Genomic DNA, 55,544 nt, shown 5'->3' with positions numbered 1-55,544 from the left:
TCGTTCCAGGCGAGCACCTCCAGCGTGGCCGAGGTGACGAAGGCGGCGGACTGCGGCAGCCGGTGGATCAGGTCGAGGATGCTCTGCCGCACCTCGCGCGGGGGGCCGGGCGGGGGCTCCGGCGGGGCGCCGGCCAGGAGGTGGAGGTGCTCGCGCTCGGCGTCCGACAGCCGCAGGGCGCGGGCCAGCCCGGCCAGCACCTCACGGGACGGACGCGGGCCGCGGGCCTGCTCCAGCCGGGTGTAGTACTCGGTCGAGATGAACGCCAGATGCGCCACCTCCTCACGGCGCAGCCCCGGTGTGCGGCGGCGCGGCCCGACGGCCAGGCCCACGTCGGCCGGACTGATCCGCTCGCGCCTGCTGCGCAGGAACCCCGCCAGTTCTGCTCTGTCCACACCCTCAGTGTGCGCGGGTGCCGCGCGACCGATCCAGGTACTCCCGGTGCCTGGATGGGTCCGGGACCGGGGCGCAGGCTCGCTGCCATGGACAACACCACCAAGGACACCCCTGGCCACGGCCTGCTGGCCGGCAAGGTCGCCTTCATCACCGGTGCGGGGCGCGGGATCGGCGCCGCCGCGGCGCGGCTCTTCGCCCGGGAAGGGGCCCGGGTCCTGCTCGCGGCCCGCACCGAGGCCCAGCTGAAGGCGGTCACCGAGGAGGTGCGGGCGGCGGGCGGCACCGCGGACCACGTCGTGTGCGACCTGGCCGACACGGCGAGCGTGCGGGCCGCCGTGGACCGTACCGTCGACCTCTACGGCCGCCTCGACATCGCCTTCAACAACGGCGCCACGATCCAGCCGCCCGGCCCCATGGACCAGCTGCCGGAGGCCGAGTTCGACCATGTGTACACGGTGAACCTCAAGAGCGTCTGGCTGGCCATGGTCGCCGAGGTCGCCGCCATCCGGGCCACCGCCGGAACGGGCGCCATCGTCAACAACTCATCCGTCGGCAGTCTGCGGGGCAACCCCGAACTGCCCGCGTACGGTGCGATGAAGCGGGCGGTGAACAGCCTCACCGAGTCGGCGGCAGTGACGTACGGTCCCGAGGGCATCCGGGTCAACGCGATCGCGCCCGGCAACACCCTGACGGAGATGATCCGGGCCTGGGAGGCCGAGGCTCCCGGACTTCAGGACCGGCTCACGGCGCTCACCCCGCTGCGCCGCGCCGCCGTCCCCGAGGAGATCGCCGAGGCCGCCGCCTGGCTGCTGAGCGACCGATCCTCCTTCGTGACCGGCACGGTGCTGCGGGTCGACGGCGGCGCACGCGCCTGAGCGACCGGGGGAGTCAGCCCAGGCCGAGAACGCCCACGGCGCGCTCGGCCATGCGCCGCTCGCCGAGCGCGTTGGGGTGGACCGGGACGAGGTTCTGCCCGAAGAGGAGCGGCTCGATCCACCGGGTGCCGACGGCCTGACACGCGTCATGGCCTTCGGACGCCTCGGAGAAGTCCACGTACGTGGCGCCGGTCTCCTCGGCGGCGCGCTGCACGACGGCGTTGAGGTGGGCCTGCAGCGCGTGCAGGTACGGCACGTCGCCGGACGCGATCGGCATTCTGGCGAAGCAGGACGGGTCTGCCTCGGCCGGCGTGATCCACGGGTAGCCGAGCACCGCCACACGGGCGTCCGGTGCCTTGGCCCGCACGGCACGCAACGCGGTCTTCAGCGCGGGGTAGGTCTTCGCGTCGATCGCGTCGTCGAAGGAGGTGCCGTACGTGTCCTTGCAGGGGCTGCCCTGGCCTGCGCTGAGGAGGCCCGCGGTGCCGCAGGCCAGCATGGCGTTGATGAAGGTGCCGTTGTCGTTGCCGCCGATCGTCAGGGTCACCAGATCGGTGTCCGCGGTGACCGCGTCCGCCTGCGGGGCGACCCCGGGGTACTGGGACTCGGTGAAGTCCTTGGTCCGGGCGGCGCCACAGGTGACGTCCGTCAGCCGGGCGGCCGTGCGGGCGGCGATGACGTGGGGGTAGTCGGCGGTGGAGCGCAGGCAGATCGGATTGCTCGCGTCGACCGGCAGGACCCCGGAGCCTGCGCTGTAACTGTCGCCCAGAGCGGCGTAGTTCAGGGGTGTCGTGGCGTCGGCGGGTACGGCGGTGAGGCCGAGGGCCAGCGCGCCGGCGAGCGCGGACGTCGCGGCGATGGCACGGCGCAGGGCAGGCTTGGGCATGGGCGGGTGCTCCCTCTTCTCGGGTGGGGACACGGAGCAGGCGGGCATGGCAGTGCCCGCGTGGGTGCTGGTGCGCGAGAATGCGGCGGCTCGGAGCAAGGAGAGGTACCGGCGTGGGGTGCCGGATCGCGGGATCACCGCTGAGTTCTACCGCTAGGTAATGTGCGGGCATCCACCTGCGGAGTCAACGTTGTTGACACAGATTCTTGAAACCGCCACGAACGGAAGTGAACCGCGGCGCCGGGGCCTCCTTGGGCGCGTCCGACGTCACCCCGCGACTCACGGCGTCGACCCCTTACGGAGTCATGACGTGCCGGTCGCGTCGCCCGGTCCCGGTGCCGTCCGCGTCTAGCGTGGCCGTATGCGTGTACTGGTCACCGGCGGTGCCGGGTTCATCGGGTCCCATGTCGTCGAGGCGCTGCGGGCGGGCGGGCACGAGCCGCTCGTGTACGACGTCCGGCAGGATCCCGGCGCGGACGTGCGCAACCCGGCGTCCATGGCCCGGGCGCTGGCCGGGGTGGACGCCGTCTGCCACCAGGCGGCGATGGTCGGGCTCGGCAACGGTGTCGTCGACGCGGCGGAGTACGTCTCGCGCAACGATCTCGGCACGGCCGTGCTGGTCGCGGCGATGGCGGAGGCGGGGGTGCGGCGCCTGGTGCTGGCGGGGTCGATGGTGGTCTATGGGGAGGGGCGTTACGAGTGCCCTCGGCACGGGGTCGTACGGCCCGGTCCACGGGCCGTGGCCGATCTGGACGCGGGCCGCTTCGAGCCCTCCTGCCCGCGGTGCGGCGCGGAGTTGAGCCCCGGGCTGGTCGGTGAGGACGCTCCGGCCGATCCCCGGAACGTGTACGCGGCGACCAAGCTGGCCCAGGAGCACCTGGCCGCGGCCTGGGCCCGCAGCACGGGTGGGTCGGCGGTGTCGTTGCGGTACCACAACGTGTACGGGCCGCGGATGCCGCGGGACACCCCGTACGCCGGGGTCGCGTCCTTCTTCCGCTCGGCACTGGCCCGCGGCGAGGCCCCGCGGGTGTTCGAGGACGGCCGCCAGCGACGGGACTTCGTGCACGTGCGGGACGTGGCCGCGGCCAATGTGGCGGCGCTGGAGGCAGAGGCGGCGCCGGGCGTCCTCGCGGCGTACAACACCGGGAGCGGTGAGCCTCGTACCGTCGGCGAGCTGGCACGGGCACTGGCCGCCGCGTGCGGCGGACCGGAGCCCGTGGTCACCGGGGAGTACCGGCTGGGGGACGTACGGCACATCACCGCCGACTCGTCGCGGCTGCGGGCCGACCTGGGGTGGAAGCCGCAGGTCGAATTCACGGCAGGCATGCGGGAGTTCGCGGCGGCCGGGCCGGTGTAGGGGCCCGTGGCCGCGTGAGGGCCACACGGATTGCTCGGCGAGCCAGCCGACTCTGGCCCGGCGGCCGGCGAGCCCCCCTCGGCGCGGCGCGGAACACACGCCGTCCGGGGTACGGTGCCGGCCGGGACTGCCGAGGATTCCCCAGGGTGCCACAGCCACCGGACCACCCGGGATGCGGCAGCCACTCGATCTCGCCGGCCTCCCGCAGCCCCCAGACCGCCCAGGACGCGGCGTCCACTCTGACTCCGCAGCCACCCGCACTCCGCCGGATGCCATAGCCCCCGACCGCCCACAATGCGGCAGCCGCCCAGACCCCGCAGCACGCCGCGACCACCCGGCACCCCGGCCTCCCACAGCCCCGCACCGCCCACAACGCAGCAGCCGCCCAGACCCCCAAGGATGCCCCAGCCGCCTCGGAATGCCACAGCCCCCGCGTTCCCCGGGAAGCCACAGCCCCCAACCGCCCACAACGCAGCAGCCGCACAGACTCCGCAGCACCCCGCAGCCACCCGCACTCCGCCGGATGCCGTAGCCCCCGCTCTCCCCCGGGAAGCCACAGCCCCGCACCGCCCACAACGCGGCAGCCGCTCACACTCCGCAGGCCGCCGGAACCGCCCGCCCCCCGAATGCCGCAGCCCCCGAACCCCTCAGGATGCGGCAGCGCCCCGGACTCCCTAAGGCGCCGCAGGCAGTGTCACCTCGAATCGGCAGCCGCCTGGGATGTTGCGGACCGTGGCCTGGCCGTGGTGGGCCTCCACGATGCCGCGGACGATGGCCAGGCCCAGGCCGGCGCCCGCCGGCGGGGTGCGCGCGTCACTGCCGCGCCAGCCGGTGTCGAAGACGCGCGGCAGGTCCTCCTCGGGGATGCCGCCGCAGCCGTCCGTGACGGAGAGCACCACGCCGTCGTCGGTGCGCTCGGCGGCGACCGCGACGGTGCCGTCGGGCGGGGTCCGGCGGATCGCGTTGACCAGGAGGTTGCCGAGGACTCTGGTCATCTCCTTGCCGTCCACCTCGACCGGTACCGGTGCCACGCGGTCGCCCACGAGGCGGACACCGTTTTCGCGGGCCAGCGGGTCGGCGCCGGCCAGTGCATCGCCGACCAGGTCGTACAGGGAGATCCGGGAGGGGCTCAGCGGGAGGGTGCCCGCGTGGATGCGGGAGAGTTCGAAGAGGTCGCCGACCATGCCGTTGAGCCGTTCGACCTCGGTGCGGATCTGCTTGAGGTAGCGGCCGGGGTCGGCGGCCACGCCGTCCTCCAGCGCCTCCGACATGGCGCGCAGTCCGGCGAGCGGGGTGCGCAGGTCGTGCGAGATCCAGGCGACCAGCTCGCGCCGAGACTTCTCCAACGCCCGCTCCCGTTGACGGGATTCGGCGAGCCGAGCGCTGGTGGCGGCCAACTCCCGGCTGAGCGCGTCCAGTTCGGCGGTGGCCGGGCCGTGCGGGGCGGCGAAGGCACCCGCGTCACCGAACGAGCGGGCGGCGTCCATGAGTTCACGGCTGCGCGCGACGACCCAGCGCCCCAGGAGCAGCGCGGTGGCCAGGGAGACCACGGCCGCCATCGCAACGACGGTGGTGACCACGGTCAGGTCGTGCGAGGACAGGAACATCGCCCAGGCGACGGCGAGCGTGCCGGCGAGCATCGCGCCGACGCCGACCGCCGCGACCACGGCGACGGAGGCGGTGAGCGAGCGGCGCCGGATCAGGCGCAGCACGCCCGCGCCCGCCACCCCCGCGGCGGCGGCACCGGCGAAGGCGTAGAGGGCGATGAGAACAGTGGCGGGCATGGTCAGAGCACCGCCTCGCCGGGCCCGAAGCCCGGCTCGAAGCCGGGCCCGAAGCCGGGCCCGAAGCCGGGCTCGAAGCGGTAGCCGACGCCCCACACGGTCTGGATCAGGCGGGGCCTTGCCGGGTCGTCCTCGACCTTGCCGCGCAGCCGGCGGACATGGACGGTGACGGTCGACAGGTCGCCGAAGTCCCAGCCCCAGACCTCGCGCATCAGATCCTCACGGCTGTAGGCCCGGCCGGGGTGCCGCAGGAAGAAGGCGAGCAGGTCGAACTCGCGGAGAGTGAGGGCGAGTTCGGTGCCGTTCTTGGTCGCCCGGCGGGCGTCGGGGTCGACGCTGAGTCCGGCCGCGGCGAGCCGGTGCCCCGTGGCGGCGGGCCGGCTGCGGCGCAGCACCGACTCCACGCGCAGGACCAGTTCGCGGGGGCTGAAGGGCTTGGTGACGTAGTCGTCGGCGCCGACCTCCAGGCCCAGGATGCGGTCGTCCTCGTCGCCGCGGGCGGTGAGCATGATGACCGGCACGGGGCCGCCGTCCCGCATCCGCCGGCACACCTCCAGGCCGTCCATGCCGGGCAGCATCAGATCGAGCACCACGAGGTCGGGCCGGTGCGCGGCGGCGCGGGTGAGGGCGGTCGGGCCGTCGTCGGCGCGGTCGACCAGATAGCCGGCGCGGTGCAGATATCCGGTGACGACCTCGGCGACGGTCGGATCGTCGTCCACGACCAGGATCCGGGCCGTCTCGCCTGCGGCTTCGGTCCCGTGGGGCTCGTACAGCGATTGCATGCCTCCAGCGTCGCACCGCGCGGCCACCGGTGTCCGGCCGCGGGCCGGGCGTCCGCGTTTCGTAAGGACCATGAGTCCGATTTGCCCGATTGGCGTTCGTAGGGTGAGACCGTGACGACCACTTCAGCGGACGTCGACGTGGTGCTGCCCTGCTTGGACGAGGCCGAGGCCCTGCCCTGGGTGCTCGACCGGATTCCGGCCGGCTGGCGCGCCCTCGTCGTCGACAACGGTTCCACCGACGGCTCCCCGGACATCGCCCATGCGCTCGGCGCGACGGTGGTGCACGAGCCGCGGCGCGGTTTCGGCGCCGCCTGCCACGCCGGACTGACCGCGGCCACGGCCGAGATCGTGTGCTTCTGCGACTGCGACGCCTCACTCGACCCCGCGCTGCTCGTTCCCTTCGTGCGGGAGATCCGGGACGGCGCGGCCGACCTGGTCCTCGGCCGGCGGCGTCCCGAGGGCCGGGGCGTCTGGCCGGCGCACGCCCGCGCTGGCAATCTCGCGCTGGCCCGCATGCTGCGCCGCCGTACCGGGCTGCGCCTGCACGACCTGGGCCCGCTGCGGGCCGCCCGCCGTGAGCCGCTGCTCGCGCTCGGCCTCACCGACCGGCGCAGCGGCTATCCGCTGCAGATGGTCGTCCGCGCGGCCGACGCAGGCTGGCGAATCGCCGAACACGACGTGCCCTACCGGCCGCGCACCGGCGCCTCCAAGGTGACGGGCACCTGGCGCGGCACCTGGCAGGCGGTGCGGGACATGAGCCGCGTGCTGGCCGAGACCCCGGCCGACGGGGGGCTCGTACGGTGACCACGCTGCTCGTCATCGCCAAGGAACCGCTGCCGGGGCGGGTCAAGACCCGGCTCACCCCGCCGTTCACCCCGCAGCAGGCGGCCCGTCTGGCGGAGGCGGCGCTCGTGGACACCCTGCACGCCGTGGCTGCGGCGCCCGCGACCCGCAGGGTCCTGGTCCTCGACGGGGCGCCGGGACCGTGGCTGCCGGCCGGCTTCGAGGTGCTGCCGCAGTGCGCGGGCGGGCTGGCCGAGCGGCTGGCGGACGCCTTCGCGCACTGCTCGGGACCGGCGCTGCTCATCGGCATGGACACCCCGCAGGTGACGCCGGAGCTGCTCGCCGTGGACTTCGCGGGCTGCGACGCCTACCTCGGCCCGGCCGAGGACGGCGGCTTCTGGGCGCTGGGCCTGGCCGAGCCCGAGCCCGCGCTGCTGCGGGGCGTGCCCATGTCGACGCCGGTGACCGGGGCCGCGCAGCGGGAGCGGCTGCTGGCCGCCGGACTGCGGGTGCGTGAGCTGCCCCGGCTGCGGGACGTCGACACCGCCGCCGACGCGCACGCCGTCGCCGCGCTCGCCCGGCACGGCCGGTTCGCCGCCCAGCTGGCCCGCTGTACGCGGGTCACCCGGTGATGGGCGGCAATGTCGCCTGGGCGACTGCGGATCCCTACTCCGCCGCCCTGCGCACCGGCCGCGGCCCCCTGTTCCTGCGCCGCACCGACGGCTGGCTGCTGCCGCTGGAGGTGGAGCGCTGGTGCGGCCGAGCCGATCAGGTCGACAGGGAGGTCCTGGACCGCTGCGAGGGCGCCGTCCTGGATGTGGGCTGCGGTCCCGGCCGGCTGGTGGCCGAGCTCGCCGCCCGGGGCCGTACCGTGCTCGGCATCGACGTCAGCGAGGCCGCCGTCGCCCACACCATCGAGTTCGGCGGGCAGGCGCTGCGGCGCTCTGTGTTCGAGCCGTTGCCCGGAGAGGGGCGCTGGGACACCGTGCTGCTCATGGACGGCAACATCGGCATCGGCGGGGAGCCGTCCGCCCTGCTGGAGCGGGTGGCCGCGCTGCTGCGCCCGGGCGGGCTGCTGATCGCCGAGACCGTGCCGGGACACGTCGACGAACGCTCCCGGGTCCAGGTGGTCGACACGGTAGGCGCCGCCCGGGCCACCGGTGCACCGTTTCCCTGGGCGCGCCTCGGCACCCCGGCCCTGCTGCGGTACGCGCGCAGGGCCGGGTGGCGGTCCGTCGCTCAGTGGTCGGCGGGCGGCCGGTGCTTCGCCGCCCTGCGCACGCGCCATCCCAACAGCAGCGCCGAGCCGCCGAAGAGTACGGCGGTGATCAGCAGCCAGCGGGTGAGGAAACCGTCCGGGGAGAGTCCGGTGGCCGACCGGTAGCGCTCGGCCGTCATGCCGCTGATCAGCGGGAACCAGACGAGCAGGAGCAGTCCGGACAGCAGGGCCGGGACGCGCACGTAAAGCGTCCAGCCGCGCCGTCCGGCCGCCCCCAGGCCGCCGGTGACCGCCCGGTCGGCCACCGTGTACAGCGGCAGCAGGACGAGGTCGTGCAGCAGGGCGGCGCCCACGATCCACAGCGCCACCCCGAACCAGTCACCGGCGAGCAGCCGCACCCCGGCGTACGCGGCGAGGGCGAACGAGCAGGCGAGCAGCAGCAGTTGGAAGGGACTGCCCAGGTGTACGCGGCGCGGCATCACAGGTCTCCGAAGGTCAGTCGGGCCACCCACTTGGTGTTGAGCACGCCGGGTGCCGCCGGGACGATGATCCGCGCCGGGTGGCCGTGGTCGGGGGACAGTTCCTCGCCGTTGACGAAGAGCGCGAGCAGCGAGCGTCCGTCGGCCACCTGGTTGGCGCGCAGGGCCGCACGCCGGAACGCTCCATGTCGCTGCAGGGACTCCACCAGCACGTCCGGCGGATCACCGTCGTACCCGACGAGCGCGGCGAGGTCGCGCAGCCGCACTCCCCGCCACCACTGGTCCGCGGTCGACCAGCCCTCCACGCAGGCGATGGGCAACGAGGCGCTGTGCTGCGGCAGTTGGAGCAGCTGGGCGCGGCTGAGCCGAATGGTTCCGGTGCGGCCGGTGACGACGAGCCGCCAGGCGTCCTCGTGGGTGTCGGCCGCGGTGATGCCGGCGTAGGCGGCGGTCTTGTTGATCTGGAAGCCGTTCGGGCCGCCGCCGGGATCGGCGGTGCCGTGCGGGGCGAGCAGGGCCGTACGGCGGAAGGGCCCGCCCAGGCTCTGTCCGACCGTGGTCAGGAACAGCAGCAGGGAGCCCCCGCCGACCAGCCCCAGCGCGCCGCGCCGGGAGACGGTGGGCGCCTCGGGTCGCGGTGAGACCAGGTCGTTCCGCTCCTGCCGACGCTGCCGAACGGCCCGTACCGCCGTGGGTGTCTTCAGCGCGGCGTGTGCGAGGAACGCGGCGAAGAACACCCATGCCCCGTAGAAGTGCAGCGGGTAGAAGGAGCCCGGGAAGACATAGTCCAGCTGGACGTTGAGGACTCCGGTGGTGAACTCGAACAGCCCTCCCCCGACCAGCAGCAGCAGGGAGATCCGCTCCAGCGCGTGTGCGAGGGAGCGGGCCGGCGGCAGGGTGAAGAGCCTCGGCACCACCGACCACAGCTTGGCCAGCAGGACGGGGATCAGGGTGATGCCGAGGGTGACGTGGACGCCCTGGGTGAGCCGGTACAGCCACACCGGGTCGGTGGGCCAGGCGAAGAGGTAGAAGCCCAGGATGCCCTTGTCCGGAGTCATGTCGTTGACCCGCGACAGGCCTGGGTTGTAGGCGGCGTACGACACCAGGCCGGTCACGAACAGCACGGTGATGCCGACGAGCAGGACGAGGCCGAGCACCGAGGTGAACCAGGGACCGCGCAGCGGGCTGCGCCAGAAGCCTGGGGACGTGGGAAGCCGGGAATGGTCGCGCATGTCCCGACCGTAGGCCGGGGGACGCCCGGAAAAGGGTCCCTGACCGGTGACGAAACGCTGACGTCCGGTCCGTACGGCGGCCGGTCGCCGCTCCCCCGGCCTAGCGTTCCGGTGTGACCCGATCTCTCCGCCGTGACCTGTACGCCGCCGGTGCCGCCGCCCTCCTCGTGGCGGCGGCCGTCCTCGTCGGCCGGCACATCCAGGACACCCGCCACACCCTGTTCGTGCACTGGCCGCCGCTGTTCGCGGACTGGGACCCGCATCTCGGCCCCGGCACCCCGGCGGCCCTGGCGGTGGCGGCGGCCACCGCGGCGTACGGCCCCGCCGTCGCGGCCCGGCTGCCCTGGCGCGGACTGCTCGCGGCGGCCTGGGCGGCCGCCCTGGCCTGGATCGTGTCCCTCGCCCTGGTCGACGGCTGGCACCAGGGCATCGCGGTCCGGCTGACCACCCGCAACGAATACCTCCGGGTCATCGGCCGCTTCCATGACATCCCGACCACCCTGCGCGACTTCACCCATCACATCGTCAGCGGCACCCCGGACCCCTGGCCCGCCCATATCGCCGGTCATCCGCCGGCCGCCACGCTCACCTTCGTGCTGCTGGACCGGATCGGGCTGCGGGGCGGCGGCTGGGCCGGGATGTGGTGCATCACCGTGGGTGCGACGGGCTGCGTGGCCGTGCTGATCGCGCTCCGCGCGCTGGCCGACGAGACGCTCGCGCGGCGGGCCGCGCCGTTCCTGGTGCTGGCCCCGGCCGCGGTGTGGCAGGGCACCTCCGCCGACGGCTACTTCGCGGCCGTCGCCGCCTGGTCGCTGGGTCTGCTCGCGCTGGCCCTGACCCGCCGGTCCCACGGATACGCGGCGGCCTCGGGCCTTCTGTTCGGCCTGACCTACTACCTCTCCTACGGCCTCACACTGTTCGCCCTGATCGGCGCCGCGGTCGTCGCGCTCGCGCGCCGGGAACTCCGGGAACGCCCCGCCCTGCTGTTGTCCCTGCTCGCCGGACTGGCCGTGTTCCCGGTGGCGTTCACGCTCGCCGGGTTCGACTGGTGGCACGCCTACCACCTCCTCGTCACGCGCTACTACCAGGGCATCGGCGGCACCCGCCCCTACGGCTACTGGGTCTGGGCCAACCTCGCCTGCACCGTCCTCATCACCGGCCCGGCCACGGCGGCGGGGCTGCGCCGGACGACCACGACACTCCTCCCCAGGACCGGCGCCCGTCGCCCCGCCGACCTGCGCCTGGCACTCCTCGTCACCGCCGCGCTGCTCGCCCTGCTGGTCGCCGACCTGTCCGGCATGAGCAAGGCGGAGACGGAACGCATCTGGCTGCCCTTCGCCCTCTGGCTCCTCCCCGCCTGCGCCCTCCTCCCCCGTCCCCGACCCTGGCTCATCGCCCAGGCGATCCTGGCCCTGCTCCTCAACCACCTGCTGCTGACGGGCTGGTGAGTGTGCCGGAGCCGTCGGCGCGGCAGGGTGACCCCGCGTGACCGCCGTCCGGTCGGGGCGTTGCCCTGGGCGTGGGGAGGGGCCGCTGTGGCCGAAATTGCGTACTGGTGCGGGATGTGCCGCTGCCACTTGGCTGAACGACGGACGGCGGGCAGGAAGGACCGGGGATGGACTTCGGCAGCGTGGGTAGGCGCGGGTTTCTCGGGACGGCGGCGGCAGGGCTGGTCACAGCGGCGGCCTCCCCACGGGCGGCGACGGCGGTCGGGCTGCCGGGCGGGCCCGGTGCGCCGGCCGGCGACGGGGGGCGGTTCCTCATCTGCACCCGGATGACCGGGGGTTCGGTCACCGGCAGCCGGGCCGGCGGTGACCTGATCGCCGAGGTGCAGGGGGTGCTGTGGCGGGTGCCCCGGGACGGGGGGACGGCCGTACAGGTGACCGGCTGGGAGCTGGAGGCGACGCGACCCGCGCTGTCCCCCGACGGGAGGGCGCTGGCCGTGTGCGGCTATCGCGGCGGAGGCTTCCATCTGTGGTCGCTGCGGCCGGACGGCGGCGGGCTGCGGCAGTTGACGGACGGGCCCTGGGACGACCGCGGGGTCGCGTGGTCGCCGGACGGCGCCCGGCTGGCCTTCTCCTCCGAGCGCGGCGGTGACGCCACGGCCGGTGCGTCCTACGGGCTCTGGGTGCTGGACGTGGCCGGCGGCCGGCTACGGCGGCTGACCGGCGGGGACCACGAGGACTTCGATCCGGCCTGGTCGGCGGACGGGCGGTCGCTGGTGTGCGTGCGCGCCGCCCACACGGCGGGTGGCGGCAACGACGGCGGGCTGTCGCTCGTCCGCGTGCCGGTCACGGGCGGCCCGGCCGAGGTACTGCGGACCGTGAGCGGGGGGCGGCTGCTGTGCCCGTCCGTCTCCCCTGCCGGCCGGATCGCGTATGTGCAGCTGACCGGCGCGGCCAGCCCCGGGGCGCCGGCCGAGGCGGCGCGGCTGATGGTCGACGGGGAGGTCGTCTCGGCGGACGAGGATCTGGCGGCCGCTCCGCCGTGCTGGCTGAGCGAGGACGAGTTGCTGTACGTCGGCGACGGCCGGATCCGCATCCGCTCCCTCTCCGGATCCGCCGTCCGGGAGGTGCCCTTCACGGCCCGGATGCCGGTGCCCGGTCCGCCCGCGAGGCGTCGACGGGCGCCGCTCGCAACCGAGTTGCCGACACCGGTGCGCGGTCTGCACCGGCCGGTCCTGTCCCCGGACGGCCGCAGCGTGGCCTTCGTGGCGCTGAACGCGCTGTGGCTGATGCCGGTCGGCGGCACGCCGCGCCGGCTGCTCCAGGCGGCCGACGTCCACCTGGTGCAGATGCCGGCGTGGGCACCGGACGGGCGCAGCCTGCTGTACTGCACGGACCGGGACGGGCTGGTGGCCGTACGCCGTCATCACCTCGGCAGCGGCGCCGACGAGCCGGTGGCCGGGGGTGGCCGGCTGTATCCCGCGCTGTCACCGGACGGCTCCCGTCTGGCCTGCCAGGACGTGACCGGAAACGTGCTGCTGCGCACGCCGGCCACAGGCGCCGAGCAGGTGCTGGCCCGGCCGCTGGCAACCGACGGGCCGCCCGGCGCGCCCACCTGGTCGCCGGACGGCCGGTACGTGGCGTTCTGCGACCGCAACCGGCTCAACCAGCGGTTCCGCGAGGGATACAACCTCATCCGCGTCCTCGACACCCGCACCGGCGGCGAACGCCGCCATCTGCCCGCCGAGCACCAGTCGCTGTCCGACCGGGTCGCCTCCGGGCCCGTGTGGTCGCCCGACGGCCGGTGGATGGCGCTGGTCGCCGAGTCGGCGCTGTGGCTGCTGCCCGTGACGGCCGACGGCACGCCGGCCGGTCCGGCCCGCCGGCTCACCGACGAGCCGGCCGACCACCCCAGCTGGTCCACGGACTCCGGCACCCTCCTCTACCTGTCCGCGGGCCGGCTGCGCCGGCTCTCCCTCGCCACCGCACGGGCCCACACGCTCCCGCTCCGACTGACCACCGGGCGCGGTACGAGCGGCTCCCCCGAACCGCTGCGCATCCACGCCGGACTGCTGTGGGACGGCACCGGCGCACCGCCACGGCACGACGTCGACATCCTCGTCACCGGCAAGCGGATCACCGCCGTCGAGCCGCACCGTCCCCGCCGCCCCGGACACCGCACCCTCGACGCGTCCGGCCGGACCGTCATCCCCGGCCTCGTCGACAGCCACACCCATCCCTACGCGGCCACCTACGGCGCCCGGCAGAGCCTGACCACGCTCGCGTACGGCATCACGACCACGTTCTGCCTCGGCGGTCCGCTGTACGACGCGGTACGGCTGCGCGAGGCGGCCGGCTCCGGCGCCCTGCTCGGCCCGCGGCAACTCGCCTGTGCCGAACTGATCGACGGGGCCCGCACCGCGTACAGCATGGGCCGCGCCCACCGCACCCGGGACGGTGTGCGGCGCACGCTCCGCCGGGCCGCCGCCCTGGACGTCGACTTCGTGAAGACGTACGTGCGTGCCCCGGGCGAGGTGATGGCCGAGGCCGCCGAGGCGGCCCGCGCGCTGGGTGTGCCCAGTGGCAGCCATCTGTGCTCGCCCGGCCGGGCGGCGGGGCAGGACCTGACCACCCATCTCCAGGCCACCCAGCGCCTGGAGTACGGGCATGCCACCACCCCGCTCGGCCGCATCGGCCAGGATCTGGTGGAGCAGTACGCCGACGGATCCTTCGCCCTGATCATCACGCCGTTCGGCGCGCAGACCCTGCTGGCCGCCGACCCCGGGCTCGCCGAGGATCCGCGCGTGACACACCTCATGCCGCCGTGGGACGTCGCGGTCGTCCGCGCACACGCCCGTACCGCACCCACGGACGCCCAACAGCACGCCCTCGCCACCGAGATGGCGGACTACCGGCGGCTGGCGTCGCGGGGCGCCCGTATCGCCCTCGGCACCGACGCGCCCCTGGTCCCGGTCGGTCTCAGCCTGCATCTGGGCCTGCGTGCCCTGCGCGCGTACGGCTTCACGGCCGCCGAGGCCCTGCACACCGCGACCGTGGAGCCGGCCCGTCTCCTCGGCCTCGACGCCGACCTCGGGACGGTGGAGGAGGGCAGGATCGCCGACCTGGCGATCGTCGACGGAGACCCGTTCTCCGACTTCGACTCCCTGGTCCGCATCCCGGTTGTCGTACGCGAGGGAATGCCTTGTGCGCAGGGCGACTTGACGTCGGCTCACCGGTCGGCCGTGGCGCACGAGCCTCCCGGGAACATGTCCTGGCTGGAGGTGGCCGAACGGCTCCGGCGGGGGTCGTGTTGCCATCCCGGCGCGGAGGGGTGAGGCATGGGCGGTGACTCAGGGGCGGATGTGCAGACTCTCCTTCAGGCGCGGCGGCCGGCGGCCGGTCCAGGTGTCAGGCGTCCTCGTCGTCGGCGGTGGTGCGGTCGGCCAGTCGTTCGTATCGCTGTCTGGCGGCCTGCGGGGTGCCGAGTCCGAGGCCGAAGGCTATCTCGGGCCAGGTCATGCCCCGGCCGCGGGCCATCCGGAGGAGCGAGGCCTCCAGTTCGTCCAGCTCCGCTCGCACCAGCGGCACGAGGCTCAACGCGGCCGTGATGTCGGCCCGGTCCACCTCCGGCTCGCCCTCGTCGAGCAGTGCCGCCCCGCTCAGCAGGAACGTCACGAGCCGGACGGCCTCGTGCGGCGCGAGGACCGACGGGTGGGTCTGCCGACGCCGTTGCCCGTCCGTCGCCGCATGCCGCTCGGCGATGCGGAAGAGGCAGGCGTGGACCCGCTGGGCCCGCGCCTGCTCCAGCCGCGGAGGGTTGAAGGGGTCGGTGTGATCGGCGGTCGATGACATGCGACAAGGGTTGCGTTCAACACGACATGACGTCAACTGCTTATTATGAACGGTCCGTTCACACGGCCGGGGGCTGAACTCAGGACGTCGGCGCGGTGATCTCCCGCTTGAGGATCTTGCCGCTCGGGCCCATCGGCAGCGCGTCCGTCAGCCAGACCCGGCGCGGGTACTTGTAGGCGGCGACCCGGTCCCGGACGAACCGCTGCAACTCCTCGGTGTCCGCCTGGGCTCCCGGGCGCAGGACGACCGCGGCGACCACCTCCTCGCCGAGCCGCTCGTCGGGCACCCCGAGGACCGCGGCGAGGGCGACGGCGGGATGCTCGTGCAGCACCTCCTCGATCTCGCGCGGGTAGACGTTGTAGCCGCCGCGGATGATCAGGTCCTTCTTCCGGTCGACGATGTACAGATAGCCGTCCTCGTCCTGGCGGGCCAGGTCGCCGGTGCGCAGCCAGCCGTCGGGGATGGCGGCGGCCGTCTCCTCGGGGCGGTGCCAGTACTCCTTCATCACGTTGGGCCCGCGCACGGCCAGTTCACCGACCTCCCCCGGTGCGACGTCCCGGCCCGAGTCGTCGAGCAGCCGGACCTCGACGTCGCGGACGGGGGTGCCGATGGATCCGGGCTTGCGCGGACGGTCGGGGTGGTTGAAGGAGACGACGGGGCTGGTCTCGGACATGCCGAAGCCCTCCAGCACCATGCAGCCGTAGCGCCGCTCGAACCCGTGCAGGATCTCCACCGGCAGGGAGGCGCCGCCCGAGACACACATGCGCAGGCTGGACACGTCGGCCGCGTCGGCGCCCGGGTGCTGGAGCAGCGCCGCGTACATGGTGGGGACGCCCTCGAAGACGGTCGCCCGGTCGCGGGCGATGGCGTCGAGCACGGTCTGCGGCTCGAAGCGGGGGACGAGGGTGAGGGACGCGCCACTGCGAACGGCGACGTTCATGGTGCAGGTCTGCCCGAAGATGTGGAACAGCGGCAGGCAGCCGACGATCACGTCGTCGGAGGTCAGCCGCTGCACCTCGGTGACGTTGACCTCGGTGTTGTGGCGCAGCCCGGCGTGGGTGAGCGCGGCGCCCTTGGGACGGCCCGTGGTGCCCGAGGTGTAGAGCAGCACGGCGATGTCGTCGCCGGCGGCGGCCGTCACCTGGTACTCGGGCTCCAGGCACGCCAGTTCGGCGGCGAAGGCGGCCGGTTCGACCGTCAGGTGCCGCACGCCGGCGGCGGCCGCGCCCGCGGCACCCTCGCCGGGCGCCTGGTGCCACTCGAAGAGCAGTACGGCGCCGGAGTCCCGCAGGTGGTACTCGGTCTCGCGCTCCTTCAGCAGCGGGTTCATCGGCACCACGATGCCGCCGGCGCGCAGGACGGCGTAGTACAGGACGACGAACTCGGGCACGTTCGGGAGCATCAGCGCGACCCGGTCGCCAGTGCGCAGGCCCTCGCCGCGCAGCAGTGCGGCGGCCTGGGCGCTGAACCGGTCGAGCTCGGCGTAGCTGGTGGTCGCCGTGCCGAGCCGCAGCGCCGGGCGCTCGGGCAGCCGTCGCGCCGTGTCCACCAGGAATTCCGCCAGATTGGCCATGATGCCTCCTCGCACGCATGCTCCCGCCGCGCTCACGGGTCCCACCGCGAGCGCTCCCGGCATGGTCGCGTGCACGGTCAGGGGCGTCCATGGTGACGCCCACAGTTCGCCCGTGCCGGAGTTGTTCCCGGGACCAAAATGAGCCTCGTACGCTGCGGGTATGAGTGTGTCGAATGTGGGGGCGGCGCTGCGCGGGCGCCTTCCGGAGCTGGGTGAGCGGATGGTCGAGCGCATTCGTGCGGAGGTCGAGTCATACGCGGACGACTCGCTGATCCCCTTCGCGTCGCTCAGGGAGTCCTGCGAGGGCAACGCGGATCAGCTCCTCGGACGCTTCGCCTACGGCGCGGAACCCGATGTCGGAGCCGCTCAGCAGACCGGACGGCTGCGCGCCGAGCAGGGCGTGCCGCTGGCGGACACACTGCACGCCTACCGGGTCGGTTTCGAGCTGCTGTGGTCGGAGATGGTCGACGAGGCACGCAGGCATCCGGAGGTCACGGACGCGGAGCTGGTGGCGGGGTCCTCGGAGATCTGGGCGCTGTTCGGCCGGTACGCGGAGGCCGTGGCCGCCGCCTACCGCGAGGCCAGCGCCGAGCTGGCGCTGCAGCGGGAGGCCCGCCGGTCGGCCCTGGCCGAGGCGTTGTTCACGGGCGCCCTCGCGGATCGTACGACGCCGTGGGAGGCGGCCCGGCAGCTCGGTCTGCCGGAGCGCGGGCCATACGCGGTGGTGGCCGCGTCGGTGCCCGATCCCGGACAGGAGCCGCTGCCCGGGATCGAGGCGGCCCTGCGCCGCTCCGGCGTGCCCTCGGTGTGGCGGCTGCTGCCGGACCAGCAGATCGGGCTGGTCTCGCTCGGGCACCGGGACGCGGAGACGGTGAGCCTGCGCGCACTGCGCCGCCGGCGCGCCCGGGTCGGCGTCAGCCCACGGTTCGACTCGCTGCGGGACACGCCGCAGGCGCTGCGGTTCGCCCGGCTGGCCCTGGCCGGACTGCCCGGCGAGGGTCCTGGGGTCACCCGGTTCGACGACAGCCCGCTGGCGATGCTGGTGGCCGCCGCCCCGGCCGAGGCGAGCCGGCTGGTCGAGGTGTCCCTGGGCCCGCTCCTCGAACTGCCGGAGGCGGAGCGGGCGCGGCTGCTGCAGACCCTCGGTCACTGGTTCGCCTCGGGCGGAGTGGCCGCCGGGGCCGCCGAACGGCTCTTCGTCCACCCCAACACCGTGCGCTACCGGCTGCGCCGCATCGAGGAGCTGATTGGGCGTCCGCTCACCGACCCGATGGCCCTCGCCGACCTGGGGGCCGCGTTGTACGCGCTGCGGCTGCTGCCTTCCTGATGCCGGATCCGACCGGTGGGGTGGGGCGCCGGGGCCGACTAGCGCGTCAGCGGCAGCCGGTACACCGAGACATGGGAACGCGAGTCGGCGGTGAACTCGCTGCCGGACCAGTCGGCATGCCTGGACTCCCGCTCGAATCCGGCCAGTTGGGCCATGAGGTCGAGCTCGGACGGCCAGATGTATCGGTGCGGGCTGCGGTACAGCCGGGCCTCCTCGGTCTCGTCGAAGCGGAAGTGGTGCGACACGACACGCTGGTTGAGGACGTCGTAGGTGTCCAGCCCGACATAGCCGGCGTCGGCGCGCCACACGGTGGCCTCCTTGCCCGGGGGAAGCGTGCGCAGCTCCGGCACCCACAGTTCGATCACGAACCGGCCGCCGGGCGCCAGATGACGGGCGGCGTTGCGGAAGCACTCGACCTGCTCGGCCTGTGTGAGCAGATTGGAGATCGTGTTGTAGACGAGGTAGACGAGGCTGTACGTCCCCGGGGCGAGGGTCGTCGCCATGTCACCCATGACCACGGGGATCGTGGCTTCATCGGCCTTGGTCCGCAGTTGCTCCACCATCGGCCCGGACAGCTCGATGCCGGTGACGGGAACCCCTCGCTCGGCCAGCGGGACGGCGACCCGGCCGGTCCCGATCGCGAACTCCAGTGCCGCTCCGCCGTCCGCGAGCTCGGCGAGGCGTTCCACCGTGGGGGTCAGAACCTCGGGAGCGAACATGCCGGTGCCGGGCGTGTCATAGCGCCGGGCGACAGCTGCGTCCCAGATCTTCTCCTGCTCCATTGCACCAACGCTGACCTTCCGCAAAGGAGTTGTCCAACGAATTACGCACGGCCTCGATGGTGGAATCCCTCCGTGGACTCCCGGGCAGCAACAGGATCATGGGCATCGACGTCATCCGCTCAGCCTGCCGGCATGCCAGGAAACCGACCCAGCGGTTTGCTATGAACTGCCATCACGGGCGCCACGGGGCCCAGCACACGGACCGACTCAGCTGTTGACGCCCGCCAGAGTCGCCGCCGGCCGCTGCCGGACCTCCGCGATCACCCTGGCCCCCCGGTCCGGCGCGGTGTCGAGGCGGACGAGGACGGCCGGGGCGGCGATGGCGGGGAGCAGATGGTTGAAGAGGGCCGACATACGGTGGTCGAGGTCGGCCCAGTGCGCGACGGCCTGCGACACGAACTGCACCCCGATCCACGCGCCGAGGAAGACCTGGGCGGTCTCGTCGGGCACCACGTGCGGGAGTACCTCACCGCGCTCCTTGGCCTCCGTCAGGAGCGAGCCGGCCAGCTCGGCCCAGGCCGGCCATGCGCTGCCGAATACATCGCGGCCCTGCAGGTCGGCCGAGAGCCGGACGCCCGCGAGCAGCATCGGCTCCCGCGGCAGCCGCTCCGCAAGGGTCATGCCCGCGTCCACCCACTCCTGCAACTTCAGTTCCCGGGGGACGTGGTACTCCGTGCTCATCTGCTCCTGCAGCACACCCTGGGCGAGTGCGGCCTTGGAGTCGAAGTGGAAGTACAGGGCGCCCTTGGTCACGCCGGCCCTGGTGAGGATCTCGGCGATGGTGGCCGCCGCGTAGCCGCGCTCGGCGAACACCGCGGCGGCGGCTTCCAGAACAGCACGCCGGGTCCGGACAGCTCGCTCCTGCTGAGCCATGGACCCTCCTCAAGCTGAAAATTAAACCAAACAGCTCGTACCTTACCGCAGCACATGTCAACAGAAAGGTGCTCTTGGGCAGTTGTCGACCCTCATTCTTTTGAACGCGTTCAAATCTAGGGCTACGCTGGGGGTACCGAACCGAGGGGGCTCGATGAAGGTAGTTCTGCCTGGGGGAACCGGACAGATCGGCACGATTCTCGATCGTGCGCTGACGGCGGCCGGTCATGAGGTCATTGTGGTGACCCGGCGTCCGACGGGTGAGCGGCAGGTCGGCTGGGACGGGACCACGCTGGGCCGCTGGGCCGAGGTGGTCGACGGCAGCGACGTCGTCATCAACCTGGCCGGACGCAGCGTCTCCTGCCGCTACACCGTCGAGAACCTGCGGGCCATGATGGATTCGCGGGTGACCTCGGCGCGCGTGGTGGGGCGGGCGATCGCCGCCGCCGCGCAACCGCCGCGGGTGTGGCTGCAGATGAGTACGGCGACGATCTACGCCCATCGCTTCGACGCGCCGAACGACGAGGCGACCGGCGTGATCGGCGGCTCGGAGACCGGAGTTCCGGACTACTGGGCCTACAGCGTCGACATCGCCAGGAACTGGGAACGCGCCCAGGCCGAGGCACCGACACCGGCGACGCGGAAGGTGGCACTGCGCTCGGCGATGGTGATGAGCCCGGACCGGGGCGGGGTCTTCGACGTGCTGCTCGGGCTGGCCCGGCTGGGACTGGGCGGGCCGGTCGCCGGCGGGGCGCAGTACGTCTCCTGGATCCACGACACGGACTTCGTACGGGCGGTGAAGTTCCTGATCGACCGGGACGACATCGAGGGCCCGGTCAACCTGGCCTCCCCCGGCCCGCTCCCGCAGCGGGAGTTCATGCGGACGCTGCGTACGGCCCGGGGCGTCCCCGTGGGGCTGCCGGCGGCCCGGTGGATGGCCGAGCTGGGGGCCTACGCGCTGCGTTCGGACACGGAGTTGCTGCTCAAGAGCCGCCGGGTGGTCCCGGGCCGGCTGGCGGCGGCCGGGTTCGACTTCGCGTATCCCGAGTGGCAGCCGGCCGCCGCGGATCTGGTGGGCCGCGCCAGGTCGACGCGGTCCGGGGCGGGCCGGCTTCGTCGCTTTACTTGAAACACAAGCAACCGCTGTATCGTGCGGCATGATTCAAATCTGAAGCCCGAGCCTCTCGGGAGGACGCCATGCGCGTCGCGATCACCGGATCCACCGAACTCATCGGCTCCGCCCTCACCCGCTCCCTCCTCGCCGACGGCCACCAGGTGGTCCGCTGGTCCGCGACCGGTCCACCCGCCGCCCCTGCCGACGGCAGCGAGTGCGCGCACTGGGATCCGGTCGCGGGCCGGGTCGAGCCCGGCGCGCGGCGCTCGGCGAGTTCGCCGGGAGCATCACATGCAGCGCACGCGTCGTACCGGCCGCCCTGCACAAGGCGGGTTTCGCCTTCTCTCATCCGACGATCGACGCGGCGCTCGACTCGGTACTGCGACCGACCGCTTGAGGAATCCGTCGGCGGGACGAAGGAGCTGAGCGCGGGGCCGGATTCCTCCGTGGCGCGAGTGCGCGAACGTACGGCGCGCGGGAGCATGGTCGTCCGGGGCACCGGACGACGGGGCTCGGCGGAGGACGGGTGACGAGGAGGATGTCGTGTGCCGACTGTTCGGGCTCATCAGTTCCCCGCTGCGCACACATGCCACGTTCTGGCTGCTGGACGCGCCCGACAGTCTCAGCGTGCAGAGCCGCCGTGAGCCCGACGGCACCGGGCTCGGGTACTTCGAGGCGGACGGCACGCCGGAGGTGCACAAGGCGGCGATCGCCGCGTACGAGGACCGCGCCTTCGCCCGGGAGGCCCGGGAGGTCGAGTCGGCCACCTTCCTCGCGCACATCCGCTACGCCTCGACCGGCGGGCTGGACGTGCGCAACACACACCCCTTCGAGCAGGACGGGCGGCTGTTCGCGCACAACGGTGTGATCGAGGGTCTGGAGGAGCTCGACCGCCATCTCGGCGAGGACCGCTCACTGGTGCACGGCGACACCGACTCCGAGCGCTTCTTCGCCCTGGTCACGCGGGAGACGGCGGCGCACGGCGGGAACGTGTCCGCCGGTCTCGCGTCCGCGGCCCGCTGGGTCGCCGGGAACCTGCCCCTGTACGCGCTCAACATCATTCTTGTCACCGCGCAGGAGCTCTGGGCCCTGCGCTATCCCGCCACCCACGAGTTGTACGTCCTGCGGCGCCCGGCAGGCGGTCACCACGGCTCGCGGCATCTCGACCACTCCGGCCGGCACGGTCATCTGCGGGTGCGCTCCGCGCATCTCGGTGATCGTCCGGCGGTCGTCGTGGCCAGCGAGCCCATGGACGAGAGCCCGCACTGGCAGCTCATGGCGCCCGGCGAGTTGCTCCACATCGGCCCCGATCTCCGGGTGACGTCTCATGTCGCCGTGTCCGACGCACCGGCCCACCCGCTCACCCTGTCCGACCTGCGCCCCGAAGCGGCCGCCTCGCAACGACCTGCGTAGTCGGGCCCTGAGATCCACCGGCGGCCGTCGGTGACCCGGCTCACGGGAGCGAAACTTGCGCAACCGCTAAACTTTGCTGCGTGGAGACTACCGAGGTGACGGGTTGGGAGACCGCCGTGCTCGACGGCGGGCCGGCGGACGGGCTGCGGATGAAGGTCTCCGACCGGCCGCGTGTGATCCAGGTGACGTACCCCTGCCAGGTCGAGGCCGCACCGCCCGGCGGCGTACGTGCCGAGGCGGTGTATCTGTACCGACGCGACTACACCGTCACCAGCGAGCCCCTGCGATACGGCTTCGACATCGCCAGCCCCTGACGCACACGGTGCACGCGGCTCAGTCGGTCGGCCCGCTCTCGACCGTGAGAGCGCTGGACGGCCCGGCGGCGTCGTCCTCCTTCATGGCCTTGGCCTTGCTCTTGACGTGCGGTCTTGCGCAACAGTACGACCGGGTCACCGGCTCGGTCGCCGTCCGGTCAGGAGTCTGAGTCGGGCTTGCCGCGTGCCGCGGCGTAGGCCTGGGCCGGTGTCATGGGGACGCCGTTGAGGTTGACCGTCTTGTAGGGGCTGACCTTGGCGCAGGTCCTGGCCTGGTCGGCGGTGGAGGCGTGGGCGCCTCCGACGGCGGCCTTGGTGTCGGCCGGCGCCGGTGCGGACTTGCCGCCCGGGAAGGTGGTGCCGCTGGGCCAGTCGCTGCCGATGACCAGGGTCAGGCCACTGCCGGTGCCCTGCTTCAGGTGCGAGGAGGACAGGCCGAGCGCCTTGGCGACCGTCTCGGCCTCCGCCTTCTGACCGGTGCCGTAGGTCAGCGTGCTGGTCGTCACCGGGCTCGGTGCGTTGGCCGTGGTCGTGCCGGAGCTGAAGCCCTGGTCGGTCAGGGCCGTCGCGACGGCCGAGGCGCGGCCGGTGACCGTGGTGCCGTTCTCGACCGTGACGGCTATCTGCGAGGCGGGCACGGCCGAGGCGGTGGCCTTCGCGGTCGCCGAGGCCGCCGCGGCCTTCTGGCCGGAGCCGGTGGTCAGCGACTGGTCGTTGGCGATCGTGGAGAACAGCGTCTTGGCACCGGCGCCCACGAGCACCCGGTCCTTGTTGTTCGGGTCGGGGGCCGTCTGCATCGTCGTGAACGTCATCCGCTTGGTCGGCACCTTGTTGACGTCCGACGCGAGCGAGATCAGCTTCTTCACGCTGCCCAGGCCGTCGTCCACGGTCAGCGCCTTGGTGGCGGCGTCCGCGAGGCCGTAGACCGCGGTGGGGTCGGTGAGCGTGCCCGCGCTCTTGAACTTGCGGATCATCGCGCTGAGGAAGATGTGCTGCGAGATCGTACGGCCGAGATCGCTGCCGTCACCGAAGCCGTGCCGGGAACGGACGAACTCCAGCGCCGCCTCGCCCTTGAGGGTGTGGGTGCCCTGGGACAGCTTCAGATGGGAGTAGGTGTCGTACACGTCGTCGCTGACGCAGACGGAGACACCCCCGATCGCGTCGGACATCTTCACGACGCCGGAGAAGTCGAGCTTGACGAAGTGGTCGATCGGGATGCCGGTGAGCTGGTGGACCGTGGCGACCTGACAGGCGGGGCCGTACTGCAGGGCGCTGTTGATCTGGCCGTAGTATCCGGACGTGGACTGGCCCGTCTCACCGTCCTTGCAGGCCGGTACCTGGACCATGGTGTCGCGCGGGATGCTCATCACCGTCGCGTTGGACCGGTCCGCGGAGATGTGCAGCACCATCTCCACATCCGCGTTGCTGCCGCTCTGCACCCCGGTCTTCGAGCAGCCGCCGCCGAGTTTGCAGTCGGCCGCACTGGTCCGGCCGTCCGAGCCCATCACCAGGATGTTGATCGGGGTGCGGCCGAAGGCGTCGGCCTTCTCGGCACCGCCCTTGCCGTCGAGCGCGACGCTGTGGATGTTGCCGTTCAGGTGCTCGTAGAACCACCAGCCCGCACCCGCGGTGACCACGATGACCGCCGACATGCCTATGCCGAGGATCTTCAGCGCCTTCGTGCCGCGGCGCACCGGACGGCCTCGGCGCCCCCGACCGCCGCCGCGCCCACGGGCAGCCGCCCGCGCCGCGGCCCGGCCGCCCGGCGGAGGCGACCCGTCGGGCTCGGCTGCTCGCTGTCCGGGCACCCGCGCGCCATGGCTACGCGTGGCCTGCCCGGTGGGCCCGTCCCACGGGTCGCTCATCTCCCACTCCCATGAACGGTCGGGCCCGTCGGACCGGGCCGTGGGGTGTACGGCCCGCCCGGGCGGCGATGTACGGGCGGGCGAAGCGCGCCGCTCCGCCCTTGCTTGCGTGGTTGCGCAATCTAACAAACTTGCTGCCCGAACTGCACAGATACACACGCGATTCACAGGTGAGGCATCTCATGAATCGCCGTGCGGAGCGAGCCCGGTACGGGAGCGGGAGTCTACGCGCCTCACATAAGAACGACATATAGACCTTGGACGAGAGAGCGCCACAGGGCAGGGGCCGGTCCTGGGACCGGCGGGTTGGCGCGGTGCTCTCAGCCGCCGATCCTGCGCAGGCCGTAGGCCGGGGTGGCGGTGTGCGTCGAGCGCGCGGTCAGCTGCCCCACCATCACCCGGACCAAGGTCACGACGTCGGGATCGTCGATGTAGTAGACCTGCCGCCGACCCTCACGGCGGGCGCGGACGAGTCCGGCGAGCTTGAGCTTCGCCAGGTGCTGGCTGACCGCCGGAAGCGCTCCGCCCACCCGGTCGGCGAGATGCGTGACATCGCTCTCCCCCTGTGACAGGGCCCACATCAGATGCAGCCTGGCGGAGGAGGCGAGCAGGCCGAACGCCGCGGCGGCTTCGGCCAGCACCTCGGCGGGCGGGTCTTCGAAGCCAGCGGCGCTCTCCGTCACAGCCCTCTCCCGTCCCCGCCCTCGTCACAGCCGACGCACATGCGCGCACCCAGTGTAGGGGTCGGTTCCGGAGGTCAGTCCTCGTAGAAGTTGTTGACCACGACCTCCGGCTCGTCGTCGTCGAACGCCTCGTTGAGCAGCGCGCCGCCGATGAGCCCTGCCGCACCGGCACCGATGAGCGCACCCGCGCCGAAGCGCCGGCCGCCGCCCTGGTGATGGTCGTGGTCCGCGTACGGCTCGCCGTACGTCTGCTGGGGGTAACCCTGCTGTGGGTAACCCTGTTGCGGATAGCCCTGCGGCACAGGCTGCGGATAGCCCTGCTGCGGCGGGGTGTAGAACGGCGGCACGGTGGTCTGCACGCGCTGCGCACAGGCGCCGCAGACCTGGACGGGCCGGGGCACGCCCCACTGCGGCGACCAGGTCACGGTCGTCGTGCCGGGGCCGTGGTTGGGGTCGAAGAAGCAGGTCACGCTGGAACTCCCGGTGGTGTGCGGTGATGTGGGGAATGCCGGGGCCGACGAGGCGGCGACCGGCGGCTTCGATGGGGCGGGCGGCACATGCGTGCCGGCGTGCGTCCGCGGTGCGGCGACCGGGTCCGAGACCGGGCTCGGGGACGTCTCCCTGAGCACGGAGACGCCGTAGTCGGTGGCGATGCCGGCGAGCCCCGAGGCGTAACCCTGCCCGACCGCGCGGAACTTCCACTCCGCGCCGTGCCGGTACAGCTCGCCGAAGACGAGTGCGGTCTCGGTCGACAGACCGCCGGACGCGAGGTCGTAGCGGGCCAGTTCGGTGCCGGTTTCCCGGTCGAGGACGCGGATGTGCGCGCGGTGCACCTGCCCGAAGGCCTGGCCGCGGCTCGCGCCCTCGTACAGCGACACCGTGAAGACGATCTTCTCGATCTCGTCCGGGACCCTGGTCAGATCGACCTGGATCCGCTGGTCGTCGCCGTCGACCGGGCTGCCGCCGACCAGATGGCGGACCGAACCGTCGGGACTGCTCAGGTTGTTGAAGAAGACGAAGTGCTGGTCGGACGGCACCTTGCCCGACGGGGCGCACAGCAGCGCGCCCGCGTCCGGTTCGTACCCGGTGTTCGCCTGCCAGCCCAGCCCGACCGTCACAGCAGTCAGACCGGGGGCCTGCTTGCTCAGCGACACATTGCCGCCCTTGGTCAGGGTCACACTCATCCACGCCCTCCGCAGCCGCTCGCACTTCCGGCATCCATCATGATCGACGTCCGGGGACCACTCCGAGTTCCACGATTGCGCAATGTCTTAATCATGTAGCAGAACCTCGACGGGTCATCACCAGAGCCTCGCCGGAGGCCAACGCCCCTTGTCCGGCCCCCTCGACCGGCCCCTAGCCTTGCGCAAGCAGGAAAACAAGTGTCGGTCTCCGGCGCACTCGGCGCGGATCCCGACCCGACGGGAGGAACAACTCCATGGGCATCATCGGCTGGATCATCCTGGGCCTGTTCGCCGGAGCCATCGCGAAGATCCTGCTGCCCGGCCGCGACCCGGGCGGCCTGATCGGCACCACCCTCATCGGCGTCGCGGGATCCTTCATCGGCGGCTGGCTCTCCGCCCGCTTCCTCGACCGGCCGGTGGAGAAGCACTTCTTCGACCTCTACACCTGGGGCGCGGCGATCGCCGGCTCCCTGGTGCTGCTCATCGGTTACCGCATCCTGTTCGGCAACTCACGGGACTGATCCAGGAGGGAGACGGCGGGCGGCGGAGCCTGATCGGCGCCGTCGGCGCAGGGCGCAGGGAGCGCTGAGACACGGGTGCTCGCGGCGCTGTACGAGGCCTGGGTGGATGGGACAGGGGTTCTCCTGTGGGAGGTACGAGCATTGAAGTGGGTGGGGCGGCCCGGGACAAGACCGCGGCGGGCTAGTCGGGCTCCTGGTCGTCCCGGTGTGCCGCGGCCGTGGCCAGGGCCTGCTGGGTCGCCGGGTCGGCCGGCAGGAACGCCTCCGGTTTGAGCTCGGCGAGGGTGATGTCGACGGCGGTGGCGAAGGTCGTCACGGTCGTCATCAGCCGCAGTTCGCCGTACGAGGAGCGCAGGTGCAGCGGGACCGCGAAGCCGAGGTGATCGCCTGACGGCTCCAGCTCGGGGATGTATTCGCCGAGTTCGTCCCGCAGGTCGGGCAGGTGACCGAGGCAGGCCAGGATGTGCCGGGCCCACTCGGCGAGGTTGCCGACGGCCGTGGTCGCCCACGGGACGACCGCCGGCGCCACCGTGCTGCTGGTGCTCCTCGTCGTCCTGCACAAGGCCTGACCCGACGTACCGCAGCGGTCGTGGGCGGGAGCCCGGGTCACTAGGAGGCGTCGGGGGGCGCGGGCCGGGCCCGGGTCGACCGCGGAGGGCTCGCGGGCCTGGTGGGACGGCGGTTTCCGTGGTGTGCTGGTACTGGCGGGAAGGACCGAGAACAGACGCGGAGAAGCGGCCGGCAGCCGTGCACCGCGCAATCCGGATCCGCGAGAAGCGGGTGGCCCTTCCCGCCCTGCCGTCCCATCGCGTCGCACCGGTCGTCCGGCGACTGCGCGCGGACGCCTCCTGGAGTCGTGGTCCGGATCCGGCTCCCTCCACCCGAGCCGGGCAGCGACTCCCGGTACTCCGGGCGCGGGGCCCGGTGCCGAGTGGTCAGCCTCGGCCGCCGCTGAGGTTCCCCCACCGGGGACCGATCTGCTTCCACTCCTCGTCCCACTCGGCCATGCGCCGCTTGATCAGCCGGCTGCGGACCACCCAGCCGGCGCCCCAGACCGCCGCGCCGGCCGACGGGGCGACGAGGACACCGGTGAGGGCCGCCTGCAGATCGGCGGCGGCGCCGGTGACCGGCGCGGAGACCACATGGCCCGCGCGGTTGGTCCACACGGTCACCTGGGATCCGGTGGGGGCGCCAGGCGCGACCTTGGCCCGGTCGGTGTGCACGGTGCCCTGGGCGTCCGTCCAGCGCACGGTGGCCCACACCCGCCCGTCGTCGTAGCCGGTCCCGTAGGCCGGGGTCCGCGCCGCGCCGTCGGTGAGCACGGCGGACACCGAGTGCACCTGGGCCTCGCGGGCGGAGAACGCCGCGCCGGCGCTCTGGACCGCCACGAGACCGGCGGCGGCTCCGCCGAGGACGGCGATCACCCAGGTCGCGAGGACTATCCAGGCCTCGACGACGTCACTGTGCCGCCGGAGCGGATTGCGCCGCCAGCGCCACAGCCGTGCCTCCGTGACCGTCGTGGGAGGTGTCCGGTCCATCGTCACCGCCTCCTCTCGCGCACCGGCGGCCTTGCCGCACCCACACCGCGTGCCCCTCGCCGGGCGGATCGGGCCGGGCGGGCGGCAAGCGGGCTCGGGGCGGTCTCCCGGACCCGGCCGTCGAGTGTCACCACACCATCGTGCACCTCAAAGCCGGATGGCGGCGGGGCGAGCGCGCAAGCGCCTCCCGACGACTTCGCGCCACCCCCTGCCGACCGGCGGAATCGGGACATCCGGCCCTGTCGCCGTGGGCCGAAGGACACTGGGTGGACGCCGTGGGCCGCGGGACAGTGGGGAGCAGGAGCGGCACCGATCCCCCGCGGTGCCGCTTCGCCCCCGGGATCGCCGCCGCGCGGCGGGGGCCGGCGAGAGACGGGGAGAGTCATGCACCCGCGAAGAAGACTGGAATGATCCGTAACCGCGAGCCGGCGCACCGGCGCATCGACCTCGAACCGGCGGAGGCGCTGCGGCTGCTGGACAGTGTGTCCCTGGGGCGGATCGTCTTCACGCGGCAGGCACTGCCCACCGTCCGTCCGGTCAATCACGTCCTCGACGGCGGCGACATCGTGATCCGCACCCAAGAAGGCACCGCCCTGACCGCGCACACGCAGCAGGGCCGCGGCGAGGGTGTGGTGGTCGCCTACGAGGCCGACTCGATCGACCCGGACACGCATCTGGGCTGGAGCGTGGTGGTCACGGGCTACGCCCGGCTCGTCACGGATCCCGCGGACCTGGCCCGGGTCCGGACCCTGGTCACCCCCTGGACGCCGGAGGAGGGCATGGACCACGCCGTGCGCATCCGTCCCTCCCTGGTGACGGGCGTCCTCCTCACCGACACGCCGGCCAGGTCCGCGAAGGGCTCCGCGCGGCCGGCGCCTCGGACTCCCGGTCGGTCGGGTACGACGGCTAGGACGGCGTGAGCGGCAGATCGTCGGTGTAGGCGTTCACCGGCTGGGCCATGGGGCGGGTGTCCCTGGCGTCGAGGGCCGCCTGCGCGGTCCTGGTCCCGAGGGTGCCGTGGGGGTGCCAGGTGCCGGTCACCGCGAGCCAGGTGTTCGCGGGCGGGGCCTCGGTGCCGTACACGCGGATCTTGACGGTCTGGGAGTCCGCCGCGCAGCACGTGAAGACGATACGGGTCAGGTACCACCCGTCGCCGTCCTCGGCCGGGGTGACGAAGCCTGTGAGCTGAACGAGCCGGCTCCTGACGGCCCGGCTGAGGTCCTGTTGGACGCGCTTGGTGAAGTCGGTGAGGGTCAGGCGCAGCGGTGAGGTGGCGGGCAGTGGAGCGAATCCTCTCTGCACCGCGACCGGCTTGGAGTTCGAGCGTGCAGCGGTGTACGCGCCCAGGGCGGGCGGTGCGTAGCAGAGCAAACTGATCGCCGGGAGGAACAGCAGCCATGCGATGCGCGGGGCGCCGGAGCGGTCGTGACCGGGTGCGTGGTCCTCGTGGGCGGTGTGCTCCTGTCCGCCCCGTGCGGCCGCCGCGGCCAGGCCGAGCAGCAGCAGGACCACGCCGGAGGCGATGAGCGGCGGCCGCAGACCGGACTTGACGTAGCGCAGATAGGTGTCGGTGAACAGGGCCGTGTGCAGCAGGCCGAGGCCGGTCAGGGTCAGGAGCAGGGTCTGGGCCGGGCGTCTCACAGCAGCGCGCCTCCGATCAGGACGCTCGCGGCGACCGCCACGAGGGTGGTGGCCGTGGAGAACCGCCAGGCGAAGGCCCGCCCGAAGGTGCCCGCCTGAAGGGCGATCAGCTTCAGGTCGACCATCGGGCCGACCACCATGAACGCGAGCCGGGCGGCCGGGGAGAACCCGGTGAGCGAGGCGGCGACGAAGGCGTCTGCCTCCGAACAGACCGCCAGCAGCACGGCGAGCCCGGCCAGGAAGAGCACCGAGAGCCAGGGTGAGCCGGAGAAGGCGTCCAGGACGGAGCGCGGCACCGCGACGTTGAAGGTGGCGGCGGCCATGGCGCCGAGGACGAGGAAGCCGCCGGCGTGCAGGAAGTCCTGCTGGAAGCCGAGCCGGAACTCGCGCAGGCGGCTGTGGCCCGGCCGGTGCCCGGAGTGCCGGTGCCGCAGGACCGGCCGCAGCCACTTCTCCTTGCCCAGCCAGAGCCAGAGCCAGCCCATCACGGCCGCCGTGGCGAGGGACGCGAGCAGCCGGGCGGCGACCATCGCGGGGTTGCCCGGGAAGGCGACGGCGGTGGCGGTCAGCACGACGGGGTTGATGGCGGGCGCGGAGAGCAGGAAGGCGAAGGCGGCGGCCGGGGTGACACCGCGCCGGATCAGGCTGTGGGCGACGGGGACGGAGGCGCACTCGCACCCGGGCAGCACCGCGCCCGCGGCACCGGCGACGGGCACGGCGAGGGCGGGACGCTTCGGCAGGACCTTGGTGAACAGGTCGGCCGGCACGAAGGCGCTGATCGCGCCGGACAGGACGGTGCCGAGGAGCAGGAAGGGCAGGGCCTGGACGGTGATGGCGAGGCACACGGTGCGCCAGCCTGGACGGCCGGCTGGTTCACCCACCGGGTGCCGGCGAGGACGAGCAGGGCGACGGCACCGAGCGCGATCACGAGGGCGGCACCGAGCGGCCACGGCCGGATGCGGTGTACGGAACGGCGAACCGACGGGGACGGCCGTCACGCCGTCGACGACACCAACCAGTTCATCCGCCTTTTCCATGATCACTCCGGATGTCGGTGTCTGGCCGCCGACAGGCGAGGCCCCGGCTCCCACCCCGTGTCGACCCGCGCCCGGACGGCGGATGCGTCCCATCGGCGGCGTCGGTGGCTCTTCTCACAATTCGCCGCGAACAGACCCGAAGGTGACCGCCGCCACGCCGCCCGGCACGCGATTTGTCTACGTTCGACGCCATGCCGTCTTACCCATTCCTCACCTTCGCACGCACGCGGGCCGGCGCCCTGCTGGCCTCGGCCGCGGCCCTTGCCTCCGTCGGCGTGCTGCACCCGGCACCGGCGGCGGCCGCTTCCGCCCCCGCGCGGGCCGCCTCCCCGCACGCCACGGCGGCCGTGCTCGACCTGGACGCCGCCGGCCGCACCCCCGTGGTGCACGGGGAGGACACCGCGTACGACACCGCCAGCATCGTCAAGGTCGACATCCTCGCGGCGCTGCTGCTCCGGGCACAGGACGCGGGACGACAGCTCACCGCCGCCGAGCGCGGCCACGCCGAGCCGATGATCGAGCGCAGCGACAACACGGCGGCCAACGCGCTCTGGCGCGAGATCGGCCAGGCCTCCGGGCTGGCGGCGGCGAACAAGCGACTGGGACTGACCTCGACGACGGGCGGGCCGGGCGTCAAGTGGGGCCTGACCCGGACGACCGCGAGCGACCAGATGCGGCTGTTGCGGGCCGTGTTCGACGGGGACGCAACGGGGAAGTCCGGCTCCACCGGGAAGTCGGCCCTGAACGCGCAGTCCCGGACCTACGTCCGCAGCCTCATGGGCAAGGTCATCCCGGAGCAGGCCTGGGGAGTCTCGGCCGCCGGCGGCTCCGGCAGCGCGCGGGCGCTGAAGAACGGCTGGCTGCAGCGCAACACCACGGGCCTGTGGGACGTCAACAGCGTCGGGCAGGTCACCGTGAACGGACACCGCTGCCTCGTCGCGGTCCTGTCGAACGGCAGCGCCTCGATGAGCGACGGCATCTCCCTGGTCGAGCGGACGGCGCGCGCCGCCGTCGCCTAGCGCCTCAGCGGTCCTCCGGGCGCCGGGGCCGGACGACGGCGGTGACCGTGAACGCGGCGAGCGCGGCCAGGCAGAGCCAGGCGAAGGTGTCGCCGATGCGGTCGTAGACCGTGGTGACGCCGTGCACGGGGACGTAGGCCACCATGGTCTGCCGGTCGGTCGCGAAGTAGTCCGAGGTGGCGAGGACATGCCCCTCGGCGTCGTAGGCGGCCGAGAACCCTTCCGCGTCCTGGCGGATCAGGCTGTACCCGTTCTCCACGGCGCGCAGGCCCGCCTTGTCGGTGTGCGCGGCGCCGTACTGCTTCCAGTCGTGCGAGGGGACGAGCATGATGTCGGCCCGGGTGCGCATCAGGGCCGGGAAGTCGGCGTCGTAGCAGATGACGCCCGCGAGCCGGCCGTACGGTGTGCGGACGACGGGGACATGGCCGTCGCCGGGCGTGAAGCGCTCGGAACCGGGAATGGGATGGGCCTTCTGATAGGTCCAGAGCAGCTTGCCGCGGGGGTCGATGAGCAGGGCCTCGTCCCGTCCGTATGCGGGCGGGGTCGCGCTGTAGACGCGGACCCCGATCTCCAGGTAGACGCCTGAGCTGCGGGCCTGCCGCTGAGCGGCGGCGATGGCGGCGGCCTCGTCCGGCCCCCGGGTCCGCACCGCGTTCTCCGGCCAGATCACGATCTTCGCGCCGGCGGCGGCCTCACGGCGGGTGGCCGCGAGCAGGTCGTCCTCGACCGCGGTCATCGCGGGCCGCACCGCGGCGGCGGGGGCGGCGGCTACGTCTCCGGGCCCGTTGCCGAACCGGGCGAGCGCGGCCTTGAGCGGGTCGGTGACGCCACGAGCGGGGGTGACGCCGGCGATCCGCACGGTCGCGCCCTGCGGCGGGAAGAAGGCAAGCCGGGCACCGCCGGCGAGCAGCACAGCGAGCAGGACGGCAATGCACGCGAGCCCGCTGCGCCAAGAGGCCTGCTCCCAGAGGCGGTTGACGGTGCTCGCCACGTAGGCGACCAGGAAGCCGATGCCCCACGGGCCGGTCACCGAGGCGACCTGGAGGAGCGGGAGGTCTCCGTGCTGGGTGACGGCGAGGGAGCCGAACGCCGTGCCGAACGGGGACACCTGGGTGATCAGGAACTCCCCGGCGGCCACACCGGCCGGGAAGACGAGGGACGCGGCCGCCGGGTGCAGGCGGATCTGCAGCAGCCGGTCGGCGACGAACGGCAGTGTCTGCAGGGCTGCCAGGGCGAGGGCCCCCGCGAGCACCACGGGGTTGAAGCCGATCGCCGACTCCTGGATCCAGAAGACGGCCGCCGCGAGGTGCGCCGCCCAGATCCACAGCGCTCCGGGCCACGCACGGGTGAGGCGGGTGAACCGCAGCAGCAGGACGGGGAAGATCCAGGCGGCGGCCGCGATGTCCCACCGGCCGCCGACCGCGAAGAGCAGCGCGGCGGTGCCGAGCGGCAGCAGCGGCCAGGCGTGCTTGCGGGAGGGGGTTCGCCGCGGGGACTGGTCCGTCATCGGCTGGGGCGGGGGCTGTACGGCTGTTTTCGACATGACGTGGACGCTAGGGCGGGCCGGCCCGGCGACGCCTCGGGCCCAGTGCCGACCCTGGGGAGCGCCGGCGCATCTTTCGATGCGCGCCCGGCGGAGGATCCGTCGCGCTCGCGTCTCGTCTAGCCTGACGGACCGAGATGAGCGCCCAGGTGATCGCCCTGCCCCGAGCCGCACAACGCTGGCTCGCCGACCGACCGCGGCTGACCGACGCGGTATGGGTCGGCGGGCTCACCCTGCTCGACATGGTCACGGTGCTGGACCGGACGCCCGAGCCGCCCGCCTGGGGCGTGGCGCTGTGGGGCGCGCAGACCGTGCCGCTGCTGTGGCGGCGGAGGGCGCCGCGTGCCGTACTCGTCGCGATGACCGCCCTGTACGTCCTGTTCCAGACGCTCGGCCCGATTCCGTCGAAGGTGCCCGGGCCGTTCCTGCTGATGCTCGGTGTCTACACCGTGGCCCGGTACATGCCCGCCGCGGCGAGTGTGCCGGTCACCCTGCTCAGCCTCGTCTCGGCCGCCGTCACGGACGCGCTGACCGGGCACTGGGAGCCGCCACGGCTCGGTTCGCTGGCACCCATCAGCCTCACGACGTTCGGGTTCTTCTTCGCCCTGGCCTGGCTGCTGGGGTACGGGCGGCACCGGATGGACGCCGACGCGGCCCGGCTGCGTGAGCTGAACCGGCGGCTCGCGGCCGAGCGGGAACTCAACGCGCGCCAGGCAGTGCTCACCGAGCGGGCCCGGATCGCCCGCGATCTGCACGACGTCGTCGCCCATCACGTCAGCGCCATCGCCCTCCAGGCACGGGCCGCCGAGGACGTGCTGACCTCCGGTCCGCTCCAGCCCGAGGAGGCCGCGCAGGGGGTCGGGGTCATCGCGCGGACCGCCGACACGGCGCTCGCCGAGATGCGCCGGCTGCTCGGGTTGCTGTCCTTCGGTGAACGGGACCTGGCCCCCGAGCCGTCCCTCGCGCGTCTCGACCAGCTCGTGGGGGTCGCGACCTCCGCGGGGTGCCGGGTCACCTGTGCCGTCGAGGTGGCCGGGCCGACGGCGCCGCCCGTCGGGATGCAGGTCTCGGCCTACCGGATCGTCCAGGAGGCGCTGACGAACGTGGTCAAGCACGCCGGTCCGGTCGCCGTACGGATCGCCGTGCGCGGTGACGAGGCTCGACTCACGGTCGAGGTCGACAACGACCCACCGGCCCCGGGACACCGTCCGGTGCCCGGTGCCGGGCGGGGGCTCGTCGGGATGCGGGAGCGGGTTGCGGCCTTCGACGGCGAGCTGGACGCCGGTCCGCACCCGGACGGCGGCTGGCGACTGCGCGCGGTGCTGTCCGCGCGGGCCGCCGACCCGGCACGCCCTGACCCGGCGCAGGGGGACCGATGACCGTACGCGTGCTGGTGGTGGACGACCAGGAGATCGTGCGGACCGCGCTGCGGCTCGTCATCGACCGGCGCGAGGGGCTGTCCGTCGTCGGCGAGGCGGGCGACGGTGAGGAGGCGGTCGCCCTGGCCGCGGCGCTCCGTCCGGACGTGGTGCTGATGGACGTACGCATGCCGGGCACGACCGGTGTGGAGGCCACCCGGCGGATCGTGCGGGAGTGGCCGGGGCCGGGTCCGGTGCCGCGCGTGCTGGTGCTGACCACCTTCGACCTGGACGAGTACGTGCACGCGGCCCTGCGTGCCGGGGCCGTCGGCTTCCTGCTGAAGAACAGCCGGCCCGAACAGCTTGCCGAGGCCCTCCGCGCGGCGGCCGAGGGCGAGTCCGTGCTCGCCCCGACCGTCACCCGGCGCCTCATCGACACCGTCACCGCGCTGCCGCCCGCGCTTGTGCCGACGGCATCCGCGTCCGTGCCGGCGGGCGTGTCGCTGACCGAGCGTGAGGTCCAGGTCCTGGTGCTGGTCGCGCGGGGGCTGTCCAACGCCAGGATCGCCGCGGATCTGGGGCTGAGCGAGGCGACGGTGAAGAGCCGGGTCAACCGCATCCTGACCAGGCTGGGCCTGGAGAACCGGGTCCAGGCCGCGCTGTACGCCCACCGGGCCGGTCTCGCCTGACGCGGTACCCGCCCTTTCCCCGGTCGCGCGCGCTCTCACTTGCCACCTCAGAAGTGGTCCAAACCAATTCCCTTTCCCTGTGACGCGCCTGTGACAGTCGGCGGACACGGCCATGACGTCCGCCGAGCAATCTGGAGGAACAAGGGCAAATCGCACTAAACGGCCAGATGTCTCGCCGGAGGACAGTCCCATGATCGCCACTCTCGCCACGCCGCACACCGAAGCCCCCGCCCCCGCGCTGGCTCCGCGCGAGCGGGAGACGCTCCGGCACATCGCCGCCGGCCGCACCTATCTCCAGACGGCCCGCCACATGGGACTGTCCACCCATACCGTGGACGCCTATCTGCGCCGCATCCGGGCCAAGCTCAACATCACCAACACCGCCGAGCTGACCCGCGTCGCCATCTCCCTGGGCCTGTGAGCCGTCGTGGCGGGTCAGCCGGCGGTTCCGGTCAGCCGACGGTCAGGGAGACCGGTCCGGCGAGGACCGAGTAGCCGTCGTTGGCGAGGTAGTAGACGTCGTACTTCCCCGCTCCGTTCAGTTTGCCGGTCGAGAAGGTCGGGGCGCCGCTGGCGTTCGGCGCATAGGACCAGGTCAGCGAGGACTGCTGGCCCGGGGTGACACCGGCCGGGTAGATGCCGACCCAGTTCTTGGCGTTCACCTGGGCCGTCGACGGAACCGAGTAGCGGAAGGTGACGTTGCCGCCGTCGGAGACCGCGTTCAGGTCGCCGGCAAGCGTCGGCGTGCTCGCGGCGGACGGGGCGAACGCGGCGTTGAGCGGTGTCGCGTAGGTGTCGTTGGCCGTGAGACCGGGCAGGCCCAGGGCGGCTTCGATGGTGCGGCCGATGCCGTAGTGGTCGTAGTGGAGCGGGCTGCTGGTGCCGGCCGGGACGGTGCCCTGGGAGCCGACGACGGTGGTGACCACGTGGTTGTAGGCCTCGTTCTGGCTCTCGTCCCAGGTCAGGATCAGCAGCGAGCGCTGCTGGGTCCAGGCGGGGGAGGCGAGGACCGGGGCGAGGGTCTGCTTCAGCCAGCCGTCCTGGGTCTTCAGGCTGGTGGTGTTGCCGTTGCCGGAGGCCTCGCCGTCGTAGTAGTCGTCGGCGGCGATCCAGGAGAAGTTCGGGGTGGTGGCCGCGGACTTCAGGTCGGTGGTCAGCTGCGTGGTGTCGAACAGGTGGGCCGCGCATCGGGAGGCGTTGCCGCTGATGTCGGTGTAGTTGATGAAGGGCGCGTCGTCCGGCTGGTAGTAACTGTCGTTGTTGTTCTTGGTGTTGCAGGGGGTGCCCATGCCCTGCTCGTACGCCTTCCAGGACTTTCCGGCCGCCTCCAGGGTGTCACCGAGGTTGCGCTCGGGAGAGTTGATGTTCGGGAAGTAGGTGGCACCCTTGGTGTAGGTGTCGCCGCCGGCTATGGCGAGGTAGTTCTCGTCGCTCGGGTGGTAGACGCCATGGTGGTCGGTGAGCGTGGCGCCCTGGGTCATGAGGCTGTGCATGTACGGCGTGTCCGCCGGGTCGTTCATGACCTCGGAGTAGTCCGTGTTCTCCATCATGACCATGAAGACGTGGTCATAGCCGGGCACCTTGGAGACGGGCGGGGCCAGCGGGGCGGGCGCGGCGACCGGGGTGTCCAGGGTGAGGGAGAGGTTGTCGAGGTAGCCGGTCTCGCTGCTCGTCGACAGCAACTGCACCTCGACCTGGATGGAGCGGGTGCCGGCCGGAACCGCGCCGGTGGTGCTGCGAGCGAGGAACTTGGTGGCCAGGCCCCGGTCGCTCGCGGAGACGGTGGGCAGCTTGGCGGCGGCGCCGACGGGGCGGCCGTTCGCGTCGTGGAAGTGCAGGCTCACCGCGACATAGCCGCTGTAGGTGGTCCAGCCGCCGAGCCAGCCGGAGAGGTTGTAGTGCACTCCCCCGCCGTCGACGGCCGAGGCGGCCGAGGAGACGTCGACGGTCTGCGTCATCGCTCCGTCGCCGAAGTTGCCGGGCCCGAAGAACGCCTTGCCCGGCGTTTGGCCGTCGCTGGGCAGCCCGAAGGAGGCGACACTGTGGCACATGACGTCCGGACCGCCGGCCTCGGTGGTCCAGCCGGGCACCGTGGTGGCAGCCGCCCAGTCGGAGGTGCAGGAGCCACCGCTCTCGGCGTCGCCGTTGACGATCAGGTTGCCGCTGCTCCCGGCCGCTCCGGCGGGGGCGGGAGCGGCGACGATCAGTGCGCCGAGGAGGGTGAGAAGCCCGCCGAGGGATCTCCAGCGCAGTCGCATACGTGGTACCTCGTCCCGTTGGTGAGGATGCCGTGAGGGGCGCCCCCGCACGGCCTGACTGTGCGCAACGAACGGGACATGAGTACTGGTCGTGACTGTCGAGCGGAAGAACCACAACCAAACTTGACCAGACAAGTTCACGGCGCGCGGAGCCCGGTGGCCATGCCGGGGGCAGCGGGCTTTTCGGTCGCCGCGAAAGGGGCACGCGGTCGGGGTACGAGCTCCCAGCGGAGGGCGGTGTCACCATGACCGAGTACGAATGGTCCCGGACGATGCCCGCACAGCCCGAGCAGGTCTTCGACCAGGCGTCCAACCTGGGCCAGCTCGACGCATGGCTCCCGGCCGCCCTGCACGTGGAGGCCGAGGAACCGCCCGCGGTCACGGTGCACGAGGACCGCTCCGGCCAGGACATGGCCGCCCTGCTGCGGGCCCGGCCCGACCAGATGCGCCTGGAGTGGGGCACCCGGGAGCAGGGCAGCTACACCGGCTGGCTGCAGGTCTCCGGTATCGGCAGCGGGGCCAGCGAGGTGACCGTGCATCTGTCGTTCTTCGACCCCGGTGACGATCCCGGCGAGCAGGCGGTGTTCGACGCGCTGGACGGCAGTCTGCGGCGCCTGGAGGCGCAGGTGCGCATGCGTGTCGAGAACACGGCCGACTGAGGCGCCGGACCCGGTGCGGGCAGGCCTGTTCACCTGCGGAAAGTGCCGGGGACCCGGGCGCTGGAGGTGATCGTCGTACCCGAACCCGGCAGCAAGAAGGACGACGCGCGCAGGGCGCGGCTGCGCAAGGAGGCGGAGCGTTCCGGCGTCTCCGACCAGGACGCGAACACCGCCGCGAACGAGTCCCTGCAGGAGGAGCCGAAGTGGCGCAGCCGGGGCCCGAAGACGGAACGCAGTGGTGGCCCGATGGGTGAGCGCCCGGAGAACGAACAGGCGTGCGCGGGGCCTTCCCGGACACTTCCGGGGAGGCCCTGTGTCGCACACCGGCGGCTAGCGGCGCAGGGCCGCCAGATTGCGGTAGCCGATGGCAGCGTGCTGCAGGGACAGCGCCGGGTCGGTGGCGCTCGCGGTGTTGTCCTGCGAACTGGGGCCCAACTGCCCTGCCGACGGGATCCGGGGGCTGACTCGGACCGTGATCCTCACGCGTGCCGGCGCGCGGAGGCGGATCCGGGGCGGCGTTCGAAGCAGCAGGGGCGGCGACCGCGGCGCGCGCAACACCGGTGTTTCGCGGGGCCCGCCCGCTCGCCGTCCCCTGGGCGGCGCAATGGCGGTGCGTCGGACGAGCGCGGAGCCGTGACGGATGTGACGGTGGTGAAAGGAATGCGCGAGTGAACCGGTGACGAGGAGGCGGCATGTCGGACCGGGCCGGCGTGGGCGGCGTGGGGCTCGCTGCCCTGGTGGACGAGGGTGGCGCCGGGGCGTCCTGCGATGCCTTCGCGCAGGTCGGCGCGGTCGCGGACGCCGTGCTGTACGAGGGCTACCTGCTCTACCCGTACCGCCGGTCCTCGCCGAAGAACCGGGTCCGCTGGCAGTTCGGCGTGCTGCTGCCCCGCGACTGGGTCGAGCGGGACGGGCCGGTCACACCGGGGATCTCGGGCTCCGCCGACTCCTGGTACCAGCAGACCGAGTGCCTGCTGCGAACGCCGCGCGCCGACGCGGTCGTACGGGTGCGGGTGCGCTGTCTGCAGATGCAGGACAAGCAGGTCGAGGCGGCCGGCCCGGACGGACGGTACCGCCCGGTCGAGTGGTTGCGCACGTCCGACGGTGCCACGCATCTGTCGTTCGAGGAGGCGGTGCCGCGCGAGACCGAGCTGGTGCTGCCGCTGCAGGAGTTGCTGCTCGGCGGTCGTACCGCCCTGGTGGGCGCGGCCGCCGGCACGGATGCCGAGGCGCTGCCCGACGGGGCCGGGCGGACGGTCCGGCGGCGCCGGGAGCTGCGGGCCGTGACGACGGTCGCGGCCGAGCCGCTCGCGCCGGAGCTGTACCGGCTGCGGGTGCGCACCGAGAACACCGGCGAGGTGACGGATCCACAGGCCCCGCGCACCGAGGCTCTGCGGCAGGCGCTGCTCGCCACGCACACCCTCGTCGGCGGGGACGGCCTGGAGTTCGCCTCGCTGATCGATCCGCCCGCCGGTCTGGCGGAGCACGCGCGGGGCTGCCGGAACGCGTTCACGTTCCCCGTGCTCGCCGGCCCGCCCCAGCAGGGTACGACGGGCGCCGTCATGCTCTCCGCCCCCATCATCCTGCCCGACTGGCCCCAGGTGGCGCCCGAGAGTCCGGGCGATCTGCACGACGCGGCGGAGATCGACGAGATCCTCACCCTGCGCACGATGCTGCTGACCGACGAGGAGAAGGCCGAGGCCCGGGCCACCGATCCACGGGCGGCGCAGATCCTCGACCGGGTCGACACCATGCCCCGGGAGGTCTTCGCCCGACTGCACGGCGCCGTCCGCTCCCTGACTCCGGCACAGACCCGGTCCGGCACCGAGCGGCCCGTCTGGTGGCAGGAGGACGGCGACGCCGGTCTGTCCCCGGCGACCGACACGGTGCTCGTGGACGGCGTGCCCGTCGGCGGCGGCAGCCGGGTCCGGCTGCGTCCGCGCGCCCGGGGCGCCGACGCCCAGGACATGTTCCTGGCAGGACGGACCGCGCAGGTCGGCGCCGTCTTCCACGACGTGGACGGCAGCGTGCACCTGGCCGTCACCGTGGACGACGATCCCGCGGCCGAACTGCACGGCTGGTACGGCCGTTTCCACTACTTCCGGCCCGACGAGGTCGAACCGCTCGGCGACTCCGACGCGCCGGGTCCGGTCACCTCACCCCGGCCGCAGACCCCGCGGCCCCCCGAGCGTCCGGCCGACCGGCCGGAGGAGGGACGGTCCGATGGATGGCCCTGAGGCCGCGCGGCACGACCGCCCGATGGTCGAGCGGTCCTTCTGCGACCGGGCCGCCGCACTCGGCCGCCCCCAGGCCCGGACCCCCATGGTCCCGGCCGTTCCCTACGACCGACTCCGAGACCGGCAGCGACGGAGGCCGCAGCGATGACCACACAGAGCGGTACCACCGATGTCCACGGCGAGCCCAGCGGTGCCGAGGCGCGGAAGGGATTCGACGAGATCACCATCCTCTGGATCTCGGAGGGCATGAGCTGCGACGGCGACACCGTGTCGCTGACCGCCGCCGGCCAGCCGTCCATCGAGGACGTCGTACTGGGCCTGATCCCGGGCCTGCCGAAGGTGAACCTCGTCAACAAGGTGCTCTCACCGAGCCTGGGCGGCGAGGACTTCCTCGCTCCCTACCGTGCCGCGGCACGGGGCGAGCTGGAGCCGTTCATCCTCGTCATCGAGGGTTCGATCCCGAACCAGAACATCATCAAGGGCGACGGCTACTGGACGTCGTTCGGCAACGACCCCGACACCGGCGAGCCGCAGACCCTGAACTGGTGGATCGACCAGCTCGCGCCCAGGGCCTGGGCGGTGGTGGCGGCCGGCACGTGTGCCACGTTCGGCGGTATCCACGCCATGGCCGGCAACCCGACCGGCTGCATGGGCCTCGCGGACTATCTGGGCTGGGAGTTCAAGGCGCGGTCGGGACTCCCGGTGGTCAATGTGCCCGGCTGCCCCATCCAGCCGGAGAACTTCATGGAGACGCTCATCTGGGTGCTCCAGCACGCGGCCGGTGCCGCTCCCCCGCCGCCGCTGGACCACATGCTGCGCCCGCAGTGGCTGTTCGGGAAGACCGTGCACGAGGGCTGCGACCGGGCCGCGTACTACGAGCAGGCCGACTTGGCGAGGGACTACAACTCCCCCAAGTGCCAGGTGAAGGTGGGCTGCTGGGGCCCGGTGGTCAACTGCAACGTGCCCAAGCGGGGCTGGATGGCCGGCATCGGCGGCTGCCCGAACGTCGGCGGCATCTGCATCGGCTGCACCATGCCCAGCTTCCCCGACGCCTTCATGCCGTTCATGGACGAACCCCCGGGCGGCACGCTGTCGACGATGCTCGTCAAGCCGTACGGAGCCGTTGTCCGCCGGCTGCGCGGCCTGACCAACGACATGGTGAACCACGAGCCCAAGTGGCGCCACAACAAGCGCAAGCTGACCAGCGGTTACGACCCGCACTGGCGTGCCTGACGCCCGTCCGTCCCCGTCCCGTCACCGAACCGCCCGACCCGAACAGCGAGGGGCAGCACCGCAGATGACCACCACCGAGTCCCGGCCCACAGAACGCAAACCCGCCCAGCTCGTCGACATGTCCTGGGATCCGATCACCCGGATCATCGGCAACCTGGGCATCTACACCAAGATCGACTTCGCCAACCGGGAAGTCGTCGAGTGCCACAGCACGTCGTCGCTCTTCCGCGGCTATTCCGTGTTCATGAAGGGCAAGGACCCGCGTGACGCCGGGTTCATCACCTCGCGGATCTGCGGCATCTGCGGGGACAACCACACCACCTGCTCCAACTACGCCCAGCAGATGGCCTACGGCGTCAAGCCGCCCAAGCTGGCCGAGCACATCACCAACCTGGGCGAGGCGGCGGAGTACATCTTCGACCACACGATCTTCCAGGACAACCTGGTCTTCGTGGACTTCTGCGAGGCGATGGTCAAGGCCACCAACCCCGGTGTCCTGGCCCGCGCCGAGCGCACCGACGCACCGCGCGGGGACGTCCACGGCTACCGGACGATCGCCGAGATCATGAAGGCCTTCAACCCCTTCGAGGGCGAGGTCTACAAGGAGGCGCTGAAGGTCAGCCGGATCACCCGGGAGATGTTCTGCCTGATGGAGGGGCGGCATGTGCACCCCTCCACGCTGTACCCGGGCGGCGTCGGCACGATGCCGCAGCCGAACACCTTCACCGACTACCTCAGCCGCCTGATGCGCGTCATCGACTTCATCAAGAAGGCGGTGGCGATGAACGACGACGTCTTCGACTTCTTCTACGAGGCCCTGCCCGGCTACGAGGAGGTCGGCAAGCGCCGCATCCTGCTGGGCTGCTGGGGCGCCTTCCAGAACCCGGACGTCGTCGACTACCGCTACGCGACGATGAACGAGTGGGGCCGGGCGATGTACGTCACCCCCGGTGTCATCGTGGACGGCAAGCTGGTCACCAACGACCTGATCGACATCAACCTCGGCCTGCGCATCATGCTGGGCAGCTCCTTCTACGAGGACTGGGTGAACGAGAAACCGTTCGTCACCCACGACCCGCTCGGCAACCCCGTCGACATGCGCCACCCGTGGAACCAGACCACGGTCCCGGTGCCGCAGAAGCGGGACTTCGGCGGCAACTACAGCTGGGTGATGAGCCCGCGCTGGCACCACCCGCAGACCGGCGAGTACCTCGCCCTGGACACGGGTGGCGGTCCGCTGGCCCGGCTGTGGTCCACCGCGCTCAGCGGCCTGGTCGACACGCCGTACGTCAAGGCGACCGGCGGCAGCGTCCGCATCACCCTGCCCAAGGGCGAGAGGCTGCCGGAGCAGACCCTGGAGTGGCGCATCCCGAAGTGGAGCAACACCCTCGAACGGGACCGCGCCCGGCCGTACTTCATCGCCTACGCCGCCGCCATGGCCCTGCAGTTCCTGGAGGAGGCCATGGGGATGCTCAGGAACGGCGACACGAAGGTGTTCGAGAACTTCGAGGTGCCGGACGAGTCGATCGGCTGCGGCTTCCACGAGGCGGTGCGCGGGGTCCTCTCCCACCATCTGGTGATCCGGGACAAGAAGATCGCCAACTACCACCCGTACCCGCCGACCCCGTGGAACGCCAGCCCCCGGGACAGCTATGGCACCCCGGGCCCGTACGAGGACGCCGTCCAGGGCCAGCCGATCTTCGAGGAGAACGGGCCGGACGACTTCAAGGGTGTCGACATCATGCGCACCGTGCGCAGCTTCGACCCCTGTCTGCCGTGTGGTGTCCACATGTACATGGGCAAGGGCAAGACCCTGACCACCGTGCACTCGCCCACGTACGGAGCGAACCATGGCTGACACCGCCGTACGGCTCCCCGACCCGGCGGTGGAGGCGCGGCTCGCCCGTCTCGACGAGGTCCTGGCCGGGCTGGAATCCGCGCCCGGCCCGGCGCTGGAGGCGGTGCGGCTGCTGACCGAGGTCTACGGCGAGGCCCTCGCCCGGGTGCTGGACCACGCGGACGAGCCGCTGAGCGAGCGGCTCGCCGAGGACGAACTGCTGGCTCATCTCCTGGTCCTGCACGACATCCATCCGGAATCCCCGGAGCGCCGGGCCGCCCGCGCGGTGGAGCGGCTGCGGCCGGCGGTGCGCGAGCGCGGCGGCGACCTGGAGTGGGCCGGCGTCGACGGGCAGGTGGCGCGGGTGCGGCTGACCTCCGGCGGCGGGTGCGGTTCCGGGTGCGGCGCAGGCTCGTCGGACGTCGGCGAGGCGGTCCGGGCGGCGGTGCTGGCGGTCGCTCCCGAGCTGACCGAGGTGGAGACGGTGCCGGGGACTGCCCAGCGGAAGGCGGCGCCCGCGTTCGTACCGCTGAGCACGATCGAGCGACGGGCCATGCCCGAGGAGGCGCGGTGAGGATGGACGGCGCACTCGCCCGGGTCATCCGCTCCGCGGCCGACCGCGCGGCGACGGCCGAGGCCGAGGTCTGCGAGCTGTGCGCCGCCCGTCTGGCCGTCGACCATCCCCATCTGTACGACACGGGTGCCGCCGAGGTGCGCTGCGTGTGCGGCCCCTGCTCGGTGCTCTTCGCCGACGACGGGACGGGCGAGGGCCGCTACCGGCTCGTGCCCCGGCGCCGGCTGCGGCTGCCACCGGTCGACACGGCGGTGCTGGGCGTCCCGGTGGGTCTGGTGTTCTTCGTGCCGCGCTCCGACGGCACGGTCACCGCGCAGGGGCCGAGTCCGGCGGGGGCCATGCGGTGGGAGGTGGACGCCGCGGCCTGGCAGCGGCTGGCCGCCACGGTTCCGCAGCTCGCCGCCATGGCACCCGACGTGGAGGCGCTGCTGGTGAACACCGTGCGCGGCCTCGACGAGCACTGGATCGTGCCGGTCGACGACTGCTACCGGATGATCGCCCTGGTCCGCCGCGAGTGGCGGGGCCTCTCCGGTGGCGGCCGGGTCTGGCCGGCCGTAGAACAGTTCTTCAGGGAGCTGACCGAACGGTCCTGAGGACCCGGAAGGAGAACCGACATGGGCAGCATCCGAGTGGGCCGCGCCCAGGCGAAGCCCGACACCCCGAGCCATGTGCCCGGACTGCACCAGGGCAACAAGGGCCCGTACAAGCACCAGCCCGGACACCACACGGACGGCAGCTCCGACGCGCGCCGCTCCACCGGTATCCACTGGAAACGGCATGACGCCCTGGTGAAGGACATGCCGAACATCTCGCCGGGATGAGACAGCAGGAAGAGACTGCCATGGAGGTTGGCATGAAAAGAAGGACCGCACGGGCCGGGATGTCCGGACGTCAGCTGCTCGTCGTGCAGGCGGCCATGGTCGGTGGCCTGGCCGTGACCCTGTTCGTCAAGGAACTCCCCGGGATCGTACGTGAGTTGCGCATCTACCGGATGACCGGTGGGCTGCGGGCCAACCGCCGGTACCCCTGAGCCGGCCGTGCACGAGCTGTCGATCGCGACCGCGATCGTGGAGCAGGCCGGCGAACTCGCCCGGGCGGACGGCGCGGACGCCGTCTCGGCGGTGACCGTCCGCGTGGGCGAGCTGGCGGGCGTCGTGCCGGACGCGCTCCACTTCGCCTTCGAGGTGGCCCGGGAGGGTACGGCGCTCGCCACGGCCGAACTGGTCGTCGAGCAGGTCACCGCACACGCTTACTGCACGCCCTGCGCCGAGGAGTTCGCGGTGGGCATGCCGCCGTTCTTCTGGTGCCCGCGCTGCGACCGGCCCTCGCAGGAGCTGCGCAGCGGTCGGGAGCTGGAGATCACGGGCGTCGAGCCGGTCCCGGCCCCGCGCTGACGGCGGGGCCGGGGGGCCGGTCGCGCACCCGTGTCCGGCGGTCAGCAGATGCGGGGCAACTGCTCCCCGAGCGGCAGGTCCACCACCCGGGTGCCGCCGAGACCGGTGGCGACGACGACCATGCCCGGGTGCTCCGCCACGCACTCGCCGATGCGGGCGGCGCCGGCGCCCTGCGGGTGTGCCCGCATCGCGGCCAGCACTGCCTCCGCGTGTTCCGGGGGCACGAAGGCGACCAGGCGGCCCTCGTTGGCGACGTACAGCGGATCCAGGCCGAGGAAGCCACAGGCGTTCGCGACCTCGTCCGGGACCGGGATGGAACGGTCCCGCAGCCGGACGCCGGTGCCGGAGGCGCGGGCGATCTCGTTCAGGGAGGCGCCGAGGCCGCCCCGGGTGGGGTCGCGCAGGACGTGGATGTCCCGCGTGACCGCCAGCATGGCCGCCACGAGGTCCGCCAGGGGCGCGGTGTCCGAGGCGATCTCCACGCCGAACTCCAGCCCCTCCCGCACGCTCATGATGGCCACGCCGTGCAGGCCGATCGGGCCGCTGACGATCACGGCGTCGCCGGGCCGGGCTCGCTGCGGGCGGATGTCGACGCCGTCGGGGACGAGGCCGACGCCGGCGGTGGTGACGTAGACGCCGTCGCCGTGTCCCGACTCCACCACCTTGGTGTCGCCGGTGGCGACGGTGACGCCCGCGGCCTGAGCCGCCGCGCCGATGGCCCGCGCGACCCGGCCGACGACGTCCAGTTCCACGCCCTCCTCCAGCACGAAGGCCGTGGACAGATAGGCGGGCCGGGCGCCGCTCATCGCCAGGTCGTTGACCGTGCCGTTGACGGCGAGGTCGCCGAGGCTGCCGCCGGGGAAGAACAACGGCCGTACGACGTAGGAGTCGGTGGAGAAGGCCACCCGGGCGCCGCCCAGGTCGAGGACGGCCGAGTCGGTGAGGGCGGCCAGGGTGGGGTTGCCGTAGGCGGGGGCGAAGACCTGCTCGATCAGCTCGGCGGACAGGGCGCCGCCCCCGCCGTGCCCCATGACGACGACCAGCTGGTCACGCAGGGGTGCGGGGCAGGTCCAGTTCGCGGGGTCGACCGCCGCTTCGGTGGTCAGGTCAGCCAACGGGGCTCATCTCCTCCGGGGCGTTCATCCGGCGGTACAGGTAGTAGGCCGCGCAGGCGCCCTCGCTGGAGACCATGGTGGCGCCGAGCGGGGTGCGCGGGGTGCAGGCCTTCCCGAACGCCTCGCACTCGGTGGGCTTGATCAGCCCCTGCAGCACCTCGCCGGCGCGGCACACGGCGGGCTCCTCGGTGCGGATGCCGGTGACGTCGAAGCGGTGTTCGGCGTCGTAGGCGCGGTAGGCGTCGGACAGCCGCCAGCCGCTGGCGGGGATGCGTCCGATGCCGCGCCAGTTGCGGTCGGTGACCTCGAAGACCTCTTCCAGCATGCGCAGGGCCGCCGGGTTGCCCCGCTCGCGCACGGCGCGCGGGTAGGCGTTCTCCACCCGGTGCTCGCCGCGCTCCAGTTGGTGGACGGCGCGGCGGATGCCTTCGAGGATGTCCAGCGGCTCGAAGCCGGTGACGACGATCGGCACCCGGTGCCTGCCGGCCAGCTCCGGGTACTCGGCCGTGCCCATGACGCTGCACACGTGCCCGGCGGCGAGGAAGCCCTGCACCCGGCATTCCGGTGCGGTCATGATGGCCTCGATCGCGGGTGGGACCCGGACGTGGGAGACCAGCAGGCTGAAGTTGGCGATGCCCAGGCGGCGGGCCTGGTGGACGGCCATGGCGTTGGCCGGGGCGGTCGTCTCGAAGCCGATGGCGAAGAACACGACCTGGCGGTCCGGGTTCTTGCGGGCGACGTCGAGCGCGTCCAGCGGTGAGTACACCACGCGTACGTCACCTCCCTCGCCCTTGACCCGGAACAGGTCCCGGTCGGTGCCGGGCACGCGCAGCATGTCGCCGAAGGAACAGAAGATCACCTCGGGGCGGGCGGCGATCTCCAGCGCCTTGTCGATGACGTCGAGCGGCGTGACGCACACCGGGCAGCCGGGGCCGTGGATCAACTCGACGTCGGCCGGGAGGAGTTGGTCGATGCCGTGACGGATGATGGAGTGGGTCTGCCCGCCGCAGACCTCCATCAGCGCCCAGGGCCGGGTGACCGTGGCGCGGATCTCGTCCAGCAGCCGGCGTGCCAGCTCGGGGTCGTTGAACTCCTCGATGTACTTCACTGGGCCTCACTCCCGCTCTCCTGCCGGGCCGCCTGTTCCCAGGCGTCCCCGAACTCCTCGTCCAGCAGCCCCAGTTGCCGGAACAGCTCCAGGGACGCCCGCGCCGACTCCTCGTCGAGGCGCTGCAGGGCGAAGCCGACGTGGACGATGACGTACTCCCCCACCCGGACATCGGGCAGGTACTCCAGGCACGCCTGTTTGCGCACTCCGCCGAAGTCGATCAGCCCGGTCAGGGGGTCGGCGCTCCGGTCGATGGACACGACCTTGCCGGGCACTGCCAGACACATGGGTCACTCCGTCTCTTGGTGGGTTGCTGTGCCCGCGACCATGAGCTGACCGAGCGCCAGCCCTCCGTCGTTCGGGGGGACTTCGCCGTGCCGGAGGACCGTGAATCCGTCCCCGGTCAGCAGCGCGGTGCACTCCTCCTCCAGCAGGGCGTTGGCGAAGACGCCCCCGGTGAGGGCGACCGCGGCCGGCCCGGACGCGGCGCGGGCACGGTGACAGATCTCGGCGACGGCCCGTGCGACGCCCCGGTGGAAGCGGGCCGCGAGGACCGGTGCGGGGATGCCGCACCGCCGGTCCTCCAGGAGTGCGCGCAGCATCGGCGCCGGATCGATCTCCCGCTGCCGGGCGAAGGCGAAGGGGTACGCCACCGAGTCCGCGTCTCTGGCCTCGGTCGCCGCCGCCTCCAGCTCCATCGCGGCCTGTGCCTCGTACCCCGCCCGGTGGCACACCCCCGCCAGGGACGACACCGCGTCGAACAGCCGCCCCATGCTGGACGTCGGCACACAGGCCAACCCGCGTTCCAACTGCCGCTCCAGCGTGGCGAGTTCCACCTCCGAGCAGGCGGTGACGCTCGGCAGGTCCGGGGCCCAGGGCAGCCCGGCCGCCCACAACCGGGCCAGCGCCAGCCGGCAGGGATTGGCCACACCGGCGTCTCCGCCCGGCAGCGGGGCGGGGGCGAGGTGGGCGAAGCGCCGGTAGCCGGTGTAGTCGGCGAGCAGGATCTCGCCGCCCCACACGGTGCCGTCGTCGCCGTACCCGGTACCGTCGAAGGCGACTCCGATCACCGGCACGGTGCCGTCCAGCCCGTGCTCGGCCATCGCGGAGGCGATGTGGGCGTGATGGTGCTGGACCAGTCGCAGGGCGCCGTCCGCCAGTCGGGAGGCGCGGCGGCGGGCCCGGCGGGTCGAGTGGTAGCCGGGGTGCCGGTCGGCCGCGACCAGGGCCGGGGTGACGCCGGTCAGGCGGGTCAGGTGCCGCTCGGCGCGCTCGGCCGCCTCCAGCGTGGCCAGCTCGCCCATGTCGCCGATGTGCGGCCCGAACCACGCGTGGTCGCCCTCGCCCAGGCACAGGACGTTCTTCAGGTCGCCGCCTACCGCGAGCGTGGGGCGGACCGGGACCGGGAGGCGCACCGGCCGCGGGACATGACCGCGGGAACGCCTGAGGAGCTGTTCGGTGCCGTCGGCGCGCACCCGCAGCAGGGAGTCGTCGCACGGCGAGGCGATGGGCCGGTCGTGGGCGAGCCAGGCGTCGGCCAGCCCGGCGAGCCTGGTCAGCGCCTCGGCGTCGTCGGTGACGATGGGTTCGCCGGAGCGGTTGCCGCTGGTCATCACCAGCACCCGGGGGCCGGGCGGATCGCCGGGCAGGCCGAACAGCAGGGTGTGGACCGGGGTGTAGGGCAGCATCACGCCCACGTACGGGCTGCCCGGGCAGACCTGTCCGGCGAGACGGAGGCCGTCCGGCGCGGTGCGCCTGCGGAGCAGGACGATGGGGCGCCGGGCGCCGGTCAGCACGGCCCGTTCGCGGGCGGTGAGGACCGCGATCCGCTCGGCGGTGACGAGGTCGGCGCACATCACCGCGAAGGCCTTGCCGCCGCGTTCCTTGCGGTCGCGCAGGGCGGCCACGGCCCGCTCGTCGGTGGCGTCGCAGGCCAGGTGGTAGCCGCCGACGCCCTTGACGGCGACGATCCGCCCGGCGGCCAGCAGCGCCCGTGCCGTGGCGAGGGCGTTCGCGTCCCGGGCCGGGCGGAGGCCGCCGAGGGCCGGGATCAGGGTGAGCCGCGGCCCGCAGTCGGGGCAGGCGACGGGCTGGGCGTGGAAGCGCCGGTCGGCGGGATCGCCGTACTCGCGCGCGCAGGAGGGGCACATCGGGAAACCGGCCATGGTCGTGGCCGCCCGGTCGTAGGGCATCCCGGTGGCGATGGTGAAGCGGGGGCCGCAGTGGGTGCAGGTGACGAACGGGTGCCGGTGCCGGCGGTCGGCCGGATCGGCCAGCTCGCGCAGGCAGTCGGCGCAGGTCGCGGTGTCGGGCGGCAGCTGGGTGCGGCCGCCGGCCCGCTCGGTGGAGCGGATGGTGAACGGTCCGGGGTCGCCGGTGGCGGGCAGGTCCTCGCCTGCGATGCCGCTCACGGTGGCCAGGGGCGGCGGCTGTTCGGCCAGCGCGGCGCAGAAGCGGTCGACCTCCTCCGCCGGGCCCTCGACCTCGACGATCACGCCGTCGCCGGTGTTGCCGACGAACCCGGCGAGGCCGAGGCCGGCGGCGAGGCGGTGCACGTATGGCCGGAAGCCGACCCCCTGCACGGTGCCGCGCACCGTGAGCCGGCGGCGGACCAGGCCGGTCGCCGGGGCCGTCATACGGTGGGGGCGGGCGCGCCGTGCTGGTGGCCGTGCGGATGCGGCGCGAGGGGTGGCCGGTGGAGGGCGCCGTCCCGGGCGGCCAGGGCGCGGTCCAGGAGGGTGCCGACGCCGACGCCGGTGCGGGCACAGGAACGGACGATCTCCACGCCCGGATTGACCCGGTGCACGTTCGCCCGGAAGGCGGTCTCGTCGAAGCCGGCCGGCTCGGCGAGGTCCGTCTTGGTGATCACGACCAGGTGGGCGGAGCCGAACGCGGTCGGGTACTTCAGCGGCTTGTCCTCGCCCTCGGTGACGGCCATCAGCACGACCCGCAGGGTCTCGCCGAGGTCGTACGCGGCCGGGCAGACGAGGTTGCCGACGTTCTCCACGAAGAGCACGGAGGTGTCCGCGGGCAGCCAGCCCGCCAGTCGCGCCCGCACCTGACGGGCCTCCAGGTGGCACAGCCCGTCGGTCAGCACCTGCTGGACGGGGGCGCCGGACCGGGCGAGCCGGACGGCGTCGTTCTCGGTGGCCAGGTCCGCGGTCAGCGCCGCCACCGGCACCTCCCGCTGCACCGCGCGGGCCAGGACCCGGCCGAGGAGTTCGGTCTTGCCGCTGCCGGGGCTGGACAGCAGATTGACTACGGTCACGCCCTGCCGGGCGAGATCGCCGCGCAGCTCCGCGGCCAGGTCGTCGTTCTTCGCCAGGACTGCCTGCTTGACGTCGGACCGGCACATGGCGCTGCTCCTCGGATACGGCGGTGGAGCCCGGGGTGCGTGGCCCCGGGCTCCACCGATCTTCCGCTCAGCCGCCCGTCGCGCCGGGCAGCGCAGCCGGGCAGGGGGGTCCGGATTCCACCGGGCGGCCCAACGGGGGCGCGGGCGCGCCGGGGTCGGCGAGCAGGGCCGGGATCAGGGTGTGCAGCGCGTCCACGGCCCGGCCGACGGCTTCCCGGACCGGTGTGCTGAGCCCCGGCAGGATGTCCTCGTCGCCGGTCGGCAGCAGCTCGGGCTCGCAGGCCAGGACGAGAACGCGGGGCAGGGGCTCCTCGCCGAGGTGTGTGGCGAGGGCGAGCACCTTCGCCGGGTCCATGCCGTGGGCCTCGGGCACGACGCCGCCGTCGGGCGGTTCGGCCTCGATCAGGGACAGGGTGCCCGGGTGGTGGCCGCGCCGCGCGGTGTCCACCAGCACGGCGGTGTCGTACCCGTCGAGCAGGTCGTAGGCGAGGTCCATGCCGCGGATGCCGTAGTCGTGGACCCGGACCGGGGGCGGCAGCGGGCGCCGGTCGAGGGCGCGGATCACCTCGGGCCCGAAGGCGTCGTCGGCGAGGAAGATGTTGCCGACGCCCGCCACCAGCAGCCGCGGCGTCACCGGACGGCTCCGGCGGGCACGGTCAGGGGCCGGGGTGAGCCGGACGGTGTCTTGCGGACGAAGGCCGAGCGCAGGGCGTGGTAGGGGGCCTCGGGGTCGTGGAAGATGGTGTGCATCCGGGCCAGTTCGGCCTCGCGGTAGCCGGCCAGCGGGCGTTCGTGGTCGTCCGCGGCGCGGCCGGCGGCCTTGGCGGCGATCCGCGCGTCCACGAAGGGCGAGGACGCGAGTTCGGCCGCCAGCTTCCGGACCACGGCCGGGAAGTCGCCGGGCGCGGCCGGTACGAGTCGGTTCACGAGCCCGAGCCGCTCGGCGGACGCGGCGCTGACGGGCAGGGCCTCGGTGGTCAGCCGGTGGGCGGCTTCCGCGCCGACGCGACGCGGCAGGGTGTACGTCCAGAACTCCGAGCCGTACAGGCCCATGCGCCGGTAGTGCGGATTGAGGACGACGCCGGTGCGGCACCACACCTCGTCGGCGGCGAGCGCGAGCATGGCGCCGCCGGCCGCCGCGTTGCCCGCGAGCGCGGCCACGACCAGCCGGTCGGTGGTGCGCAGCACGGCCTCGACCAGGTCGTCCATGGCGTTGAGGTTGATCCACGACTCCTGGGCCGGGTCGGGGGCCGCCTCGATGACGTTCAGGTGGATGCCGTTGGAGAAGAAGTCGCGGTCCCCGCCGAGCACGAGGACGCGGGTGGGCCGGGAGAGCGCGTGCTCGTAGGCGGCGAGCAGCCGCCGGCACTGGTCGGTGCTCATCGCGCCGCCCGGGAAGGAGAAGCCGAGGAAGCCGACGTCGCCGCGCTGCCGGTAGCGGATGTCGGTCCAGGTCCGGCGGTCGGTCGGCAGTTCCAACGGGACGGCGGCTTCCGGGAGTTCGAGGGAGGGCTCCCAGGCGGAGAGCACGGAGACGGCGGGACGGCGGAAGGGCGCGGGGTCGCCGGAGTTCCTGCGGGGGCGGAGTTCCGGGATCCAGACCGCGCCGTCGCGGGTGGCCCGGCAGACGGCGCCCGCCCGCCGCGCGAGGAGTTCGCCGGGGCGGCCGCGCAGCCGGTCCTCGGGGTGCCCGCCGTGCAGGAACACCTCCCGGCCGAGGAGTTCGTCCAGGACGCCCGGCTGCGAGTCGGCACCGCGGAGTTTGCACAGGACCGTTTCGGTGTCGTCCCGCTCCCAGTCGATGCACCGCCGCTCCTGCCGGAACGTGTCGCGCCAGACCACGCGGACCGTGTCGTCGGTCTGCGGCCGGGGTTTGTGGGCGCCTTCGGCGTAGCGCCGTACGGCGGTGAGGACGGCGGCGACGGCGGCGTCGGAGGCCTCGTTGCGGTACAGGTCGCTCTTGCCGACGGGCGGCACCGGGAAGGGCTCCGCCGCCCAGATCGCGCCCGCGTCCATCGCCGCCTCGGCCTGCAGGACCGTCACGCCCCACTCCCGCGCCCCCTCGGCGATGGCCCAGTCCAGCGAGGACGGGCCACGGTCACCGGGCGGCCCCGGATGCACGATCAGGCAGGTGTGTTCGCGCCACACGTCCTCGGGCAGCACCGACCTGAGCATCGGCGCGATGACCAGTTCCGGCCGCAGTTCCCGGAGCGCGGCCCGCACCGGGTCGGTGCCCTGTGCGGCGAGGACGACGTCCACGCGGTGCCCGTGATCCGTCAGTTCGGCGTACACGCGCTGGGTGAGGCTGTTGAACGCGCTGGCGACCAGCAAAATGTCCATGACATGGCATAGTTGCGCTTCTGAGTGAAGTCGTGAAGCACCGCCGCGCCGTTTCGTCCGCCTCGGTCAGGTCTCTTCCTCCATCCGGATAGCGTTCCGAAGCTCCTCGAAAGCCTGGCTACGGTCGCCCTCGTGGGCCTCCAGCAGCGCGGTGGCGATCGCGTCGAGCTTGCGCTGGATCGCGTGTTCGGCCCGCATCTCGGCGTTCTTCAGCAGGGCGAGGAGCAGCAGGGTGACCGCGGTCATGGACTCGCCTGCCAGCAGGAGCAGTTCGAGCCGCAGATGCGCTACGTGCGCGGCGACGAAGAAGCCGACGAGGAGCAGGCAGAACAGGAAGAACACCGGTGAGCTGGTGAAGTTGGAGGCGTACTCCGCGAACTGCTCGAACCGGCCCGTCCTGTCCCGCCGCGGTGCACGGGGTTCTTGAAGGTCATGGCCGAACCTCACCTCGCGGCGCTCGGGACATGGGCCGCCATGCCGGCGACTGGCACGCGCATCGGCCTCGCCTCCCTGCCGTCGCCCGGAGCCGGCCGCCCGCCGGCAGACCACGGATCAGCTTCGCAGTACCCCTAAGAGGGCATACGACACCGGGCCGGTCCCGCGGATCGCGGGCTCAGGCGGCGAGGGTACGGCCCGGTCCGAGCCGGTCCAGGAGCTGGTCGAGGTGGAGCTCGGCCACGGGGGCGAGGAGGTCGGGGTGCCGCAGCAGTGCGGCGGCGCGCCGGTCACCGTCGTCCGGTGCGAGCAGGCGCCGGAACTCGGCCGGCGAGCCCGGGCTGTACTCGCCCTCGGCGAGTGCCGCTACGGCCAGGCCGGCCAGCTCGGGATCGGTGAGCAGACCCGCCGCCCAGCTGGCCACGACCTCGTCCACCCAGGTCCGCCAGGCCCAGTCGTCGTCCGCGTCCTCCGCGCCGGTGCGCTCGGCACCGGTGATCCAGTCCAGACGGGCGGCGCCACCGGGGCCGGCCATCATGACCAGCGCCGCGTCGATCCCGGTCGGGTAGCGCAGCCACGCGGCGACGCTCACCGCCTGCCGGGCCTGCGCCTCGCACAGCGCGGAGGCGAGCGCGCCGCCGCTCGGCGGATAGGCGGCCGTCAGCCAGCGCGCCGTCGCCGCGATGAGGGGGGACAGATCAGTGGGCACAGCCGGACCGTCCGGGATGCGAGGGGAAACAGGGGCTCGACGCAACGGTAGCCCGGCACCGGTCGTCTCAGGGCGCGCATGCGAACCAGATCATATGTGGCATCGCCCACGCCGACCCGCCCTGGCCGGGTGTCCCCCCGGGCCCCGGGGCCACGCGCTCCCGGCCCGGGAAAGGATCACGAGCTGTCCGCGGGCGCCGTTCACCCGCCGTGCGTACGCGGGCGAGGGCGGCCAGGGCGTCGACGAACCGCGGAGCGACGGTATCCGGCGGGCCGCCGCACCCCGGCTCACCGGCCCGGTCTGCGGGGCCTCGGCGGGCTGACAGGTCGCGGACCGGCTGCTGTACGCCTGGACGTGGACACAGCGGACCGCCGAGAGCCGAGCCGGCGGCGTGGGCGGACGGCCGTACCCGCTATGCGTCCTCCGCGGCCGCGCTCACCGCCACGTCCAGCACACCTCGTCCTGGAGCAGCTCCGACGCCGGCCCCGTCGGATCCTGGGCGCCGGGCCGCGTCGTCCGTGCGGCCGGGCAGCCGTCCGCCGTGCACGCCTACCCCGCGACGGGACGCGACTCCACCGGGCCGGGTACCGGCGGCGGCGACCGGGTACTCGGCCGACTGCCACGGGAGGCCCGGCCGGCAGCGGTGGCGGCGCCGCCGGCCGGGGGCTGCTGCCCGGCCCGCGGTGGGCAGATATCGCACCGTCAGGACTTCGTGAGGAAGGAACC

Annotated in this window: 52 protein-coding genes and 2 pseudogenes (1 of these 54 running past the window's edge); 27 read left to right on the top strand and 27 right to left on the bottom strand. The window is 72.9% G+C overall.

The genetic code is table 11. From position 1 onward, the window contains the following. Positions 1 to 395, bottom strand: partial view of a helix-turn-helix transcriptional regulator gene (locus tag ACZ5NH_RS00845; RefSeq protein ID WP_468772168.1) — the 5' portion only. It extends 457 nt beyond the left edge of the window; 395 of the gene's 852 nt are visible here — the first part of the coding sequence; the start codon lies at positions 393 to 395; its stop codon lies off the left edge, out of view. A gap of 87 nt (positions 396 to 482) precedes the next feature. On the opposite strand from ACZ5NH_RS00845, the gene ACZ5NH_RS00840 reads away from it, so the two are divergent. Continuing rightward, the gene (locus ACZ5NH_RS00840; RefSeq protein WP_468772166.1) at positions 483 to 1,271 is read left to right on the top strand and encodes an SDR family NAD(P)-dependent oxidoreductase; all 789 of its coding nucleotides are present in this window, start codon (positions 483 to 485) and stop codon (positions 1,269 to 1,271) included. A gap of 13 nt (positions 1,272 to 1,284) precedes the next feature. On the opposite strand, the gene ACZ5NH_RS00835 is transcribed toward ACZ5NH_RS00840, so the two are convergent. Further along, the gene (locus ACZ5NH_RS00835) at positions 1,285 to 2,157 is read right to left on the bottom strand and encodes an SGNH/GDSL hydrolase family protein (RefSeq protein ID WP_468772165.1); all 873 of its coding nucleotides are present in this window, start codon (positions 2,155 to 2,157) and stop codon (positions 1,285 to 1,287) included. Positions 2,158 to 2,518: 361 nt separating this feature from the next. On the opposite strand from ACZ5NH_RS00835, the gene ACZ5NH_RS00830 reads away from it, so the two are divergent. Beyond that, positions 2,519 to 3,514 carry an NAD-dependent epimerase/dehydratase family protein gene (locus ACZ5NH_RS00830; protein ID WP_468772164.1) on the top strand — a complete coding sequence of 332 codons (996 nt, stop codon included), beginning with the start codon at positions 2,519 to 2,521 and terminating at the stop codon, positions 3,512 to 3,514. 674 nt (positions 3,515 to 4,188) lie between these two features. On the opposite strand, the gene ACZ5NH_RS00825 is transcribed toward ACZ5NH_RS00830, so the two are convergent. Together ACZ5NH_RS00825 and ACZ5NH_RS00820 are read right to left on the bottom strand one after the other, a co-directional pair. Beyond that, entirely contained in the window at positions 4,189 to 5,298 is a 1,110-nt protein-coding gene (locus ACZ5NH_RS00825) for a sensor histidine kinase (protein WP_468772162.1), read from the bottom strand. 2 nt (positions 5,299 to 5,300) lie between these two features. Continuing rightward, a complete protein-coding gene (locus tag ACZ5NH_RS00820; protein ID WP_468772161.1) occupies positions 5,301 to 6,080 on the bottom strand; it encodes a response regulator transcription factor in 780 nt (259 codons plus the stop codon). Between the two features lie 111 nt (positions 6,081 to 6,191). Between ACZ5NH_RS00820 and ACZ5NH_RS00815 the strand changes: the two genes are divergently transcribed. The 3 genes from ACZ5NH_RS00815 to ACZ5NH_RS00805 are packed head-to-tail and all read left to right on the top strand — an operon-like array spanning position 6,192 to position 8,247. Beyond that, on the top strand, positions 6,192 to 6,884 hold the full coding sequence (locus ACZ5NH_RS00815; protein WP_468772160.1) for a glycosyltransferase family 2 protein: 693 nt from the start codon (positions 6,192 to 6,194) through the stop codon (positions 6,882 to 6,884). Then, complete coding sequence (locus tag ACZ5NH_RS00810; protein ID WP_468772159.1) at positions 6,881 to 7,495, top strand: TIGR04282 family arsenosugar biosynthesis glycosyltransferase; 615 nt, start codon at positions 6,881 to 6,883, stop codon at positions 7,493 to 7,495. The genes ACZ5NH_RS00815 and ACZ5NH_RS00810 overlap by 4 nt, the downstream gene beginning before the upstream one ends. Then, positions 7,495 to 8,247, top strand: coding sequence for a class I SAM-dependent methyltransferase (locus tag ACZ5NH_RS00805; protein ID WP_468772158.1), 753 nt, complete (start codon positions 7,495 to 7,497; stop codon positions 8,245 to 8,247). The genes ACZ5NH_RS00810 and ACZ5NH_RS00805 overlap by 1 nt, the downstream gene beginning before the upstream one ends. A gap of 313 nt (positions 8,248 to 8,560) precedes the next feature. Here the strand turns inward: ACZ5NH_RS00805 and ACZ5NH_RS00800 are convergent, their stop codons facing one another. Continuing rightward, the gene (locus ACZ5NH_RS00800; RefSeq protein WP_468772156.1) at positions 8,561 to 9,793 is read right to left on the bottom strand and encodes a molybdopterin-dependent oxidoreductase; all 1,233 of its coding nucleotides are present in this window, start codon (positions 9,791 to 9,793) and stop codon (positions 8,561 to 8,563) included. Positions 9,794 to 9,906: 113 nt separating this feature from the next. Between ACZ5NH_RS00800 and ACZ5NH_RS00795 the strand changes: the two genes are divergently transcribed. Both ACZ5NH_RS00795 and ACZ5NH_RS00790 read left to right on the top strand, forming a co-directional pair. Beyond that, complete coding sequence (locus ACZ5NH_RS00795; RefSeq protein ID WP_468772155.1) at positions 9,907 to 11,241, top strand: hypothetical protein; 1,335 nt, start codon at positions 9,907 to 9,909, stop codon at positions 11,239 to 11,241. 167 nt (positions 11,242 to 11,408) lie between these two features. After that, positions 11,409 to 14,573, top strand: coding sequence for an amidohydrolase family protein (locus tag ACZ5NH_RS00790; RefSeq protein ID WP_468772154.1), 3,165 nt, complete (start codon positions 11,409 to 11,411; stop codon positions 14,571 to 14,573). A gap of 73 nt (positions 14,574 to 14,646) precedes the next feature. Here ACZ5NH_RS00790 and ACZ5NH_RS00785 read toward each other — a convergent pair whose 3' ends face one another. Together ACZ5NH_RS00785 and ACZ5NH_RS00780 are read right to left on the bottom strand one after the other, a co-directional pair. Next, complete coding sequence (locus tag ACZ5NH_RS00785) at positions 14,647 to 15,090, bottom strand: DNA-binding protein (protein ID WP_468772152.1); 444 nt, start codon at positions 15,088 to 15,090, stop codon at positions 14,647 to 14,649. A gap of 79 nt (positions 15,091 to 15,169) precedes the next feature. Next, positions 15,170 to 16,663: a long-chain-fatty-acid--CoA ligase gene (locus tag ACZ5NH_RS00780; protein WP_468772151.1), complete on the bottom strand. Its 1,494-nt coding sequence runs from the start codon at positions 16,661 to 16,663 to the stop codon at positions 15,170 to 15,172. Positions 16,664 to 16,823: 160 nt separating this feature from the next. Between ACZ5NH_RS00780 and ACZ5NH_RS00775 the strand changes: the two genes are divergently transcribed. Then, positions 16,824 to 17,990 (top strand): PucR family transcriptional regulator, encoded by a 1,167-nt coding sequence (locus ACZ5NH_RS00775; RefSeq protein WP_468772149.1) that lies wholly within the window; start codon positions 16,824 to 16,826, stop codon positions 17,988 to 17,990. A 38-nt stretch (positions 17,991 to 18,028) separates the two neighbouring features. Here ACZ5NH_RS00775 and ACZ5NH_RS00770 read toward each other — a convergent pair whose 3' ends face one another. Both ACZ5NH_RS00770 and ACZ5NH_RS00765 read right to left on the bottom strand, forming a co-directional pair. Then, entirely contained in the window at positions 18,029 to 18,772 is a 744-nt protein-coding gene (locus ACZ5NH_RS00770) for a class I SAM-dependent methyltransferase (RefSeq protein ID WP_468772148.1), read from the bottom strand. 207 nt (positions 18,773 to 18,979) lie between these two features. Continuing rightward, positions 18,980 to 19,645, bottom strand: coding sequence for a ScbR family autoregulator-binding transcription factor (locus ACZ5NH_RS00765; RefSeq protein ID WP_388629658.1), 666 nt, complete (start codon positions 19,643 to 19,645; stop codon positions 18,980 to 18,982). A gap of 154 nt (positions 19,646 to 19,799) precedes the next feature. Here ACZ5NH_RS00765 and ACZ5NH_RS00760 point away from each other — a divergent pair, with 154 nt between their 5' ends. From ACZ5NH_RS00760 to ACZ5NH_RS00745, 4 genes are all read left to right on the top strand, one after another. Further along, positions 19,800 to 20,774: a TIGR01777 family oxidoreductase gene (locus ACZ5NH_RS00760; protein WP_468772147.1), complete on the top strand. Its 975-nt coding sequence runs from the start codon at positions 19,800 to 19,802 to the stop codon at positions 20,772 to 20,774. Positions 20,775 to 20,973: 199 nt separating this feature from the next. Continuing rightward, entirely contained in the window at positions 20,974 to 21,156 is a 183-nt protein-coding gene (locus ACZ5NH_RS00755; protein WP_468772146.1) for a DUF1731 domain-containing protein, read from the top strand. Positions 21,157 to 21,302: 146 nt separating this feature from the next. Further along, complete coding sequence (locus ACZ5NH_RS00750) at positions 21,303 to 22,172, top strand: class II glutamine amidotransferase (protein ID WP_468772144.1); 870 nt, start codon at positions 21,303 to 21,305, stop codon at positions 22,170 to 22,172. Between the two features lie 80 nt (positions 22,173 to 22,252). Further along, complete coding sequence (locus tag ACZ5NH_RS00745) at positions 22,253 to 22,486, top strand: hypothetical protein (protein ID WP_451004570.1); 234 nt, start codon at positions 22,253 to 22,255, stop codon at positions 22,484 to 22,486. A gap of 158 nt (positions 22,487 to 22,644) precedes the next feature. Here the strand turns inward: ACZ5NH_RS00745 and ACZ5NH_RS00740 are convergent, their stop codons facing one another. The 3 genes and pseudogenes from ACZ5NH_RS00740 to ACZ5NH_RS00730 form a co-directional block, all read right to left on the bottom strand. Further along, positions 22,645 to 24,351 (bottom strand): LCP family protein, encoded by a 1,707-nt coding sequence (locus ACZ5NH_RS00740; protein ID WP_468772142.1) that lies wholly within the window; start codon positions 24,349 to 24,351, stop codon positions 22,645 to 22,647. 320 nt (positions 24,352 to 24,671) lie between these two features. Beyond that, positions 24,672 to 25,034: an ArsR/SmtB family transcription factor gene (locus ACZ5NH_RS00735; protein ID WP_468772140.1), complete on the bottom strand. Its 363-nt coding sequence runs from the start codon at positions 25,032 to 25,034 to the stop codon at positions 24,672 to 24,674. A gap of 626 nt (positions 25,035 to 25,660) precedes the next feature. Further along, a pseudogene (locus ACZ5NH_RS00730) lies at positions 25,661 to 26,218 on the bottom strand (TerD family protein); the annotation flags it as partial. 254 nt (positions 26,219 to 26,472) lie between these two features. On the opposite strand from ACZ5NH_RS00730, the gene ACZ5NH_RS00725 reads away from it, so the two are divergent. Further along, complete coding sequence (locus ACZ5NH_RS00725; RefSeq protein ID WP_388629641.1) at positions 26,473 to 26,739, top strand: GlsB/YeaQ/YmgE family stress response membrane protein; 267 nt, start codon at positions 26,473 to 26,475, stop codon at positions 26,737 to 26,739. 181 nt (positions 26,740 to 26,920) lie between these two features. Here ACZ5NH_RS00725 and ACZ5NH_RS00720 read toward each other — a convergent pair whose 3' ends face one another. Both ACZ5NH_RS00720 and ACZ5NH_RS00715 read right to left on the bottom strand, forming a co-directional pair. Beyond that, complete coding sequence (locus ACZ5NH_RS00720) at positions 26,921 to 27,268, bottom strand: hypothetical protein (RefSeq protein ID WP_468772139.1); 348 nt, start codon at positions 27,266 to 27,268, stop codon at positions 26,921 to 26,923. Between the two features lie 406 nt (positions 27,269 to 27,674). After that, entirely contained in the window at positions 27,675 to 28,277 is a 603-nt protein-coding gene (locus ACZ5NH_RS00715; protein WP_468772138.1) for an Rv1733c family protein, read from the bottom strand. A gap of 407 nt (positions 28,278 to 28,684) precedes the next feature. Here ACZ5NH_RS00715 and ACZ5NH_RS00710 point away from each other — a divergent pair, with 407 nt between their 5' ends. Further along, a complete protein-coding gene (locus ACZ5NH_RS00710; protein ID WP_468772137.1) occupies positions 28,685 to 29,197 on the top strand; it encodes a pyridoxamine 5'-phosphate oxidase family protein in 513 nt (170 codons plus the stop codon). Here the strand turns inward: ACZ5NH_RS00710 and ACZ5NH_RS00705 are convergent. Both ACZ5NH_RS00705 and ACZ5NH_RS00700 read right to left on the bottom strand, forming a co-directional pair. Then, positions 29,184 to 29,918 carry a TIGR03943 family putative permease subunit gene (locus ACZ5NH_RS00705; RefSeq protein ID WP_468772135.1) on the bottom strand — a complete coding sequence of 245 codons (735 nt, stop codon included), beginning with the start codon at positions 29,916 to 29,918 and terminating at the stop codon, positions 29,184 to 29,186. The genes ACZ5NH_RS00710 and ACZ5NH_RS00705 overlap by 14 nt on opposite strands. After that, positions 29,915 to 30,876: pseudogene (locus ACZ5NH_RS00700) on the bottom strand (permease). The gene ACZ5NH_RS00705 and the pseudogene ACZ5NH_RS00700 overlap by 4 nt, the downstream one beginning before the upstream one ends. A 270-nt stretch (positions 30,877 to 31,146) precedes the next feature. On the opposite strand from ACZ5NH_RS00700, the gene ACZ5NH_RS00695 reads away from it, so the two are divergent. After that, the gene (locus ACZ5NH_RS00695) at positions 31,147 to 31,974 is read left to right on the top strand and encodes a serine hydrolase (RefSeq protein ID WP_468772133.1); all 828 of its coding nucleotides are present in this window, start codon (positions 31,147 to 31,149) and stop codon (positions 31,972 to 31,974) included. Positions 31,975 to 31,978: 4 nt separating this feature from the next. On the opposite strand, the gene ACZ5NH_RS00690 is transcribed toward ACZ5NH_RS00695, so the two are convergent. Then, positions 31,979 to 33,517, bottom strand: coding sequence for a nitrilase-related carbon-nitrogen hydrolase (locus ACZ5NH_RS00690; RefSeq protein ID WP_468772132.1), 1,539 nt, complete (start codon positions 33,515 to 33,517; stop codon positions 31,979 to 31,981). Between the two features lie 137 nt (positions 33,518 to 33,654). Between ACZ5NH_RS00690 and ACZ5NH_RS00685 the strand changes: the two genes are divergently transcribed. From ACZ5NH_RS00685 to ACZ5NH_RS00675, 3 genes are all read left to right on the top strand, one after another. Continuing rightward, on the top strand, positions 33,655 to 34,896 hold the full coding sequence (locus ACZ5NH_RS00685; protein ID WP_468772130.1) for a sensor histidine kinase: 1,242 nt from the start codon (positions 33,655 to 33,657) through the stop codon (positions 34,894 to 34,896). Next, positions 34,893 to 35,564 carry a response regulator gene (locus ACZ5NH_RS00680; RefSeq protein ID WP_468772128.1) on the top strand — a complete coding sequence of 224 codons (672 nt, stop codon included), beginning with the start codon at positions 34,893 to 34,895 and terminating at the stop codon, positions 35,562 to 35,564. The genes ACZ5NH_RS00685 and ACZ5NH_RS00680 overlap by 4 nt, the downstream gene beginning before the upstream one ends. Positions 35,565 to 35,754: 190 nt before the next feature. Next, the gene (locus tag ACZ5NH_RS00675) at positions 35,755 to 35,985 is read left to right on the top strand and encodes a response regulator transcription factor (protein ID WP_388629609.1); all 231 of its coding nucleotides are present in this window, start codon (positions 35,755 to 35,757) and stop codon (positions 35,983 to 35,985) included. Between the two features lie 31 nt (positions 35,986 to 36,016). Here ACZ5NH_RS00675 and ACZ5NH_RS00670 read toward each other — a convergent pair whose 3' ends face one another. Continuing rightward, positions 36,017 to 37,822: an alkaline phosphatase family protein gene (locus ACZ5NH_RS00670; RefSeq protein WP_468772127.1), complete on the bottom strand. Its 1,806-nt coding sequence runs from the start codon at positions 37,820 to 37,822 to the stop codon at positions 36,017 to 36,019. A 245-nt stretch (positions 37,823 to 38,067) separates the two neighbouring features. On the opposite strand from ACZ5NH_RS00670, the gene ACZ5NH_RS00665 reads away from it, so the two are divergent. The 9 genes from ACZ5NH_RS00665 to hypA all read left to right on the top strand — a co-directional run bounded on the left by ACZ5NH_RS00665 (position 38,068) and on the right by hypA (position 45,756). Further along, the gene (locus ACZ5NH_RS00665) at positions 38,068 to 38,481 is read left to right on the top strand and encodes an SRPBCC family protein (protein ID WP_468772126.1); all 414 of its coding nucleotides are present in this window, start codon (positions 38,068 to 38,070) and stop codon (positions 38,479 to 38,481) included. A gap of 692 nt (positions 38,482 to 39,173) precedes the next feature. Continuing rightward, positions 39,174 to 40,718 carry a hypothetical protein gene (locus ACZ5NH_RS00660; protein WP_468772124.1) on the top strand — a complete coding sequence of 515 codons (1,545 nt, stop codon included), beginning with the start codon at positions 39,174 to 39,176 and terminating at the stop codon, positions 40,716 to 40,718. A 144-nt stretch (positions 40,719 to 40,862) separates the two neighbouring features. Continuing rightward, entirely contained in the window at positions 40,863 to 41,951 is a 1,089-nt protein-coding gene (locus tag ACZ5NH_RS00655) for an NADH-quinone oxidoreductase subunit B family protein (protein ID WP_468772122.1), read from the top strand. Positions 41,952 to 42,015: 64 nt separating this feature from the next. After that, positions 42,016 to 43,809 (top strand): nickel-dependent hydrogenase large subunit, encoded by a 1,794-nt coding sequence (locus tag ACZ5NH_RS00650; RefSeq protein ID WP_388629594.1) that lies wholly within the window; start codon positions 42,016 to 42,018, stop codon positions 43,807 to 43,809. Continuing rightward, positions 43,802 to 44,362, top strand: a complete 561-nt coding sequence (locus tag ACZ5NH_RS00645; protein ID WP_468772120.1) for a NifU family protein — start codon at positions 43,802 to 43,804, stop codon at positions 44,360 to 44,362. Before ACZ5NH_RS00650 ends, ACZ5NH_RS00645 begins: the two co-directional genes overlap by 8 nt. Continuing rightward, entirely contained in the window at positions 44,359 to 44,955 is a 597-nt protein-coding gene (locus tag ACZ5NH_RS00640; protein WP_468772119.1) for a DUF5947 family protein, read from the top strand. The genes ACZ5NH_RS00645 and ACZ5NH_RS00640 overlap by 4 nt, the downstream gene beginning before the upstream one ends. Positions 44,956 to 44,976: 21 nt before the next feature. Beyond that, a complete protein-coding gene (locus tag ACZ5NH_RS00635) occupies positions 44,977 to 45,183 on the top strand; it encodes a hypothetical protein (RefSeq protein WP_388629586.1) in 207 nt (68 codons plus the stop codon). Positions 45,184 to 45,215: 32 nt separating this feature from the next. Next, positions 45,216 to 45,392, top strand: a complete 177-nt coding sequence (locus tag ACZ5NH_RS00630) for a hypothetical protein (RefSeq protein WP_388629583.1) — start codon at positions 45,216 to 45,218, stop codon at positions 45,390 to 45,392. 7 nt (positions 45,393 to 45,399) lie between these two features. Continuing rightward, positions 45,400 to 45,756, top strand: coding sequence for a hydrogenase maturation nickel metallochaperone HypA (hypA, locus tag ACZ5NH_RS00625; protein ID WP_468772116.1), 357 nt, complete (start codon positions 45,400 to 45,402; stop codon positions 45,754 to 45,756). A 41-nt stretch (positions 45,757 to 45,797) separates the two neighbouring features. Here the strand turns inward: hypA and hypE are convergent, their stop codons facing one another. From hypE to ACZ5NH_RS00580, 9 genes are all read right to left on the bottom strand, one after another. Next, positions 45,798 to 46,871 (bottom strand): hydrogenase expression/formation protein HypE, encoded by a 1,074-nt coding sequence (gene hypE, locus ACZ5NH_RS00620; protein ID WP_468772115.1) that lies wholly within the window; start codon positions 46,869 to 46,871, stop codon positions 45,798 to 45,800. After that, positions 46,864 to 47,979: a hydrogenase formation protein HypD gene (gene hypD, locus ACZ5NH_RS00615; RefSeq protein ID WP_468772113.1), complete on the bottom strand. Its 1,116-nt coding sequence runs from the start codon at positions 47,977 to 47,979 to the stop codon at positions 46,864 to 46,866. The genes hypE and hypD overlap by 8 nt, the downstream gene beginning before the upstream one ends. Further along, a complete protein-coding gene (locus tag ACZ5NH_RS00610) occupies positions 47,976 to 48,266 on the bottom strand; it encodes a HypC/HybG/HupF family hydrogenase formation chaperone (RefSeq protein ID WP_388629573.1) in 291 nt (96 codons plus the stop codon). Before ACZ5NH_RS00610 ends, hypD begins: the two co-directional genes overlap by 4 nt. 3 nt (positions 48,267 to 48,269) lie before the next feature. Then, on the bottom strand, positions 48,270 to 50,615 hold the full coding sequence (hypF, locus tag ACZ5NH_RS00605; RefSeq protein WP_468772111.1) for a carbamoyltransferase HypF: 2,346 nt from the start codon (positions 50,613 to 50,615) through the stop codon (positions 48,270 to 48,272). Beyond that, positions 50,612 to 51,334 (bottom strand): hydrogenase nickel incorporation protein HypB, encoded by a 723-nt coding sequence (gene hypB, locus ACZ5NH_RS00600; RefSeq protein ID WP_388629567.1) that lies wholly within the window; start codon positions 51,332 to 51,334, stop codon positions 50,612 to 50,614. The genes hypF and hypB overlap by 4 nt, the downstream gene beginning before the upstream one ends. Before the next feature lie 67 nt (positions 51,335 to 51,401). Beyond that, entirely contained in the window at positions 51,402 to 51,968 is a 567-nt protein-coding gene (locus ACZ5NH_RS00595) for a hydrogenase maturation protease (RefSeq protein WP_468772110.1), read from the bottom strand. Further along, complete coding sequence (locus tag ACZ5NH_RS00590) at positions 51,965 to 53,674, bottom strand: enoyl-CoA hydratase-related protein (protein WP_468772109.1); 1,710 nt, start codon at positions 53,672 to 53,674, stop codon at positions 51,965 to 51,967. The genes ACZ5NH_RS00595 and ACZ5NH_RS00590 overlap by 4 nt, the downstream gene beginning before the upstream one ends. Before the next feature lie 66 nt (positions 53,675 to 53,740). Beyond that, on the bottom strand, positions 53,741 to 54,121 hold the full coding sequence (locus tag ACZ5NH_RS00585) for a hypothetical protein (protein ID WP_468772108.1): 381 nt from the start codon (positions 54,119 to 54,121) through the stop codon (positions 53,741 to 53,743). 166 nt (positions 54,122 to 54,287) lie between these two features. Further along, complete coding sequence (locus ACZ5NH_RS00580) at positions 54,288 to 54,818, bottom strand: hypothetical protein (RefSeq protein WP_468772106.1); 531 nt, start codon at positions 54,816 to 54,818, stop codon at positions 54,288 to 54,290. Positions 54,819 to 55,544 lie beyond the last annotated feature (726 nt).

This window comes from Streptomyces sp. NPDC031426 (assembly GCF_055581585.1).
The sequence above is the reverse complement of the archived record's forward strand: the minus strand, read 5'-3'. Positions and strand labels throughout refer to the sequence as shown.

Bases quoted from the DNA above. Each gene is read 5' to 3' on its own strand.
- ACZ5NH_RS00840 (WP_468772166.1), top strand. From the start codon at position 483: ATGGACAACACCACCAAGGACACCCCTGGCCACGGCCTGCTGGCCGGC.
- ACZ5NH_RS00835 (WP_468772165.1), bottom strand. From the start codon at position 2,157: ATGCCCAAGCCTGCCCTGCGCCGTGCCATCGCCGCGACGTCCGCGCTC.
- ACZ5NH_RS00830 (WP_468772164.1), top strand. From the start codon at position 2,519: ATGCGTGTACTGGTCACCGGCGGTGCCGGGTTCATCGGGTCCCATGTC.
- ACZ5NH_RS00825 (WP_468772162.1), bottom strand. From the start codon at position 5,298: ATGCCCGCCACTGTTCTCATCGCCCTCTACGCCTTCGCCGGTGCCGCC.
- ACZ5NH_RS00820 (WP_468772161.1), bottom strand. From the start codon at position 6,080: ATGCAATCGCTGTACGAGCCCCACGGGACCGAAGCCGCAGGCGAGACG.
- ACZ5NH_RS00805 (WP_468772158.1), top strand. From the start codon at position 7,495: ATGGGCGGCAATGTCGCCTGGGCGACTGCGGATCCCTACTCCGCCGCC.
- ACZ5NH_RS00800 (WP_468772156.1), bottom strand. From the start codon at position 9,793: ATGCGCGACCATTCCCGGCTTCCCACGTCCCCAGGCTTCTGGCGCAGC.
- ACZ5NH_RS00790 (WP_468772154.1), top strand. From the start codon at position 11,409: ATGGACTTCGGCAGCGTGGGTAGGCGCGGGTTTCTCGGGACGGCGGCG.
- ACZ5NH_RS00785 (WP_468772152.1), bottom strand. From the start codon at position 15,090: ATGTCATCGACCGCCGATCACACCGACCCCTTCAACCCTCCGCGGCTG.
- ACZ5NH_RS00780 (WP_468772151.1), bottom strand. From the start codon at position 16,663: ATGGCCAATCTGGCGGAATTCCTGGTGGACACGGCGCGACGGCTGCCC.
- ACZ5NH_RS00775 (WP_468772149.1), top strand. From the start codon at position 16,824: ATGAGTGTGTCGAATGTGGGGGCGGCGCTGCGCGGGCGCCTTCCGGAG.
- ACZ5NH_RS00770 (WP_468772148.1), bottom strand. From the start codon at position 18,772: ATGGAGCAGGAGAAGATCTGGGACGCAGCTGTCGCCCGGCGCTATGAC.
- ACZ5NH_RS00765 (WP_388629658.1), bottom strand. From the start codon at position 19,645: ATGGCTCAGCAGGAGCGAGCTGTCCGGACCCGGCGTGCTGTTCTGGAA.
- ACZ5NH_RS00760 (WP_468772147.1), top strand. From the start codon at position 19,800: ATGAAGGTAGTTCTGCCTGGGGGAACCGGACAGATCGGCACGATTCTC.
- ACZ5NH_RS00740 (WP_468772142.1), bottom strand. From the start codon at position 24,351: ATGAGCGACCCGTGGGACGGGCCCACCGGGCAGGCCACGCGTAGCCAT.
- ACZ5NH_RS00725 (WP_388629641.1), top strand. From the start codon at position 26,473: ATGGGCATCATCGGCTGGATCATCCTGGGCCTGTTCGCCGGAGCCATC.
- ACZ5NH_RS00715 (WP_468772138.1), bottom strand. From the start codon at position 28,277: ATGGACCGGACACCTCCCACGACGGTCACGGAGGCACGGCTGTGGCGC.
- ACZ5NH_RS00710 (WP_468772137.1), top strand. From the start codon at position 28,685: ATGATCCGTAACCGCGAGCCGGCGCACCGGCGCATCGACCTCGAACCG.
- ACZ5NH_RS00695 (WP_468772133.1), top strand. From the start codon at position 31,147: ATGCCGTCTTACCCATTCCTCACCTTCGCACGCACGCGGGCCGGCGCC.
- ACZ5NH_RS00690 (WP_468772132.1), bottom strand. From the start codon at position 33,517: ATGTCGAAAACAGCCGTACAGCCCCCGCCCCAGCCGATGACGGACCAG.
- ACZ5NH_RS00685 (WP_468772130.1), top strand. From the start codon at position 33,655: ATGAGCGCCCAGGTGATCGCCCTGCCCCGAGCCGCACAACGCTGGCTC.
- ACZ5NH_RS00680 (WP_468772128.1), top strand. From the start codon at position 34,893: ATGACCGTACGCGTGCTGGTGGTGGACGACCAGGAGATCGTGCGGACC.
- ACZ5NH_RS00675 (WP_388629609.1), top strand. From the start codon at position 35,755: ATGATCGCCACTCTCGCCACGCCGCACACCGAAGCCCCCGCCCCCGCG.
- ACZ5NH_RS00670 (WP_468772127.1), bottom strand. From the start codon at position 37,822: ATGCGACTGCGCTGGAGATCCCTCGGCGGGCTTCTCACCCTCCTCGGC.
- ACZ5NH_RS00665 (WP_468772126.1), top strand. From the start codon at position 38,068: ATGACCGAGTACGAATGGTCCCGGACGATGCCCGCACAGCCCGAGCAG.
- ACZ5NH_RS00660 (WP_468772124.1), top strand. From the start codon at position 39,174: ATGTCGGACCGGGCCGGCGTGGGCGGCGTGGGGCTCGCTGCCCTGGTG.
- ACZ5NH_RS00655 (WP_468772122.1), top strand. From the start codon at position 40,863: ATGACCACACAGAGCGGTACCACCGATGTCCACGGCGAGCCCAGCGGT.
- ACZ5NH_RS00650 (WP_388629594.1), top strand. From the start codon at position 42,016: ATGACCACCACCGAGTCCCGGCCCACAGAACGCAAACCCGCCCAGCTC.
- ACZ5NH_RS00645 (WP_468772120.1), top strand. From the start codon at position 43,802: ATGGCTGACACCGCCGTACGGCTCCCCGACCCGGCGGTGGAGGCGCGG.
- ACZ5NH_RS00635 (WP_388629586.1), top strand. From the start codon at position 44,977: ATGGGCAGCATCCGAGTGGGCCGCGCCCAGGCGAAGCCCGACACCCCG.
- ACZ5NH_RS00630 (WP_388629583.1), top strand. From the start codon at position 45,216: ATGAAAAGAAGGACCGCACGGGCCGGGATGTCCGGACGTCAGCTGCTC.
- ACZ5NH_RS00610 (WP_388629573.1), bottom strand. From the start codon at position 48,266: ATGTGTCTGGCAGTGCCCGGCAAGGTCGTGTCCATCGACCGGAGCGCC.
- hypF (WP_468772111.1), bottom strand. From the start codon at position 50,615: ATGACGGCCCCGGCGACCGGCCTGGTCCGCCGCCGGCTCACGGTGCGC.
- hypB (WP_388629567.1), bottom strand. From the start codon at position 51,334: ATGTGCCGGTCCGACGTCAAGCAGGCAGTCCTGGCGAAGAACGACGAC.
- ACZ5NH_RS00590 (WP_468772109.1), bottom strand. From the start codon at position 53,674: ATGGACATTTTGCTGGTCGCCAGCGCGTTCAACAGCCTCACCCAGCGC.